Here is a 57,671-nt window from a genome sequence, read left to right on the forward strand (position 1 = left end):
GTGAAGGATGATGTATGGTATTCGTTGGACGGTGTGCGCCTGAGCGGAAAACCGACACAACGCGGAATGTATATCAATAAAGGTAAAAAAATACTTGTCAAGTAAGCGATATGAAAAAAGAATATATAAAGCCCTCTATGACGGCAATTGAGTTACAGCACATGACACGGCTTCTGGCTGGTAGTGGTGATGTAAGAGGTCTGCAATCAAGTGGCTGGGATGATCCTGAAGATGAACTGGACATCAGTGACCAGGGCGGTGGCAGCAGCATTTGGGACAGATAGACGTTCTGTATAAATCTGGGAAAAAAAGTGGCGGCGTTAATTCTATAGCGTCGCTACTTTCATTTGTATATGGGATGTAAGGGTAAAGAGGTTTACCAAATAATAGTTACCTACTTGAACGAAAGTGCAAAGTGAAACACTTTTTTGAACTGTATATCTGCCAATTGAGGCATTAAGTATTCAAACTTTATTGCTAAAATCAAGAAAATCAGGAAAACCTTTGGTTATATCAGATTATTTTAATACTTTTGCATCGTTTTAATGGTATATAAAATGAAGCAGAATGGTTAAAACGAAAGATGTCTTCATATTGGGCAGACCTATACAGCTGCAAGAACGAAGCAAGGCGCAGATGAAAGGTGTCACCATCGGAGACTCGCTATCGTACAAGTTCTACGATGGAGAGTTTCATGGTATGCCATTGCTTTTCGCTGAACCCAAAGGTAAAGTTGCTGCACCTCGCATCTTGTCTGTCACGGCAAGCAATCTTACTTCATTATTCCAGCTTCCTGTAGTCTTTTTGTTGCCTGCATGTCCTGCATACGAACGACAGAGGCTTATTGACAAAGACGTTTATTTCGTCATCTCTGACAAATACGTTCATTTGCCAATGCTTCTGGCCAATGAGCGCATACGCAAAACAAAACAGGCGAAAAATATGACACCGGTAGCCCAATACCTGCTGCTCTATCATCTGCAGATAGAAAGCATAGATGGATTGGCAGCACGAGACATAGAGGATAGGATTCCTTATTCATACGCAAGCATTACACTTGGCATTACTTGCCTTGAAGACTTAGGGCTGTGCCGGAAAGAATCAGAAGGCTCAAAACGAAAGGTCATCTACTTCCATAAGAAGGGGAGGGATCTATGGGATCAAGCTCAACCACTCCTGATTAATCCCGTTGAAGAGCGCATCTACTGCGATGAACTATTGACTGAAGACCATTTTGTGATATGTGGCATCAATGCCCTGGCACATTACACAATGCTCAATCCTGATCCCGAAAGGATAATCATGATGACTGCCAAACAAGTTAGAGACTTCATGGTATCAGGTGTCATAGTACGCCCCAATCAGTATGATGGCAACATTCTCATCGAAGCCTGGAAATACCCACCGGTAATTAATAATGGTGAAAAAGCCGAATGGGTGGACAGGTTATCATTGGCCATTTCTCTACGTGAGGATGCAGATCCGCGGGTGGAAGGTGAAGTTGAACGTTTAATAAATGAAACAGCATGGAAGGGTTAGATAAATTCCGTGAAGCTTTTGAAGCCTACTCTGAGAACTACGTCATCATCGGTGGCACGGCTTGTGACATTGCCATGACCGGCACGGCTGTTCGCCCTCGTGCCACGCATGATATCGACATGATAGTCATCGTTGAAAAGATGACAACCGACTTTGCTGAGCATTTCTGGCAATTCGTGCGTGAAGGTGGGTATCGTCCTGAGAGACGCAAACAGGAAGAGGGCGAAACTCCGAAGTACGAACTGTACCGCTTTGTCAATGGCAAACCTGACTATCCCGAAATGATTGAACTGCTGTCACGGCACCCTGACATCCTCGGCGAACCGAAGGGGCTGACCATTGAACCAATTCCCACCAGCGAGGACACATCCAGTCTGAGTGCAATCATCATGGACGATGATTTCTACCACTTCACAATCGAGCACAGCAAACTGACCAATGGACTACGCCATGCAGACTCTGCTGCGCTCATAGCTCTGAAGTCACGAGCATACCTCAATCTTCTGCAAGACAAGGCAAACGGAAAGCATGTCAACAGCAAAGACATCAAGAAGCATCGTTCTGATGTGCTGAAGAACGTGGTCATCATAGAAGATAGTCAAATTACTGCTCCAGAACCGATAGTAACTTGCATAAGGGAGTTTGTCTCTTCAATCAAGAAAGAATGGAATACTCTTTCTGAACCACTTTCCAAGGCTCTTGACCAGGATACATCATTCGTCGAAGCCTTGCTGGAACAATTGGACGGATTATTTGCCACAGAACAGCAATGAAGATACAATATGCCTCTGACCTCCATCTAGAGTTTGCCGACAACTGGAGATATCTGAAGGAGAATCCCCTGCAAGTAACAGGGGACGTTCTCGTCCTGGCTGGTGACATTTGCTACTTGGGAGATGAGAACTATAGTAAGCATCCATTCTGGGACTGGGCTTCGGAGAACTACCGTCAGGTGATTGTTTGTATGGGCAATCATGAGTTCTATAAGTTCTACGACATCGCCAAGCTTAACGATGGCTATTGCCTTGAAATACGTCCGAATGTCCACAGCTATTATAATGCTGTCGTACACATAGGGGACATTGACTTCATCATAACAACATTGTGGGCCAAGATTCCTCTGAAGGAGTCATATTATACTGAACAAGTGGTAAGCGACTTCCGACGTATCATCTTCAATGGCGAACTTCTGACGTTTGCGGACTTCAATGGCGAACACGAAAGGTGCTTGGCATTCCTGAAGGATGCCATTTCAAACAGTAGAGCCAGAAGAAAGATTGTTGTAACCCACCACGTGCCATCCTTCCAGATGCAATGTCCCAAGTTTGCCGATAGCCAAGCCAACGGAGCCTTTACGGTTGAACTGGAAGACTATATCAAGGATAGTGGTATCGATTACTGGATATATGGACACTCTCACTACAATGTGGATGTCAAGATCGGCAATACCAAGTGTGTGTCTAATCAATTGGGATATGTCTTTCATGGTGAGCATGAGTTTTTCAACCCAGGCAAAAGTCTTGAAGTGTAAACACATATCATCATTCCTAATCTGTAATGACGATGTCGGTCAAAAAAAGATGAAGAAAGGTTGTCTTTCCAAATCTCAAAAGGAAACTCGTGAATTTGCAAAATTTCTGCAAATCTGTGAGTTTTCTTTCTAAATCACGGAAGATAACTTTTTACGAGCATCAAGTTAATGTCTTCTGTGACTTCAAAAGTTTTTCTCAGTTAAAAGAGAAGAGGATTAGAAGGGGAGGGCATAAGAAGGTTCATTCTCTTTTAAAAGAAAAACGTGAATTTTGGGAAACATCAAGTCGTTTCATTCTGCAAAGTTTAGGTTTACGTTTACTCATGTATATATACATGCACCTCTAAACTTAAAGATTAAACCTACAATCATCTGCTTCAGGTTTACTATACCTTATTATATATATAAGCATATTTAAACTTAAACCTAAACTTATGGCATTGAATTCCATCCATTTTTCTTTTAATCGAAACAAGAATATGGTAACTGGATGTGGTTTATGCCTTAATTTATATTAAATACAAACACATTCTGCAAGAAAAACGTGCAAAACGACCGTAATGTCATGAGAAAACATTAATTTTGCAAGCAAAATTTGCAGAACGTGCTGAAAAGTCGTAATGCAATCTGTGTTCTAACAATAGTGTTTAACAATTAAAATATCGAAAAGTAGTCGAAGTGGCAAAAATGGTCGGATATTTTGAGGAAATCGGGTGCAGAATGTGCAGTATATGCTCATAATGTTTCCCAAATGTTTCCCAGATTCGCCGTAAAGTGCTGATAATCAGTTCCCGTTAGCCGCCGCCCAGGCAGCAGTAGAAGAGTAAGCAAAACTCTATATTATACTTTGAGCGCAATTCCATTCGAGAGTTGCGCTCTTTTTTTTGTTACTTATGCCCCGTACTTAGAATTTGTCTTGTTTTTAAGTCACAAAACAAGACAAACTGTATCTTTTTTGTAAAATGTTTGGTGGTACTACTTTTTATTTATATCTTTGCACTGAGTAAAATTACTCACTTCACTGAGTAAAATTTGAATTATGTACAAAAGGTCTGAATATCAAATAATTACAAGTAGGCTAAAAGAGCCAAGAAAGTTCATTCAGGTTGTTATGGGACCGCGCCAAGTGGGTAAATCTACTGTTGTTAAGCAGGTGCTTCAAGATTTGGATTTGCCTTATCAGCAGTTCTCTGCCGATAATGTGCCAGCATCAAATACTGCTTGGGTGTCTAACTGTTGGGCTGCTGTTCGTAGTCTGAAGGAGAGCAAAGGCCTTGATAGTATGATTCTTGTTATCGATGAAATTCAGAAGATATCTAATTGGAGTGAGGTCGTAAAGAAGGAGTGGGATGATGATACCTTACACGATCGCAACATAAAAGTGTTGCTGCTTGGAAGTAGTCGTGTGCTTTTAGAAAAAGGACTTTCTGAGTCGTTAGGTGGGCGCTTCGAAGAAATACGCATGACTCATTGGAGCTATCCTGAAATGAAAGAGTGTTTTGGCTTTACACTCGACCAGTATCTTTTCTTTGGAGGTTATCCTGGTGCTGCGGGCCTGATAAATGAGGCTGACCGCTGGGAGCAGTATATACAGTCGGCAATCATTGATGCGACCATCAATAAGGATATCTTGATGAATACACCTATCAGTAAGCCGGCCCTTCTTCGTCAGACTTTTGAACTTGGTGCTTCTTACTCTGGCGAGATACTTTCTCTTAACAAAATGCTTGGCTCTTTACAAGATGCAGGAAACACCGTTACTCTGGCAGGTTATATTAATCTGCTTGATGAGAGTGGTATGCTGTGCGGACTTCAAAAGTATAGTATCGATACAGCCCGACGTCGAGCCAGTATTCCCAAATTTCAGGTATATAACAATGCTCTAAAGATGGCGTATAATCCTCATACGTTCAATCAGGCTATTATGGATCGCAAGGAGTGGGGGCGCATCTTTGAATCGGGGATAGGTGCTTGGATTGTCAGTCAGTCTTTTGTTCATCGTATTGAAGTGTTCTATTGGCGTGAACTTGCCGGCGAGGTTGATTTTATTCTTCGCAAGAAGGGAACAGTCGTTGCCATCGAGGTAAAGAGTAATGCAGAAAAGAATACGAAAGGACTTGATAAGTTTAGAGATAAGTTCCGCCCTAAATCTGCATTTATAGTGGGTGACGGTGGTATAAGCGCTGAAGAGTTCCTTTCTATGGATATAAGGACTCTTTTCAAATAATAACTTCATACGTATATCGTTGCAGGTAATAGAGAATAGTACAAAAACAGATAAATCGGGATTTACAAATGAAACAAGTATCAGTATTAGTGGGTGCTGGTAGCATCGGACAAGCCATCATCCGTCGTGTGTCGGCTGGTAAGCACATCGTGTTGGCAGATTATAGTGAGGAGAATGCGAAACGGGCTGCATAGACGCTTGAAGGCATGCCAGCCCGTCGTGCCGGTACACCCGACGAAGTAGGCGACTTGGCTGAGTTTCTCATGTCCTCACGTGGACGTTTCATCAGTGGTGCCGACCTCCTCATCGACGGTGGCTGCACAGCCAGTTACAGGTATGGCGATTTGCAATATTTGAAAACTACACATTAGTAAAAATTTTAGTCACAGTTATGAACTTTAATAAAGAGAAAAAACTGCTTTCAGAAAGATTCTACCTGACATGGGCAGGAGAACAGATGAGTTGGACGGTACGAATGACGATGAAGATGCGAGATGTCGTTGACGGCGACTTGTTGCGTCAGGCTGTAGAATCAACGCGCCTGCGGTATCCATACTATCAAGTGAAGCTCGGCATGAGGAAAGATGCTGAAGGCACGGAATATTTTGTGTATGAAGACAACAGCGAGCCGTGGGTAGTCAGCGAAGGGGAAAAACCAGTGAGACTGATTGGCCCGGAGTCGAACAACCATCTGCTGGCCTTCTGCTGCTGGGGCGACTGCATCGCTATCGATTTCTTCCACTGCCTGACTGACGGCACTGGAGCCTATAACATCCTACGCACCTTGCTCTATGAATATTCCCGCCGTCGCTATGACGCGACACTGGAAAGGGGCATGGCGAACATTCGTGTGTCAGGTGACACTATTAGTTCAGAGGAATGGGAAGACCCTGCCGCACTGGCTAAGCCCGACCAACTGAACCCGCTACCCCTTCCGGAACGTCTGCGCTGCATCAATCTGACCACACAGTCAAAGGTGGCGGTAAGTGAGGACGTGGAAACTGTCAACATCCTTGTTGAAGAGCAAGAGATGATGAGGTATGTGACCTCAGGCGACACATCGCCCGCTACGCTCATTTCGCTGCTGCTCGTCCGTGCCATTGCCCGTCTGCATCCCGACTTGACGGAAGGTGTGCCGATGGTGGCACTGGCCATCAACCAGCGCCCTGCCTTGGGCTGTCCGCAGGCCTGCCAATCACTGGCATCATCGCTCCGCCTGACCCTGAACGACGAGATGCGAGGGATGGATATTGAAACGCAGCAGACCATATTCCGAGGCATGGTGGCCCTACAGTCGAACGATGACAACGTCATTGAGAATTTCTGGCAAACTCAGCATACGCAAGACATGTTCGAAAAGATTCCTACCCTTGAGGGGCGCCATCAGGCAATGGCCAAAGCCTACAGTGTCGCAACATCAGCAGCCACAACCTGTGTCAGTTACGTCGGCAAGGCTAATCTGGGTGCTGCCGAACAATACGTCAGCGAGATGTACACAGAGGCCTATACGCCGTATGCTCTCACCATTGAGATGAGTGCCGTGGGCGGCACGTTCTGTATCAGCCTAATGCAGCGGTTTGCAGATGATACATATCTCGAAGCCTTTCTCGACGAATTCCGCCAGATAGGTCTGCCCTATCGCATTGCTACTCGCCATCCGTTGACGGTGGCACCAATAGCAAACTATCGCGTGTATAGAGGGCAATGACCCAAGGCTTTTGGGCAAAGAAATTTCCTGCATGGCGAGATGCCTGTAGCCGCAAGTCGCTATTGGAATGCCTCGTCACATCAGCATGATTTAAGCCTAATCTCAAAAACCGTCTAAAGTCTATAGTCTAAAGTCTGTAGTCCAAATCTATAGTCCAAATCTATAGTCTTCAATCTAAAATTAATCTAAGATTCGAGATGGGTCATGCCGCATTTCGAGAACTTTCATTATCTTTGTAGCCGAAAAGTATATTTTATTAACTAAACAATTGTCAAGATGCGCAAACTGACTTTAACTGCCTTACTGGCCCTGGCCGCATCGAGCGCCTCGCTGGCACAAAGCGAACTCTATCCCAAACATTTCGACCTGGAACAGGTGACGTTGCTCGACGGCCCGATGAAAACGGCTATGGAGCTGAACTTTAAGACGCTGCTCAAATATGACACAGACCGACTGCTGACGCCCTACGTGCGACAGGCAGGACTGGCCTCGACCAAAGACAGCAACAGTCCTTATTATCAATGGCTGACGAAACACCCCAACTTCGTCAACTGGGGCGATGCGAACTTCGACCTGAGCGGACACGTGGGCGGTCACTACCTGTCGGCACTGGCACTGGCCTATGCTGCCTGCCACGATGCCGACGTGAAAGCACAGCTGAAGGAGCGCATGGACTATATGGTGGGCGTGATGAAGGACTGTCAGGACCAGTTCGACCAGCACACGCAGGGACTGTATGGCTTCATCGGCGGACAGCCCATCAACAGCGACTGGACCGCCCTCTACCAGGGCAACACCGAGCCACTTGCGAGTCATGGCGGATGGGTGCCATTCTACTGTGAGCACAAGATTCTGGCCGGCCTTCGCGATGCGTTCATCTACGGCAACAACCCCACGGCCAAGGATGTGTTCAAGAAGTTGGCCGACTGGAGCGTGAACGTGGTGGCCAAGGTGAGCGATGCCGACATGGAGAGCATGCTGAACACGGAGCACGGCGGCATGAACGAATCGATGCTCGATGCCTATCAGCTGTTCGGCGACAGCAAATATCTGGATGCTGCCAAGAAATTCACCCACAAGACGATGCTCAACGGCATGCAGACACTCAACAAGACCTTCCTCGACGGCAGACATGCCAACACGCAAGTGCCTAAGTATATAGGCATGGAGCGCATAGGAGAGATGGACAATGCTGCGACGAACTACCTGACGGCTGCCGATAACTTCTGGACCGACGTGGCTGAGAACCGCACCGTGTGCATAGGCGGCAACTCAGTGAACGAGCATTTCCTGTCGGCCAGCAACTCCAACCGCTACATAGACCAGCTGGACGGTCCCGAATCGTGCAACACGAACAATATGCTGAAGATGTCGGAGATGATGAGCGACCGCACCGCCGATGCCAAGTATGCCGACTTCTACGAGTATGCCACGTGGAACCACATCCTCTCCACGCAAGACCCCGTCACGGGCGGCTATGTCTACTTCACCACGCTCCGTCCGCAGGGCTACCGCATCTACTCGCAGGTGAATCAGGCCATGTGGTGCTGTGTGGGTACGGGCATGGAGAACCACTCCAAGTACGGCCATTTCATCTACACGCACGACGGCAACAAGACGCTCTACGTGAATCTCTTCACTCCTTCGCGCCTGGAAAGCACCGATTTCATCGTTGTTCAGGAGACGGCCTTCCCCTTTGAGCCACGCACCAAGATTACCATCAACAAGAGCGGACAGTACACCATAGCCCTTCGTCACCCGGCATGGGCAGGAAAAGGATATGAGGTGACGGTGAACGGAGAGAAATCGGACATAGAGACAACCTATGGGAAAGCCAGCTATGTGAAACTGCAGCGCAACTGGGCCGTGGGCGACGTGATCAACGTGGAGCTGCCCATGGAGCTGGGCTACGCGGAATGTCCCAACTACACGGACTATGTGGCCTTCAGGTATGGTCCCATCCTGCTTGGCGCCAACACGACCAACGGCAGCGAACAGCTGCAGAACGAATACGGCGGCGAGGGCCGCATGGACCATGCGCCCGGCTCGATGGCCTCGTCGAAGAACCTGCTGTCGGCCCCGCTGCTCATCGGCAGTCGTACTGATGTGCTGAAGCGCATTGAGGCAAAGGACCTGTCGAAGCTCACCTTCGCCATCGATGCCAGTCGCGAGGGGGTGGATACCTACACATGGAGCACGCTCAGCTTGCAGCCCTTCTATCAGATTCACCACGACCGCTACATGTGCTACTGGTATCAGCAGACGGCTGAGAACTTTGCCAACAGCGACATGGCACAGACCGAGGCGGCCAACGAGGCACTGCAGGCACGCACCATCGACTTTGTGGCACCCGGCGAACAGCAGAGCGAGGCCGGACATGAGTACAACTACTCGTCGGATTCGAGCACGGGCAACTACAACGGCGAGAGCTATCGCGATGCCAAGGCGGGCGGCTATGTGCAGTACACGCTCTACAACCCCGGACAGGAGAGCAACGGACTGGCTGTGATGTGCCGCTTCACGACAGCCGACAATGGGCGCAAGGCCGCGTTGATGGTCGACGGAACGAAGATTGCCGACATCGTCATCCCGGCTCAGGTGAAGGGGGCGGTCAACGGCTTCTACAATGCCGAATATCCCATCCCCGACGCCCTGCTGAAGGATGAGAACGGACAGGTGAAGACACGCTTCACCGTGCGACTCGCTGCCACGGCTGGCACGCTGAACCCCGGTCTGTACTATCTGCGACTGGTGAGCGGCTACAACGTCTCGGCCAATGCCTATCAGTTCCATGCCAGCGACTGGACCACGGGCGATGCCTGGCGCATTCCGGCAAGCAACATCACCTACGATGAGGAGCGCAACGTGATCATGGCCAGGAGCGTGGGCGACAACAACATCGCACTGACACTGAAATACCAGGAGCACGACTACGACATCGAGGCCAGCCAGACGTATCTCGTCGTGTGCGGCAAAGGACTGAAGACCACCCAGGGGGCATCGTATCTGTGGTGGCTCAACGGCACCAACCGTGGTTCGCAGGTGGTGCCTGCGTTTCAGGACAAGGTGATCATCAACGGCGAAGAGCGCGATCTGGTGGCATGGAACATGTCAACCAGCGGTCTCTACGACAATTTCACCGGCGACCGTCCCAATGTGTGCATGGGAATGACCATCTTCGGTCTCACCTCCTCGAATGAGGATGGCTCCTGTGAAATCTTCGACATCAACTTTGCCAAGAGTGTCGACGACTACATCTCTTCCACCACGACAGGCATCATGCGGGTCAGTCAGCCCCAGCATGCCCGAACCTACACACTGGGCGGCATGCAAGTGGAGAATGCTCAGTCGGCTGTAAGGAAAGTGCTGATTGAGAACGGAAAGAAAGTTGTGAAGTAGCCCTTAACAGCAGTAGAGACGCCACAGTGTGACGTCTCTACACAGCCGAGTGCACAGCGGAACCGACCCCGTTGTGCACTTAAGTTAAAATGAATACGCAAATCGTGTTTTCTTCATACTATTCTCGTTTATTTCAATAAGATTTTGTACCTTTGCAGCAGCAATTTTTTACTGGCTTGAGAGATGATTGATATATACATGAATCTCTAAACTGAAAATGGTAAACTCAATCATTATGGTTAGGGTTTACTTTACCTTATTATATATAAGAACATCTAAACTTAAACCTAAACTTACACCGCAAGAGTCTATTCGTTTTTCTTTTAATTGAAACAAAAAATGGCAAGAAGAGATGTCAAATCGTCTAAATATGTTAAAAAGTAAGCACATTCTGCAAGAAAAACGTGCAGAATGCACGAAAAATGCAGCTTAAATGTTGATTAGTCAAAATGTAAGTATCTAATAATCAGTATGATAGTAAAAATATTAGCCGCTGCGCAGGCAGTTGTTGAGGAGTAAATATCATTCTGATATAATGTAAAGGGACCTGTCCGTATGGGCAGTTCTCTTTTTATTACATATGTAAATACAATACTTTAAAAACATAAATCTTTTTATGATATTTGGACGTGTAACATATTCAGGAAAGGTTCCTTGAAACTACAAAATGGCTTGTTTTTTAGAATTTAAGAACTTGATAATAACATTTTTTTGCAAAAAAGTGCTATAATTAGAAATGTTTGTTTTATCTTTGTACCATCTACAGTACGCTCGTGTCACGAGCACGCTGCAGATGGTTGCAAAGTGTTTAAGCTGACGAAACAAGTATAGGAAAGAAATGAAAATAGAAAATAGCTTATGGAATCAATCGTCTTTTGGGGTTTTAACCTCTACGCTTGGATTACGATAGTCACGGTGCTATCAATGTTTACGGTACTTCTGTTTACCAAGTTACGTGCTGACTTGGTATTTCTTGGAGCTATTTCCATTCTCTTTGTCACCGGTGTGCTCGATGCTAAGGAGGCTTTTTCCGGTTTCTCCTCAACATCAGTGGTAATCATTGGTGTGCTCTTTGTTGTGGTGGCCGGACTTACTCATACTGGTGTGCTACAGTGGATTGTAAAGCACCTGTTAGGCCAGCCTAAGAGCTACTCTAAGGCTGTTATCCGGCTGATGCTTCCTGTGGCAGCACTCAGTTCGTTCCTCAGCAATACTACCGTTGTGGCTCTCTTCGTGGGCATTGTCAAAATGTGGTCGAAGAAGCTAGGTGTCTCTCCGTCAAAGCTGTTGATTCCACTGAGCTATGCATCGGGCATGGGTGGTGTGTGTACGTTGATAGGTACACCGCCAAACCTGATTATCTCTGGTCTTTATGCCGATAAGACCGGCACTGCAATGAATGTGTTGGCTACTACCATTCCCGGTTTGTTTTGTCTCTTTATCGGAGTACTCTCCATCATTGCCATGCGCAAGCTGTTGCCAGACCGCAAGGCACCTGAGGCTGCCTTCGAGTCAACCACCGACTATACTGTGGAACTGTTAGTACCCTCGGACAACCCTCATATCGGTAAAACGGTTTGTGAAGCCAATATTGATAATGTGAAAGGCGGTAAACTAATTGAGATTATACATTTCGACGAAGTGGTGTCTCCCTCTTCTTCCGATGAGATTATTATGGGAGGTGACCGTCTGATATATGCTGGACAGATTGATGAAATACTCGACCTGCGTGACACGCATAAATTTGTCAGTGCCGACCATCCAGTATTTACGTTTAATGAAGTCGACAAGCATCGTCAGTTGCGTACAGCCTACATCACCTTCGGCAGCAGCCTCATCAACACCCGGATAGTCGATAGTGCTTTTGAGAAAGAAAACAATATGCTTCTGGTGGCTGTAGCTCGTCGCGGCAAGCGCATCAATCAGTCTCCTCGTGATGTGGTGCTTCAGGCAGGCGACACACTGTTACTCGATTGTCCGCCTAAGGTCAACATCCAAACGGATCGTCTCTCCTCGCAGTTACAGTTCTTTGATTCTCCCCAGGTGCCTAATATCGGTAGGAAGACACTTATCTCCACCACCATCATGATTCTGATGGTAGTGCTCTCTGCCCTCAATATTATCCCTTTGCTGCAGTGTGCCTTTCTAGCCGCCATTGCCATGCTCCTGTTTAAGTGCTGCAGTGTTGACCAGGCGATGAAGTCTATCAACTGGGAAATACTGATGGTGTTTGCTGGGTCCGTTGTGTTGGGTGTCGCTATCCAGAAGACAGGCATAGCCGAGCGGCTTGCTTTCGGTATCCTTGATGTCTGCGGCTCCAACCCTATTGTCGTCATGACTGCCATCTGTTTCGTGGGCACTTTCATCACCGAGTTTATCTCCAATACGGCGGCAGGTGCCATGTTCTTCCCCATTATGTACGAGGCTGCCGATAAGCTAGGCTATGAACCCTATCCTTTTCTCATCGCGCTGATGGTCAGCGTTAGCTCCAGTTTCGCTACACCTATCGGCTCGCCAACCCATATGCTGGTCTATGGACCTGGTGGCTACCGTTTCAGCGATTTTATGCGCATCGGTTTCCTGATGAACCTCATTATCCTTGCTGCCAATATACTGATTGTGAACATCGTTTATCCGTTAGTTCCACTACAATAAAAGCTAAAAAAGAGGCCAGTTCGCATAGACAGGTCTCTTTTTTTTCTTGTGCCTCTGGTGGTGTTTTTACCTCTATTGGTTGATGGCGTGTACTACATTCTTACCTTATTGTATATAGTTAAAATTGAGACATTAAAAAAGCATCTGCTTCAGAACAGATGCTTTTATGGTGTTTTGCTACTTGCTTAGAAGGGCAGATCGTCGGCAGCACCTTCACCGGCAGCGGGCTCCTGTGCGGGAGGGAATGGTGATGTTGCAGCGTTAGGAGCTGCAGCCTGCTGTGGAGGGAAAGGAGTAGCTGCAGGTACTGCACCTGCTACCTGACCACGAATAATATTATATGCACGAATGTCGTTGAACCAACGGCCATTATATTCGCGAGCATCAATGTCAAACTGAACGGTAATCTCCTCACCAGGCTGAATGTTGAACTGCTTAATGCGATCCTCACCGAAGATATTGAATAGCATCTTGCGGGGGTACTGACCAGGAACCTCAATCACGTATTCCTGCGTCATCCAATTGTTTCCTGTGCGTGATGAAACACCGCTTCTTGCCTCCATGATGGCAATGACTTTTCCTGTTAAATCCATATCAATAATTTGTTATTTTATTTGTTTTTTTTCAAAATCGCTTGCGAAATTACTAAAATAGTTTGAAAACAAGTAATTTTTTCGCAAATATTTTGTGATTAATAGGCTTTTTTTGTATTTTTGTACTCCAAAACCGAGTAATAATAAAAAAAGAATAATCATATGAGATTCGTTGTATCTAGCACAGCACTGAGCAGCCGATTGGTGGCTTTGTCAAGAGTAATTAATAGTAAGAACTCATTGCCTATCCTGGGTGACTTCCTTTTTGAGGTTGTTGGCGGACGCTTGAACCTGACAGCTTCGGACAGCGAGGTGATGATGAAGACTTCTCTTGAGCTGACAGAGAACGACGGTGATGGCCGTTTCTGTGTAGGTAATCATGATTTGTTGGAGGCTGTAAAGGGTATTTCTGAACAGCCCATCACTTTCGACGTGGATCAGAATAGCAACATCGCAAAGATCAGCTATCAGAATGGTGTGTTCTCCCTGCCTGTAGAGAATGCAGATGAGTTCCCCCAGGCTCAGCAGATTGGCGATGGCGCTACAACAATCAATATCGCTACCGGCGTGCTGGCTGAGAATATCAACCGTTCTCTCTTTGCTACAGCTCAGGATGAGTTGCGCCCAGTGATGAATGGTATCTACTTTGATCTGACTTCTGATTACCTGGCTATTGTTGCCAGTGATGGCCATAAGTTGGTGCGTAATAAGGTGCTGAACATCCACAGTGAGCAGCCTGCTTCATTCATTCTGCCTAAGAAGCCTGCAACGTTGCTGAAAAATGTGCTGGGCAAGCAGGGCGGTGATGTGGTGATCCGTTTTGATGAGCGTAATGCAGAGATTAACTTCGAAGAAGGCGTTATCATTTGCCGTCTTATTGAGGGCCGCTTCCCCAACTATAACTCTGTGATTCCTCAGAGCAACCCCAACCAGTTGACTGTTGACCGTCTGGGCCTGCTGTCAGCTCTGCGTCGTGTGCAGCCTTTCTCAAATGACTCAAGCAACCTGATTCGCTTCCATGTGGAGAACGGAACCCTGCAGCTTGATGCCGAGGACTATGACTTCTCAAAGACTGCAACGGAGAAGATGATGTGCGACTATAACGGCACACCAATGAGCATAGGCTTCAAGGGCTCTTCTTTCATTGAGATTCTGAACAACTTTGATTGCGATCAGGTAAATATCCAGTTGGCTGACCCCAGCCGCGCAGGATTGGTTCTGCCTTCTGAGCAGCCTGAGAACCAGGATGTGCTCATGCTGATGATGCCTATGCTGATCAATGATTAAGGTTTGAGCTTTGAAATTTGAGGTTTGAGATTTGAAATTTGGAATTGAATTTTTGATATTTCATGAAACTGAACTTAAATAAGCCACTGGTCGTCTTCGATTTGGAGACGACCGGTCTTGATTTGGTAAAAGACCGAATTATTCAGATATCCTACATTAAGGTCTATCCCGACGGAAAGGAAGAGCGCGGCGACTATCTGGTTAATCCCGAATGTTATATCCTGCCTATTATTACCCAGCTGACGGGTATCTCTAATGAGGACGTCAAGGATAAGCCTACATTCAAACAATTGGCAAAGACACTGGAAGAAAAGTTCACAGGTTGTGACTTTGCCGGTTTTAACTCTAATCATTTTGATATTCCCTTGCTGGCAGAGGAGTTCCTTCGTGCTGGCATCGATTTTGACTTTTCAAAATGTCGCTTGATTGATGCCTGTTCTATTTTTAAGAAGATGGAACGTCGTAATCTCGCTTCTGCCTATAAGTTCTACTGTGGACGTAAGATGGAGGATGACTTCGAGGCTCACCGTGCTGACCAGGATACAGAGGCTACCTATCGCGTGCTGATGGGTGAGCTGGACCGTTACACGGAGGAGAAGCAGCGTGAACTGGGTGAGGATCCTGAAGGACGCGTATTGGCCAATGATATGGATTGTCTGGCACAGTTCTCGAAGACCAATAATAATGTAGACTTTGCCGGCCGTATCGTTTGGGGTGAGGCTAAGGATGCGAAAGGTAATACCATTCTGGATAAAGACGGACAGCCTGTGATGACGGAATATTTTAATTTCGGTAAGCACAAAGGTAAGACCGTGGCCGAGGTACTTCGCCTGGATCCTGGCTATTATGCCTGGATTATGGGAGGTGATTTTACCTATAACACCAAACAGGTGCTGACGCGCATCCGCCTGCGCGAGGCGCAGCACTAAGTGTAGAGGGAAAAGTGAATAGTGAATAATTTCTTTTAGTCGCAAAGCTTTGTAAAAGCGAGCAGAGCTCGAGCGGCTACCGCAATGATATGCTGAAGGGAAAGAAAATCGTATTAGGAATAACGGGCTCGATAGCAGCCTATAAGTCATGCTTGATTATCCGTGAACTGGTGAAGCGTGGCGCAGAGGTGCAGGTGGTTATCACGCCTGCAGGTAAGGAGTTTATCACACCTATCACGCTGTCGGCACTGACACAGAAGCCTGTGATAAGTGATTTCTTCTCACAGCGCGATGGAACATGGCACTCACATGTGGCACTGGGACTCTGGGCTGATGCGATGCTGATAGCTCCCTGTACGGCTTCTACCCTTGGTAAGATGGCCAATGGTATTGCCGATAACATGCTTATCACTACCTACCTGTCAATGAAAGCACCTGTGTTCATCGCACCGGCAATGGACCTGGATATGTATGCGCATCCCACGACACAGCAGAACATGGAGCGCCTGAAGGGTTTTGGTAATCATATCATTGAACCTCAGAGCGGCTTCCTGGCTTCTGGCCTGGAAGGTAAGGGACGTATGGAGGAACCCGAGAAAATCGTTGACTGTCTGGATTTGTTTTTTGAGAAGAAGGACTTACTGGGTAAGCGCATCATGATTACGGCAGGACCTACCTACGAGAAGATAGACCCTGTTCGTTTCATCGGTAATTACTCCAGTGGCAAGATGGGTTTTGCATTGGCAGAGGAGTGCGCGCGCAGAGGTGCTGAGGTGACAATCGTTGCCGGTCCTGTCAGTTGCAACATCTCAAAACTCAAATCTCAAGTCTCAATCATCAGCGTGGAGAGTTGTCAGGATATGTATGACGCCGCAACGGAACTCTTCCCTGATACGGATGCAGCTATCCTTTGTGCAGCTGTGGCCGACTTCCGTCCTGCGGAGGTAGCAGAACAGAAAATCAAGCGCGTGGGACAGACAATGGATATCCATCTGGTGCCTAATCCTGATATCGCCGCCTCTCTGGGGCAGATGAAGAAAGAGAAACAGGTGCTCGTGGGGTTTGCCCTTGAGACGAATGACGAGGAGCAGAATGCCCAACATAAGTTAGAGAAGAAGAATCTGGATTTTATCGTCCTGAATTCTTTGCGCAACGAAGGAACCTGCTTCAGAAGTGATGAGAATCAGATATCCATCATTTCTCGTGACGGACAGACAGACTATGACAAGAAGCCTAAGCGTGAAGTGGCTGCAGATATCATAGATGAATTGGTAAGAAACATTAATCGTCAGTAAGATATGAAACAACTCCTGTTCTTTATAGCTCTTGTCCTGTTGGGCTCTGACCTTCATGCACAGGAGTTGCAAGCCAAAATCAATATCAATCATCAGCAGGTGCAGACAACGGACAAGACGGTGTTTGAGAACCTGCAGCAGACGCTGGAGCAGTTTGTCAACGAACAGCAGTGGACGGCACTTCAGTTCCAGGAGAACGAGCGCATCCAGTGCTCGTTTAATATCACTGTGACAAAGTATGACGCCGGCAGTAACCGTTTTACTTGTACGGCATTGGTACAGGCTAATCGGCCAGTGTTTAATTCGTCCTACAACACCACCTTATATAATAATAATGATAAGCATTTCGATTTTGAGTTTGTACAGTACGACCAGCTCAATTTCAACGAGGAGGTCATCGACAACCAGTTGGTGGCACTCTTTGCCTATTATGCCTATCTGATTATTGGCCTGGACCTGGACAGTTTCTCACCGATGGGAGGAACGGACGTGCTGCAGCGCTGCATGAACCTGACGAACAATGCGCAGAACCTTGACTTCGCAGGATGGAAATCATTTGAGGATAGCCGTAACCGTTTTGCCATCATCAATGATTACCTGGACGAGGCGATGAAGCCTTTCCGTCAGTTGCAATACGACTATTATCGTCAGGGACTGGATGAGATGGCGCAGAATGTGGAGCGCGGACGTACGAATGTGACAACGACTTTGGAAACCAACCTGAAGAAGGCGCATGAGGATAAGCCCTTGAGCCTGTTGCCACAGATCTGGACGGATTTCAAGAAGGACGAACTGGCAAATATCTATAAGGGAAAGGGCACTCAGAAGGAGAAAGAGAGTGTCTATGACGTGCTGTTTGGTATCAATGCCTCACAGAACGCTACCTGGGAAAAAATAAAGAATTAGTTATGCTGAAGCAACTATATATCAAGAACTTTACGCTGATTGATACGCTCGACATGGAGTTTCGCAGCGGTTTCTCGGTGATAACGGGTGAGACTGGTGCCGGAAAGAGTATCATCCTTGGCGCCATCGGCCTGTTGCTGGGACAGCGTGCAGACTCTAAGAGCGTGAAGATGGGCACGGATAAATGTGTCATCGAGGCCCACTTCGACTTGTCGCGCTATGGGATGGAACGTTTCTTCGACGAGAACGAGATAGAGTTTGATGCCGAGGATACCATCATCCGTCGTGAACTGACGTCGGCTGGCAAGAGTCGTGCTTTTATCAACGACACGCCTGTGGCCCTTTCTATGCTGAAGGAGCTGGGCGAGCAGTTGGTTGATGTGCACTCGCAGCATCAGAACCTGTTGCTCAACAAGCAGGACTTCCAACTGAATGTTGTGGATATCATTGCTGATGATGCCAAGGAACTGACGGACTATCAGCAGACGTATGTGCGCTATCAGGAGTTGAAAAAAGAGGAACAGCGCCTGCGTGAGGATATCGAACAGGGTCGCCAGCAGGTGGACTTCATGCAGTTTCAGTATGACGAACTGACCAATGCCCGTCTGTCGGATGGCGAACAGGAAGAACTGGAGCAGCGCAGCGAGACGATGTCGCATTCAGAGGACATCAAGACGGCCCTTTATGAGGCAGAGTCGGCGTTGTCTGGTGATGAAGGCGGTGTGGTTAGCAATCTGAAGAAAGCTGTTTCTGCCCTGCAGGGTATCGAACATGTTTATCCTGACGTGGCTGAGTTGGTAGAGCGCATGAACAGTTGTTACATTGAACTGAAAGATGCTGCTGCCGAGGTCAGTGGAAAGATGGATGATGTAGATTTTGATCCTGCGGAACTGGATATGGTGAATACACGTCTGGACAGAATCTACGAGCTGCAAAAGAAATACAAGGTGGAGCGTGTTGACCAGTTGCTTGCTATTCAGGAGGAACTTGGCCGTAAGCTCTCGAATATAGAGAATAGTGATGAGGCTCTGGCAGAGATTGAGCGACAGGTCAGTGAAACGTTGAAAGACGCACAGAGAAAGGCCGAGTTGCTCACAGAGAAACGACGTGTTGCTGCTGGCGCTATTGAGAAACAGATGCGCGAGCGACTGGTGCCTCTGGGTATGCCTAATGTGCGCTTCGAGATTGCTGTGGAGCAGGAGCCGTTGGGACGTTGTGGACAGGATAAGGTGTCGTTCCTTTTCAGTGCCAACACATCCACACCGCTGCAACCTGTATCTCAGGTGGCATCGGGTGGTGAGATTGCACGTGTGATGCTGTCGCTGAAGGCGATGATCAGTGGTGCCGTGAAGTTGCCTACCATCATCTTCGATGAGATAGATACTGGCGTGAGTGGAAAGATTGCCGAACAGATGGCACGCATGATGTCTGAGATGGGACATTGTGACCGTCAGGTTATCAGTATCACCCACCTGCCTCAGATTGCAGCCTTGGGTTCTACACACTATAAGGTCTACAAGGACGAGACCGCTCAGGGCACTACGACGCACATGCTGATGCTTAATGATGAGGAGCGTGTACGGGAGATTGCACAGATGCTCAGTGGCAGCGATGTGTCGGAGGCGGCTATCCAGAATGCAAAAGAACTTTTGAAATTATGAAACGACTATATATGATTGTCAGCCTGCTGATGCTGACAGTGACGATAATGGCTCAGCCCTCATGGGTGAAAAAGGCTACGAAGTCGGTCTTTACGTTGAAGACGTTTACGGCCGATGGTACGCTCTTAGGCAGTGCTAATGGCTTCTATGTAGGCAAGAATGGTGAGGCTATCAGTTGTTTTGCTCCTTTCAAAGGCGCCCAGCGTGCTGTTGTGATTGATGCAGCGGGCAAGGAGTATGAGGTGGCTTGCATCCTGGGTGCCAACGAGACCTATGATGTGGCGAAATTTCGTGTGACAACGGGTAAGACGCAGCCTCTGACTGTTGCGCAGGGACAGGCACCGGCTGATGCCTCAGTATGGCTTCTGCCTTATAATCAGGTGAAGAAAGTGCCACAGGGTACTGTTCGCAAGGCTGAGACTTTCAATCAGAACTATGCTTATTACACGGTGGCTCTGCAGATGCCCGAGAATTCCGTTGGAGCGCCTTTGTTCAGCGAAACAGGTGAGGTGTTGGGCCTGATGCAGCAGCCTGCCTCATTGAAGGATACGCTGAACTATGCCGTAAGTGCCCTTTTCGCAGATAGCCTGAAGACCACCGGACTCAGTATCAACGATCCTGTGTTGCGTGCTACGGGCATCAGGAAAGCATTGCCTCAGGATGTAGGACAGGCTCAACTGTCTCTCTATATTGGTGGCGCTTCACTCGACTCGCTGGCTTATTGTCAGTTGATAGAGGACTTTATCCTGCAGTTCCCCAATCACCCTGACGGTTATACCTATCGTGCACAGCAACTGGTGAATGGCAGTCGTTTTGCGGATGCCGACCGTGATATGAAGAAAGCCCTGAAGGTGGCAGAGAAACCAGATGAGGTGCATTATACCTATTCTCGTCTGATGCTTCAGAAACTGTTGTATATGCCGGAACAGGCTTATGATGCCTGGTCGTTTGACGGCTCTTATGATGAGGCTGGCGAGGCTTATCGCATCAATCCGTTGCCTACCTATCGCCAGCAGCAGGCTGTGGTGCGCTATGCCCAGCAGCGCTATGATGATGCCTATGCTATCTATGAGGAACTGTTTACTTCCAGCCTGCGCTCACCAGAGCTCTTCTATGCTGCCTCTGTTTGCAAGGAACAGTTGAAGGACAGTGTTGCTCAGTTGGCATTGCTCGACAGTTGCATGGCACAGTTCTCTCGTCCTTATCTGAAAGAGACGGCACCCTATCTGCTTCACAGGGCACAGTTGCTGATGGATATGAATCGTCATCGCGAGGCTGTGACCGACCTCAACGACTACGAGGCACTGATGAAGACGCAGCTCACCTCAAATTTCTATTATATGAAATATCAGGCAGAGATGAAGGGACGTCTGTTTCAGCAGGCACTCGATGATATCAACGAGGCTATCCGTATGACACCACAGTCGGACCTCTACTATGCAGAGAAGGCATCGCTGCAGGTTCGCGTGGGACTCTATAGCGAAGCTGTTGAGACGGCAAAGACCTGTATCCAACTGGCACCCGATCATAGCGATGGCTATCTGTTCCTGGGCTTGTCCCAGTGCTTGCTGGGCCAGAAGACAGAGGGCGTGAAGAACCTGCAGAAGGCCGGTGAACTGGGCGACCCTCAGGCAGAAGGCCTGATAGAGAAATACTCAAAGTAAATCCTCAAATCTCAAACCTCAAAGCGTATGACTTGGCAATATGTTCTGACAATCTTCGTAGGTGCTATCTTAGGTGGCACTATCGGACTGGAACGAGAGTATCGTTCCAAGGAGGCTGGTTTCCGCACCCATTTCCTTGTTGGCTTGGGCAGTGCGTTGTTTATGGTGCTTTCCATGCACGGCTTTGATGGTTTCGAGGGACAGCCAGGCGTTATCATCCAGCGTGATCCTGCTCGTATGGCAGCACAGGTGGTCAGCGGTATCGGTTTTATTGGTGCTGGTACCATCATCTTCCAGCGGAATGTGGTCAAGGGACTGACTACTGCCGCTGGTCTTTGGGTCACCTCTGCCATTGGTATGACGGCAGGTGTCGAGATGTACGATGTTGCCATTGCCGCCACGGCATTGGTACTGATTTGTCTGGAGGGTTCCAACTTCCTGCATCATCGCGTGTTTAAGTCGCAGAAGCGTGAATATGATGTGGATGAGAAAAATGAATAAATAGCAAAGAAATATATATGAACGAGAATACAGAGAAGAGAATAAATCCTTTTTTCCAGCCTTATGGCACACCTCATGATGCTGTGCCTTTCGACCGTATCCGCCTGGAGGACTATGAAGAGGCCTTCATGGAGGGTATCCGTCGTGACAATGAACAGATAGAGAAGACGATTAATAATCCTGCCAAGCCCACGTTCGATAATACCATTATTAATAAGGACGACGATACTGAGGGCTATTATGACTTGTTGGAGCGCGTGTCGACCGTGTTCTTCAACCTGCTGAGTGCAGAGACGAATGATGACATGGATGCGCTGGCTCAGAAGATGCAGCCTATCCTGACGCAGCATGCGAATGATGTGCGACTGAACGAACGCTTGTTTGAGCGCATCAAGTATGTGCATCGTCATCATCGCAAACTGACACCCGAGGAGAAAATGCTGCTCGACAACTGCTACGATGGTTTTGTGCGTAGTGGTGCACTGCTCGATAAGGAGGGAAAGGACAAACTGCGCCAGCTCACGGAAGAGGCAAGTATGCTGTCTCTCCAGTTCTCGCAGAATCTCTTGAAGGAGAATAAGGCCTATACACTGCATATCACGGACGAGAAACAGCTCGACGGCCTGCCTCAGACGGCTATTGATGCTGCAGCAGAAGAGGCTCGCCAACAGGAGAAGGAGGGTTGGATCTTTACGCTCGACTTCCCTTCCTATTCGCCGTTCATGACCTATAGCACACAGCGCGATCTGCGTCAGCAGTTGTATATGGCGAAGAATACAGAGTGTATCCACGATAACGAGAATAACAACCTGGAAATCTGCAAGCGCATCGTCAACCTGCGTCGTGAGATAGCGCAGTTGCTGGGTTTCAGGACTTATGCCGACTATGTGCTGAAGAATCGTATGGCTGGCAACGTGAAGAGTGTCTATAAACTGCTGAACGACCTTATCGATGCCTATAAGCCTACGGCAGAAAAGGAGAGGGAGGAACTGAAGAAATCTGCCAAGGTGGATTTCGAACTGGAACCTTGGGATACCTCTTTCTATTCTCATAAGCTGCAGCTGAAGAAATATAATCTGGATGCCGAGATGCTGCGTCCTTATTTCCAGTTGGACAAGGTGATTGACGGTGTCTTCGGACTGGCTAATAAACTCTATGGCATCAGCTTCAGGGAGAACAAGGATATCCCTGTGTATCATCCTGATGTGAAAGCCTATGAGGTATTTGACAAGGACGGTTCTTTCCTGGCAGTGTTCTATGCCGACTTCCATCCGCGTAAAGGTAAGCAGGGTGGGGCATGGATGACCCAGTATCAGGGACAGTTTATTGACAAGAAGGGTGAGAATGTGCGTCCTCATGTCTCTGTGGTGATGAATTTCACGAAGCCAACAAAGGAAAAGCCTGCTCTGCTGACGTTGGGCGAGGTGGAGACTTTCCTGCATGAGTTCGGTCACTCGTTGCATGGCATGTTTGCCAACACCCGCTTCGAGAGTCTCAGTGGAACTAATGTATGGTGGGACTTCGTAGAACTGCCTTCTCAGTTCATGGAGAATTTCGCTGTAGAAAAGGAGTTCCTGCGCACCTTCGCCTTCCATTACGAAACGGGTGAGCCTTTGCCTGATGAACTGATTCGCCGTATCGTGAAGAGCCGTAACTATATGGCAGCATCGGCCTGCTTGCGTCAGGTGTCGTTCGGCCTGCTGGATATGGCTTATTATACGAAGAAGGGTGCCTTTACTGATGATATTATCCCATTCGAGAAGAAAGCGTGGAAAAAGGCCATCATCGGTAAGCAGCGTATGGATACCTGCATGACGGTACAGTTCTCGCATATCATGGCTGGTGGCTATGCTGCCGGTTACTATAGTTATAAGTGGGCTGAGGTACTTGATGCTGATGCTTTCTCTGTATTCAAGAAGGAAGGTATCTTCAATCAGCAGACGGCCCAGCGCTTCCGTGACGAGATACTTTCTAAGGGAGGTACGGAGAATCCTATGACGCTTTACAAGCGATTCAGGGGAGGTGAACCAACAATTGATGCATTACTGAAGAGAAATGGAATCAAACGACAAACAAAGTAAGCTGGATTCGCGCTATCTGCGTATGGCGCGTATCTGGGCAGAGAACTCGTATTGCAAGCGCCGTCAGGTCGGTGCGCTGGTGGTCAAGGACAAGATGATTATCAGCGACGGCTATAACGGTACGCCTACAGGGTTTGAGAATGTATGTGAGGACGAGAACAATATCTCGAAGCCTTATGTCCTCCATGCAGAGGCTAACGCCATTACCAAACTGGCACGCTCTAATAACAATAGTGATGGCTCAACCATCTATATCACGGCCTCGCCTTGTATAGAATGTGCCAAACTGATTATCCAGGCGGGCATCAAACGTGTGGTCTATGGCGAGAAATACCGTCTTACGGATGGTATCGAACTCCTGGAGCGTGCAGGTATTGAAGTGGTGTATATGGAGGTTTGATGTTTGATGTTTGAAATTTGAGGTTTGAGTTTTAAGGATTAATCGATGAATACAAAAAATAGATTTTCGCCCCTTTGGTTGGCTCTGGCTGTGGTGATTGGTATCGCCATCGGCACATTCTATGCTAATCATTTCTCAGGCAACCGTCTGAGTATCATCAATTCTGGCAGTAACAAACTGAATAATCTGCTTTACATTATTGATGACCAGTATGTGGATACTATCGATATGGCTGACCTCGTAGAGCAGGCTGTGCCTCAGATATTGGCGGAACTGGATCCGCATTCCACCTATTTCTCTGCTAAGGATGTGCAGATTGCCAACGATGACCTGCGTGGCTCTTTCTCTGGCGTAGGTATTGAGTTTACAATCCGCAATGACACCCTGCGTGTGCAGAATGTCATCAGCGACGGACCTGCAGAACAGGCTGGCGTGTTGGCGGGCGATAAGATCGTGACGGTAGACGACTCGGTGTTTACTGGCAAGTCGCTTACCAATGATGAGGCCATGCACCGTCTCAAGGGACCAAAGGATACCAAGGTGAAACTGGGTATCCTGCGCTATGGCGAGAAGGATTTACGTTATATCACCGTGACGCGTGGCGAGATTCCTATGAGGAGTGTCACAGCGGCTTATATGCTTGATGACAATACGGGTTATGTGAAAATTAAGAATTTTGGCGAGAATACCTATAACGAACTCTTGGTGGCGCTGGCACAGTTGACGATGGATGGCTTTCAACAGCTCACCATCGACCTGCGTGGCAATACGGGCGGCTATCTGCAGTCGGCTGTTCAGATTGCTAATGAGTTCCTGCCCAAGAATAAACTGATTGTCTATACCGAGGGACGCCGTTCTCCCCGTGAGGAGTATCGCAGTGACGGACGTGGCAGTTACAAGCAGATGCCATTGGTCATCCTGATTGACGAGGGCTCGGCTTCTGCCAGTGAGATCCTGGCGGGTGCTATTCAGGACAATGACCGTGGTACGGTCATCGGACGCCGTTCGTTTGGTAAGGGATTGGTGCAGAAACCTGTGGAGTTCGGTGATGGTTCGATGATGCGTCTCACCATTGCCCGTTATTATACGCCTTCAGGTCGTTGTATCCAGAAACCTTATACCAATGGTATGGATAAGAACTACGAGGAAGACCTGATGCTGCGCTATCAGCATGGTGAGTTCTTCTCGCAGGACAGCATCAAGCACGAAGGTCCCGAGTATCACACCAATAATGGTCGTGTGGTCTATGGCGGTGGTGGTATCACGCCTGATATCTTTGTGCCAGAGGATACCAGCGACTTCACTTCCTATTACAAAGAGGCTTCTATGTCGGGACTTATCCTGCAGTTTGGCTATGACTATACCGACCAGCATCGTGCTGTGCTGAAGGAATATGACAGTGAGGCATCACTACTGAAGTATATCAAGAGGCAGAATCTTGTAGAGCAGTTTGCACAGTATGCTGAGAAACACGGTCTGAAGCGTCGTAACCTGATGATTCAGAGGTCGCGCCGCCTGTTGGAACAGTATATCTACAGTCGTGTGATATACAACATCCTCGATGAACAGTCGTGGTTGCAGTATCTCAACGAGGACGACCCTGCTATCCGTGAGGCGTTACGCGTCTTTGAGGCAGGTGAGGCTTTCCCAAAGGCACCTGACTTGAAAGGTTCGAAAGCGAAGAAAGTTGCTATGAGTTTTGACTATCGCGCCGTCCACAAATCATCCGTGGTAGTGGCAAGGGCCTAACAGAATCGTATGTCGGTAATCACTTGATTGCCGACATACTCGTTTAATCGGTTTACATATTCCTGACGGCGCATGCTCAGGTCGGCACGCAGGGCCGGTATGCGCAGCTTGACGTAGAGCGTCTGGTTGTAGATGTTCACATCGGTGGTGTAGCGCGCTATGGCTTCTCCTGCCACAACAGGCCACGCCTCAATCAGGCGCTTCTGTAGCAGAGGCGTCTCCAGACCTTGCATCCTCAGATTCTGGAGTATCAGGTCCTTGAGGGCTTTCTCGCGTCGCTTAAACATGTATCTCTCCGTCGTTTACTTCGTAGAGCTTATAGTCAAAACTGCTCTTCGACAGGATTTGGTCTATATGGTCACGATTGGTGTCGGTAATGAATATCTGACCGAACTGGTCGCTGGCCACCAGCTGGATAATCTGTTCTACACGCTGTGCATCCAGCTTGTCGAAGATGTCATCAAGCAGGAGTAGGGGCGTGGTCTGTGCATTGGTGCGTTTCAGGAACTCAAACTGTGCCAGTTTCAGGGCAATCACGAACGTCTTCTGCTGGCCCTGACTGCCTTCACGGCGCATGGGATGTCCGTCGAGCATAATCTCAAGGTCGTCACGGTGAATGCCGTGCAGGGAATAGCCCACGGCTCTGTCCTTGAAGCGGTCGCGCTGAATCACCTCCAGCAAGGGACCGCGCTGACAATGTGATGTGTATTTCAGTGACACCTGTTCGTGTCCACCGGATATGGTCTCATAGAACTGTTGAAACAATGGTATCAGCTGTTCTACGAAGTCCGCACGTTTCTGATAGATTATCTCACCCTCGCGTGCCATCTGTTCTTCCCATAGCGACAGGAGTTCCGGGTCTGGCTCGCGGTCTTCTATCTTCAACATCGCGTTACGCTGCTGCAATGCTTTGTTGTAACGGTTCAGGGATTCCAGATAGGGATGGTCCAACTGTGAGATGACGACATCCATCAGTCGGCGTCGTTCCTCACTGCTCCCCTCAATCAACTGGATATCTGCAGGTGATATGAGTACGATAGGTATCAGTCCGATGTGCTCAGAAAGACGTTGGTAGGCCTTCTTGTCGCGTCTGAACACCTTCTTCGTACCTCGCTTCATGCCACAGTGGATGGTGAAGGTTGAGTTTTGAGGATTCTTGCGTCCCTCCGGTAGCAAGCGAGCGGAGCTCGAGCGGAGGTCTGAGGTCTGATATTCCCCTTCCAGCATGAAGAAATCCTGGTCGTGACGTATCACGAGAGAGTCCTGTGTGGTCTGTGCCGAATGACAGAACGACAGGAAATACACGGCATCCAGCACGTTTGTCTTGCCCGCTCCGTTGTGACCAATGAAGCAGTTGATATTGGGCGACAGTTCGAGTGTTGCCTCCTGAATATTCTTATAATTGATGATTGAAAGGTGCTCTAATATCATCCCTTGGATTCTAATTTTGCTGCAAAATTACTGCTTTTAAGGCTTAAAAACAAAAAAGTCGGCAATAAATTTCATTATGTGCAACTTTTTCTGTAATTTTGCGCCCGCAATTTATAGCGAATCTAAAAATAAATATTATAATGGCAGATACAAATTTTTCAAATGGTGCTCCTGCTGCAAACGAGCACAGTCAGAATGAGGCTTTGATCCTCAAGTACAAAAATGTGATTATCATCGCTGTGGTAGCTTTGATCGTATTGGTAAGCGCAGGCTTCTTCTATAAGAGCTATTCTGCTGACCAGTTCAAGAATGCCAGCACAGAGATGTCAAAGGCTCAGGAGTATTTCAGCAATGCTATTGCTCAGGGCGATACCGTGATGTTCCAGAAGGCTCTGAATGGCGATGGCGCTAACGAGGGTTTCGTTGCTCTGGCAGAAGAGGGTGGCAAGGTAGGTAATCTGGCTAACCTCTACGCTGGTCTTTGCTATGCTCATCTGGGCAATATGCAGGAGGCTGCTTCTTATCTCGAGAACTACGATGCTGCTGACGATGCCATGGTTTCACCTGCTGCTGTTGGTGCCCTGGCTGATGTAAAGGCTTCTCTGGGTGAGCTCGATGAGGCTGTTGAGCTGTTCAAGAAGGCTGCCGACAAGGCTGACAACAACACTCTCTCTCCTCAGTTCCTGATTAAGGCTGGTGAGATTCTGGAGAGCCAGGGTAAGAAGGAAGATGCCTTGAAGCTCTACGAGCAGATCAAGGCTAAGTACCTGAACTCTATGGAGTATGGTAAAATCGATGCTTATATTGAGCGCGTAAAATAATGGCTACCGCATTACATAATCTGAGCGACTACGACCTCAACGCCGTGCCCGATGCTTCGAACATGATTTTCGGCATTGTGGTGGCTGAGTGGAACCCTGAGATTACAGGAGCCCTGCTTGAAGGTTGCGTGGCTACGCTCGAAAAGCACGGCGCACTGACTGAGAATATCCACGTGAAGACCGTTCCAGGTTCATTCGAACTGATTTACGGTGCTCACCAGATGACTCTCAATGATGGCTACGATGCCGTCATCGTCCTTGGAAGTGTGATTCGTGGCGAGACACCTCACTTCGATTATATCTGCGAAGGTGTCACAGCAGGTATCGCACGCCTGAATGCAACAAGCAATATTCCCGTCATCTACGGACTGCTTACCACTAACGACCTGCAGCAGGCTAAGGACCGTGCAGGAGGCAAGTTCGGTAACAAGGGTGATGAATGTGCTGTGGTTGCTATCAAAATGGCTAAATTCTAATTAATTACACATAGTTGGCAGGTGTGACCTTTGGGTTGCACCTGCTTTCTTTTAACCTAAACACAATGAAAATGAAACAGATTATTTTTGCTGCACTTCTTTTGATGTGTCCCGCTATGGCTGTTAATGCCGCTGAGTTATCGAACGATACTGTGGTTATCGAAAAGGTCGCTGATGTGGTGAACCTGGATTCTGACGATGACTTCTGGAAGGACAAGCACGTCATGATTAAGTCGAAGAGCCAGAAGTGGGATGTTGATCCATATATGTACCTTGGTTTCAACACCATGCTTGGAGCTCCCTCGGAATATAAGTTCAACCTGTGGCCTTCTTTTGACCTTGGCTTTGGTCTGCTGGGTGAGTGGATGCCTTGTGGAAAAAAGAATGTATGGGGCATTGGCTTTGGTATTGACTGGCGCTATTATCGCATGGACAATGCCACATACTGGGAAAAGGACCTCACCACGGGCGTGATGGGCCTTACGGATTATCAGGCACTTCAGTCTGATCGTCGTACCTCGCTTTCTGAATTCAGTCTTCAGGTACCTGTTACCTATACCCATTATTTCGATAAGGAGTTGGACTGGGGTGTTACCTTGGGTGCTATCGTAAATTTCAATACCGGTGCTCATGTAACCCGTGAGTTTACCTACCAGGACGAGGACTATGAAGTGGAGACTGGTTCTATCCACCAGCGTCCTGTTACCGTTGACGGTCTGCTGATGGTGCATACACCTGGCGATGTCGCCATCTATTGCAGGTACTGCCCCATGAAATTCTTCCGTGATGGCTATGGTCCAAAGATGAATCAGTTCAGCTTCGGTATCTATTTCTAACCCAACTTTCTTTATCATGAAACTGATATCTTGGAATGTAAACGGTCTTCGCGCTTGCGAGGGTAAGGGCTTCAGCGATGCTTTCCGTGCGCTGGATGCTGATTTCTTCTGCCTGCAGGAGACGAAGATGCAGCCTGGACAACTGGACCTGCATTTTGATGGGTACGAGTCATACTGGAACTCTGCCGAGAAGAAAGGGTATAGTGGAACGGCTATCTTCACCAGGCATCAACCACTCAATGTGACGTATGGTATTGGTATCGATGAGCACGATCACGAAGGACGTGTCATCACACTCGAGATGGAAAAGTTCTTCCTGGTGTGCTGCTATACGCCCAACTCACAGGATGGCTTGAAGCGTCTGGACTACCGCATGCAGTGGGAGGATGATTTCCGTGCTTACCTGATGCGCTTGGATGAGCAGAAACCAGTAATCCTTTGTGGCGACCTGAATGTGGCTCACGAGGAGATAGACCTGAAGAATCCGAAGACCAACCGTATGAATGCCGGTTTCACGGATCAGGAACGTGAGAAGTTCAGCACCCTGCTGGCCTCTGGTTTCACCGATACCTTCCGTTGGAAGTATCCGGAACAGGTTACCTACTCATGGTGGTCGTACCGTTTCCAGGCCCGTCAGAAGAATGCCGGCTGGCGTATCGACTATTTCGTGGCTTCCAACCGTTTGCAGCCGCAAATCGTCGATGCCAAGATACATACGGATATCCTGGGCTCCGATCACTGTCCTGTGGAACTGGAACTGAGTATCTGATTTTTCAGAACCCTGTCTCTTATTATCATAAGGCTCTCGAAGAAATTCCGGGAGCCTTTTTTTGTTTTGGTATGCTAGTAATCCGATTATTAAATGTGATTTTTGATAAATGTTGATGTTAGTTTCGGGGTTTTAGAAAAGAATTATTATCTTTGCACCTTGTAAACTAAAAACCATACAGGATATGCTAAATAACAACAAGGCATTTGTTTATTTCATCTGCTCTGTGTCGGCTATGGGCGGCCTGCTCTTTGGCTATGACTGGGTAGTGATAGGCGGTGCAAAACCTTTCTATGAATCATTTTTCGGAATAGCAGGTAATACGTGGCTACAAGGCGTTGCGATGTCAACGGCCCTGGTAGGCTGTCTGATAGGTGCCATGGTAGCCGGTGCTCTGGCCGACAGGTACGGACGCAAACCACTGTTGACCACAGCAGCCGTACTGTTCACGGTCTCTGCTATAGGCACAGGTCTTTTTGATGATTTCACCTTGTTTAATATAGCGCGCTTCATTGGTGGCGTGGGTATTGGCGTGGCTTCGGCCTTGTCGCCCATGTATATTGCCGAAGTGAGTCCGGCGCATATCCGTGGACGCATGGTGAGTCTGAACCAGATGACCATTGTCCTTGGTATCCTTGGTGCGCAGATCGTCAATATGCTGTTGGCCCGCGATACCTCTATAGTTGAGAACGCAGCATGGAATTTGGAGTGGGGCTGGCGCTGGATGTTCTGGGCCGAGACCGTGCCCGCAGCTTTGTTTCTGGTGATGAGTTTCTTTATACCGGAGAGTCCTGTGTATCAACAGATGAAGGCTGCGACAATGTCGCAGCATACAGGACAGAAGGCTGGACTGAAGGAACTCATGGAGAGCAAATATAGTAAGGTGTTGTTGCTAGGCCTCGTCATCGCCGTGTTCCAACAGTGGTGCGGCACGAATGTGATTTTCAATTATGCCCAGGAAATATTTGTGGGAGCCGGCTATGATGTCGATGGCATGTTTATCGATATCGTTATCACAGGCATTGCCAACGTGGTATTCACCTTTGTAGCCCTGTATACCATCGAGAAATGGGGACGTCGCACGCTGATGCTGATTGGCGCAGGCGGACTGGGACTTATCTATCTGACATTGGGAACCTGCTATTTCCTGGAGGTGAAAGGCGTGATGATGGTGGTACTCGTAGTGACGGCTATCTCTGTATATGCCATGACATTAGGACCTGTCACGTGGACGCTGCTGGCAGAAATCTTTCCCAATCAGATTCGTGGCGTGGCTATGGCCGTGTGTACCTTCGCCCTGTGGGTGGGCTGTTGCACCTTGACGTTCTCGTTCCCGTCGATGAACGCCGCCCTAGGTTCCAGTGGCACTTTCTGGATCTATAGCGCCATCTGTGTGTGCGCCTTTATCTTCCTGTGGCGACACTGTCCTGAGACGAAAGGAAAGACTTTAGAACAATTAGAAAAAGAATTAGTATGATAAAAGCTTGGAGAGAAATTGTTACTATTCCTACCTATGAAATAGGGAAGGCCGAGAAGAACCCGATATTCCTGGAAAAAAGAGTCTATCAGGGTTCCAGTGGCGTGGTTTATCCGTATCCTGTCATCGAGTCGATAGCCAATGAGCCCACACCACACGAGTGGAAGGTGGTGTTCCTGGAGAATGAGTATATCAAAGTGATGGTGATGCCCGAACTGGGTGGACGTATCCAGATGGCGTACGACAAGATAAAACAGCGCCACTTTGTGTATTATAATCATGTTATCAAACCAGCCCTCGTTGGACTGACAGGTCCCTGGATCAGTGGTGGTATCGAGTTCAACTGGCCTCAGCACCACCGTCCGTCAACCTATCTGCCTGTGGACTGCGACATCGTGGAGAATGAAGATGGCAGTGTGACGGTATGGGTGAACGAGATGGAGCGTATGTTCCACCAAAAAGGTATGGCAGGTTTCACACTCCGTCCCGGTTGCGCCTATCTGGAGATACAGGGACGCGTCAGCAATCGTACGTCATTGCCTCAGACCTTCCTCTGGTGGGCAAACCCTGCCGTGGAGGTGAATGATGCCTACCAGAGCGTCTTCCCACCCGATGTCAACGCGGTGTTTGACCACGGAAAGCGTGCTGTGTCGAGTTTCCCCATCGCTACGGGTACCTATTACAAGATGGATTACTCGGCAGGTGTGGACATCTCGAACTATAAGAATATCCCCGTGCCTACGAGTTATATGGCAGTCAACTCAAAATATGATTTCGAGGGTGGCTATGAGAACGATACCAAGGGCGGTATGCTCCATGTGGCTAGTCATCATTTCTCGCCAGGCAAGAAACAGTGGACATGGGGTAATGGTGACTTTGGAAGAGCGTGGGATCGGAATCTTACAGACATGTATGAGGACAAAGGTTTCCGTCCCTACATCGAGCTGATGGCTGGCGTTTATACGGAGAACCAGCCCGACTTTACTTGGCTGATGCCTTATGAGGAGAAACAGTTCACACAGTATTTCATGCCTTATCGTGAGATTGGTATCGTGAAGCAGGCCAACAAGGATTTCGTCCTGAATATCGAGAAGACCGAGGGCGGCGTCAGTTTCAAGGTGCTGGCCACATCTGAACAGACGGCCCATGTTCTTGTGAGGAAGAAGAGCGGAGAGGTCTATTTTGACCAAACGTTGACGCTGTCACCAGAGACGGTCTTTGAGCAGACGGTGGCATGTCCCGATGTGTTGCTGCAGGATTTGCAGCTCTCTGTCAATAACCTGCTCTGGCAGGCAGAACCCGATGATATCCGTCCTATTCCCGATGCTGCGGAAGCTGCCCTGTCGCCACAGGACACAAAGACCAACGACCAGCTTTATCTCACAGGTCTGCACCTGGAGCAATACCGTCATGCCACATGGAGTGCCCTCGACTATTATGAGGAGGCACTGCGCAGGGACCCCAATGATGTGCGTTGCCTGAACCAGACGGGACTATGGTATCTGCGTCGCGGTCGTTTTGACAAGGCAGAGACCTGTCTGCGCAGGGCTGTGAAGATCTGGCAGAAACGTAATCCGAATCCCTATGATGGTGAGGCTCTTTTCAACCTCGCCCTGACATTGAAATACCAGGGTAGGGCAGACGAGGCCTATGGCCTGTTCTGGAAGTCTACCTGGAATAAGGCGTGGGCAGACGCAGGTTACTTCGAAGCCGCTTGTATCAGTGTGTCCCAGCAGCGTTACGACGATGCGCTCGACGAGTTGAACCGTTCTCTCATCTTCAATAGTTGCAATCACAAGGCACGTGCGCTGAAGGCTGCAGTGCTGCGTCTGCTGGGTCGTCAGGAGGAGGCTCTGGCATGGATTGAGGACAGTCTTGCACTGGATCACTTTAACTACGGCTGTCGTTATGAGAAGTTCCTGCTTACAGGCGACGATACGCTGAAGATGCTGATGCGTAAGAGTTGTGAGAACTACGAGGAACTGGCATTGGACTATGAACAGGCCGGACTGCATGATGACGCTATGGCCATCTGGAAGATGGCGGAAGAAGAGGGTGCCGTGAGTCCGATGACCTATTATTATATGGGAAGCCTTGAGCAGGCGGAGAAACAACCTGCTGACTATTGTTTCCCCAACCGACTGGAGGCTGTCGTTGCCTTGGAAAGAGCAAAACAGCAGAATCCACAGGGTGCCAAGGCGCCTTACTATCTGGGATGCCTCTACTACGACAAGCGTCAGTATGACCTTGCCATAGAGAACTGGGAACTGTCGGCAAAACTCAATCCTGAGTTCCCCACCGTATGGCGTAACCTGGCGTTGGCCCGCTTCAACAAGCAGCATAAGCCTGACGAGGCGGTGGCATACATGGAGAAGGCCTTCCATTTGGACGAGACGGATGCCCGCGTGTTCATGGAGTTGGACCAGCTCTATAAGCGCATACAGAAACCTCATGCTGAGCGACTGGCTTTCCTGCAAAAGTATCCCCAGCTGATAGCTCAGCGCGATGACCTTGTACTGGAGGAGATTACCTTATTGAATCATCTGGGACGCCATGAGGAGGCGATGAAGAAACTCGATGCCCATCAGTTCCATCCGTGGGAAGGTGGCGAAGGTAAGGTGAGCGGACAGTATCAGATTTGCAGAATAGAGCTCGCTAAACAGGCGCTCGTACGTGGTGAAAAGGAGAAGGCTACGAAGTTGTTGGAGGAGTGTCTGGTGTTCCCGTCGCATCTTGGCGAAGGTAAACTCTATGGCGCACAGGACAATGACTTCCTCTATTTCCTTGGACGCTACGAGAAGGGTACGGCAGGTCCTACCGAACCGGCTGCTGCCATGTATTATAATGATGCGAAGCCTGATAAGATATTCTATGCTGCCCTGTGCTATCGCAAACTGGGACAGGAGGATAAGGCGCGCGGCCTGTTCTATAAACTGGTGAACTATGGTAAGCAGCACCTCTTCGACCACGTCACGATGGACTATTTCGCTGTGTCGCTGCCCGACCTGCTGATATGGGATGGTGACCTTGACCAGCAAAACCGCATCCATTGCCTCTACATGCTTGCCCTGGGCTATTATGGCCTGGGCGACAAGACGCATGCAGAGCGCTATCTCAAGGAGGTGGAGCGTGAGGATATTAATCATTTTGGCGCAAAGACCCTGCGCTCGTTGATGAACATGTAAAATATTTACGGATATGAAAAAACTGATTTCACTGTCGGCGCTGCTACTGATGATTTGCTTGTCGGTAGGCGCACAGACCAAGACCGTTGCTGTGTTGGGCGACTCGTATTCCACTTTCGAAGGGGCTATCCCTGAGGGAAATGCCATCTGGTATTTCAAGCAGAACAATCCCAACCTGACTGATGTGAACAGCGTGGAGCAGACCTGGTGGACACTGCTCGCCAGGCAGAAGGGGTGGAAACTGGGAATGAATAATTCCTATAGTGGTTCTACCATCTGTAACACGGGGTATAACAAGGAAGACTATAGCGACCGCTCGTTTACCAAACGTATGGACAACCTGGGCGAGAACCCTGATGTCATCCTGATTTTCGGTGCCACGAACGACAGTTGGGCACATTCCCCTATCGGTGAGTTCAAGTATGAGAATATCACCAAGGAGGACCTGTGGTCGTTCCGTCCTGCCATGGCTTATATGCTGGGCTGGATGAAAGAGCACTATGCCAAGTCGGCTATCTATTTCCTGCTGAACGACGGACTGAGTGCTGATGTGACAGAGTCGTCAAAGACTATCTGTGAACACTATGGTGTGAAATGCATTGAATTGCAGGGTATTGCTAAGAAGGCTGGACACCCATCCGTGAAGGGTATGCAGCAGATTGCAGAACAAGTAGGACAGGTGATTGAATGAGAAAAGGACTGATTCTTTCTGCTCTCGCCATGCTGCTGGGTATGGGAGGTGTGCAGGCTCAGATGGTGATGGATTTGCAGGGTCCCTGGGACTTAGCCCTTGGTGATTCCGCACATTACGATGACTACGTGGTGCTGCCTGGCTCGCTGCTCACAAATGACAAGGGTCATGAGGTGGATATCCACACGCAGTGGACGGGCTCGCTCTATGACTCGTCGTATTTCTATAACCCGTATATGGAACCCTACAGAAGGAAGGGACAGATGAAGTTCCCCTTCTTCCTGACACCCGAGAAACACTATGTGGGAAATGTGTGGTACAGGAAATATGTGTATATCCCCAAGGAATGGAGCGATCAGCGTATCACGCTCTTCCTGGAGCGCCCGCATATTGAGACCACGGTCTTTGTCAACGGACGTGAGGTGGGGCATCAGATGTCGCTTTCCGTACCCCATCGCTATGATGTGACGAAATATATCAGAAAGGGTGAGCGCAACGAGATAGCTATCCGTGTGTATAATGGAATTGAGAATGTGTGCGTGGGACAGGACTCGCACTCTGTGACAGACCAGACCCAGGGCAACTGGAATGGTATCACCGGACGCATTGAACTGCAGGCACAGTGGAAGAAGTTGAATATCAAGCGCGTGCGTGTGACCCCTCATATCAAGGAGGGTGCCGTCACCGTGGAGGTACAGTTGGAGAATCATGTGGACGGCCTGCGCTTCTTCCCCATCAACGACTATAACGTGTCGGCCAATATCAAGTACATGAACGACGGAAAGGTGGGTAAGATGGTGCGCGGCTCTACAGTCATTGCAGAGGGTAGTAACATCAAGTTTAAATTTGGATTAGGACGCGATGTAAAATTCTGGGATGAGTTCCATCCTAATCTGTATCGCCTGACGGTAGAAGCTGGTGAGACGGTCTATGAAACACAGTTCGGCTTGCGCGAGATAAAGGCTGAGGGACGTCAGCTCTATATCAATAACCGTCCGCTCTTTCTGCGTGGCACGGTGGAGAACTGCTGTTTTCCAGAGACAGGTTTTCCCCCAACCGATGAGGACGAGTGGATGCGTATCTTCAAGAAGTGCAAGGAGTATGGTCTCAACCACGTACGCTTCCATAGCTACTGTCCCCCCGAGGCAGCTTTTGCTGCTGCCGACCGTGTGGGTATCTACCTGCAGCCCGAGGGTCCGTCGTGGCCTAATCATGGTGTGAAATTGCGTCGTGGTCAGGCTATAGACAAGTATCTGCTGGAAGAGTCAAAACGTATCGTCGATGAATATGGTCATCACCCCTCGTTTGTGATGATGGCTGCGGGCAACGAACCTGCCGGCGACTGGGTCTCCTATTGTAACGACTGGGTGAAACAGATGCATGAGTACGACTCTACCAAGGTGTATTGCGGCGCCTCGGTAGGTGGCGGCTGGGCTTGGGATGGTGGTTCGGAGTATCACGTAAAGGGTGGTGCCCGTGGGTTGGACTGGGACAGAAAAGCCCCGTCGAGCGATGACGACTACTACAGTGGTATAGAATATCCTCGAAACTATAAAGGAACGACACCTAATGATTCTCCCATCATTGCCCACGAGCAGGGACAGTGGTGTGCTTTCCCTGACTTTAAGGAAATAGCACAGTACACAGGTGTCTATAAGGCGCGCAACTTTGAGATATTTCGTGATATGCTGCGTGACAACGGCATGGAGCAGATGGCAGAGAAATTCCTGATGGCCAGTGGAAAGTTGCAGACACTTTGCTACAAGTATGAGATAGAGCGCAACCTGCGTACAAAGGATTATGCAGGCTTCCAACTGTTGGGGCTGAACGACTATAGTGGTCAGGGTACGGCTCTTGTAGGGCCGCTGAATGTGCATTGGCGTGAGAAAGGCTATACCACCGCCAATGACTGGTGTGAGTTCTGTTATCCTTTGGTCCTGTTGGCCCGTTTCCCTAAATTCGTCTATACAAATCATGAGGTGCTGCGTGTTCCCGTTGAGGCTTATAACGCCTTCTATGCTGATTTGAAGGAAGTGAAGGCTGCCTACTATATTACCGACGATACGATGGGCGTCTATCATGGTGGTCGTTTCCTGTCGCACGAGATACCGGTAGGAAAGAATGGTGAGTTAGGGGTGGTGGAGTTCCCGCTCGACTCAATCAAACAGCCTACTAAGATGACTCTTCATGCCAAGATGGGAAATATTATCAAGAATCATTGGGATTTCTGGGTCTATCCGGAGAAGGCAGGTCTTTGTGACAATGAGATGGATGACAACTCCAAACTGTATGTGGCCGATACGCTCGATGCCCATGCTCTGAAAGTATTGAAAAAGGGTGGTACGGTCTTGTTGACTGCAGCCGGACGTGTATCGTTGGGCAGTGATGTAAAACAGTCATACCTGCCTGTATTCTGGAATACGTCGTGGTTTAAGATGCGTCCGCCGCATACCACCGGTGCCTATATTGAGAAAGAGCATCCACTGTTTAAACACGGCTTCCCCACTGACGATTGGTCAAACTTGAACTGGTGGGAACTGCTGAACAAGGCGCAGGTGATGAACCTGATGGAACTGCCTAAAGACTATCAGTCGCCCATCCAGCCTATCGACACGTGGCACGTATCTCGTAAGTTGGGTATGCTTATAGAGGCACGTGTGTTGAAAGGTCGCCTGTTGATGACCACGATGGATATTAGTAATGATTTGGAGCATCGCATCGTGGCCCGACAGATGCGCAAGGCAATCCTCGACTATATGCAGAGTGATGATTTCCAACCATCGCTGACGTTGACGCCGGAAACCATCAGTCACTTCTTCACCCAGCAGGCACCCGCTGTGGATATGTTCACGAAGGATTCGCCTGATGAGTTGAAACCAAAAATCAAATAGGATTTATGAGCACCCCTTGGTGGTCATGATACGAAGCACCAGGTCGTCGGTGGGACCCATACCATCGGCACCAATGGCAGTCAGATTGTGGATGCTGCGGTCTACGCAGTCATCCACAATTCCTTCTTCACTGGTCACGCATTTGCCTTCCATCGACAGGAGGGCAGAGAGGATGGCGGTGCTGACTCCTGATGTGATCTTCAGCGAACAAGAGGGTTTGGCGCCGTCACAGATCATACCCGTCAGGTTGGCAATCATGTTCTTCACACTGCGACAGCAACGTTCATAGTCGCCGCCCATCAGGTAGGTGATACCCACACTGCTGCCGATAGAGGCAACCACGCACCCGCACAGCGCTGAGAGCGTGCCCAGTGACTGTTTGATATAGATAGCTGTGAGATGACTCAGGGTGAGGGCACGGATCAGTTCTTCTTCCGTGTTCTCATTCTCCTTGGCATAGACGCAAACGGGATTGGTGGCGCAGATGCCCTGGTTGCCGGAACCAGAGTTGGACATCACGGGAATCATGGCGCCTCCCATACGGGCATCGCAGGCTGCTGCCGTACGTGAGATGATATGCGAGAAGATGGTATGTCCGAAGATACCCTTCGCCAGCGGACGGTCGATGGTCTTTCCCAGATTATGTCCATAGTTGCCCTTGATGGCCTCGCGTGCCGCATTCATGTTATAGTCGCGTGTCTCCAGGATAAAACGAATCTCGTCCAGCGGAGCCGTCGTCGCAAAATCATAGACCAGACGGAAGTTCAGTGGGAGGGCGTTTCCTGCGTCAGCACCTTCCTGACTCTCCGCTACAACCTTTTCACTTTCCACGAAGTGCGTATGTGTGCCGGCAATGATGGCCGTCTCACTCTTCTCACCTGCAGAGCACGTCACCTCCACGTAGAGTTTCTCCGTGATGCCCTGCTTCATCTGGATGCAGATACGCTTCTCGTTGATATACTGTTTTCCGGCTTCCAGAGCCTCTGGCGTCAGGTCTTTCAATACCTCCAACTGATAGTCGCTCTTGCCGATAAGGGCACCCAGGGCGATGGCGATAGGCAGACCTATCATCCCTGTGCCGGGGATACCTACACCCATCGCATTCTTCAGGATGTTGGCACTGAGCTTAGCAACGATTTTCTCTGGTTTCTGTCCCAGTTTCTCTGTAGCTTTCGCTGTACAGAGGGCTACACACATGGGTTCTGTACAACCGATAGCGGGCACTACTTCCTGTCGGATAAGTGCAATGATTTGTTCGCGGGTTTCTTTGCTGATCATAGTATCTATGATGTAAGACTTTTTTGATGTGCAAAAGTACGCTTTTCCTTTGAAATAGCCAAATAAATAGTTATTTATTTGCTTTATTGGAAAAAGATGTTTATATTTGCGTCCAAATAGAACAGTATAAACCTAAAACAGATAGTTTTTCAAACATCATGGATATGAAAACAAGAATAGTTCTCTCTTTGTTGCTGTCGTTCCTGATGGCAATAGGGGTAAGGGCAGAAGAGAAGTCTTCTTTGTTTGTCTTCCTGAAAGACGGCAGTAAGGTGCAGTTCTTCCTGCCTTCCCAGGATCCAACGGTCAAATATCAGAAAGGCGTGATGACCGTTTCCTATCGCGGCCTTGACGTCAGTGAACAGACGCTTGACTTTGAGCGTGATCAGGTGGACTACCTGAAAGTGGATAAGTCGGACCTGACTGTTATTGACGAAGTGAAGGGTGACGAGTCCCGCATCCGCTTTGACCTGACTCGCAAGGGCGTTGTCGGCATCAGCGGATTGCAACAGGCAGACCGCATCATGGTATGCTGTCTTGACGGCAAAAGCGTGGATGCTGCCATCAGTCGCCATGAGGGTGAGGCAACGATAGACCTGAGCCGTCAGCCGCGTGGTGTCTATCTGATAAGTGTGAACCAGCGTTTTACCTTTAAACTGATGAAGCCATGAAAAACGTGCTACTTTCTATTTTCGCCTTTGCGCTCAGCACGACGGCTTCAGCGCAATTTGTCATTGTGGACGATGAACTGCCTGTATTGGCAAGCGATATCGATAAGATTACCTATGAGGAGAACGACCGTTTTTCGGAGTTGTTGTTGCCTGCTTGCCTGGCCAATAATCCGAAGACGACAATATTCAGTCAGGCCCTGCAACTGACGGGACTGGCCGACACACTTCAGGTTTGGAATTACGATAATTACCATCGTGATGAGGAACTGTGCTTATATAAATATGCACCAGATTCAAAATATACATCACCTAGAAGAAAGGCTTGGTTTAATGAATATCGCTTCAGGATGTTCAATGCGTTTGTTGAGACTGATAGCGTGTATGCAGCTAAAGGTATCCATAATCTGGAACAGTTGAAGGCCTATGCTAAGCAAGTCTATGATGAGGCTTTTCCAGAGGATGTCTCTGTTAGTGATCCTACAGACCGACGTAACTCGCTGAACCGTTTTGTGTCCTATCATGTCCTAGGACATGGTTGTCCTTATTATATTCTTGGACATGGCAGTCCTTATCAGCATCTGGTATCTTATAATGGTGTGAAGCAGGATATCTTCTGGGTGGATACCACAATGATGGATATGTCTGCCTGGTATGCCACTTTGATGCCGCATGCTTCGCTGAAATGCAGTTATCCAATGGGTGAGAATAGTGGCCTGTATGTTAACCGCAGAGGTATTCAGGATGGGCCTGATAAATATGGTAAACAGGTACGTGGTGTGAAGATTATTGCTGATGGAGAGCAAGGCTTAGATCACAAATGCTTCAATGGCTATTATTTCTATATTGACGATATCCTGGCTTACGACAAGACAGCGCGTGAGGAGGTTTTGGGTAGTGAGTTGTGGCGTGTGGACTTCAAAACCCTTTCACCCGATATCATGAATAATGTCGATTTGATAAGCGGTTATTACGATTCATTCGACCCAATGGGCGAGTATTACAATACCGGAATAGCTCGGAATCATGCTTACAAGTGGGATTGCATGGAGCATATCAAGGGTGACATAACAAAAGATAGCCCTGGATTAGTCGCCACTAGTTCCTTTATGTACTATTGGCAATGGCAGGGTGATGCGGCATATGCTATTGGTGATTATGATATGACTATTAAGTTGCCACCGTTGCCTGCTGGCGAATGGGAGGTGAGATTGGGAACCTATGTGGAAAATGTGAATAGTGTTGCCAGAATTTATTTGAATGGGGAGATTGTGATGGACTCACTCCATATGTCGAAAGCAACGATTGATGAGCTTTCCGCACAGTCCAAATGTATGAGGGGACCTCGTGATTGTACTTATGGAAAAAAATATAATATCGCAGATGATCCCAGTTCTGTGAGATACCCTCTTTGTCGTATAAAGACTGATGGTAAGAGCGACAATTACTTGCGGATAGTGAACCTGACAGAAGTTTCTGATAACACGACAGACGCTATGTTCGACTACTTTGAGTTTGTGCCTAAGTTTGTGTATGATAATCAGGAGATTCCTGAAGAATAAATATAAGGAGGAAACAAATGATGAAAACAAGGACAATACTTCTTATAATCGCTTTCATGGGCTGTTTTGCCGGTGCCGTGGCTCAGGATGTCACTATCTTGCACATGAAGGATGGCACAACCAAACGCTATACGAATGGTGCAAAAGGAGCCACCTCTATCCAGTTCTTTGACTATGCTCCTGCGAAGACATACGCACCTGATTATACATCGAAACACGAGAATGACTATGTAGCCGATTGGAATGTGAATCAGGTATGTCGGATTGATGGGGAGTATGTTGTAGGCCTGTTCTGGGAAGACAACGTGCCGTCTAATTTCAAAGCCAATCATGGGGTCCTCTTTGGCACGACGCCAGGCCTGACATTAGATAATTGTCAGGAGAAACAGTATGCGGAAAGTAAGTATGTAAGGTTTAAGAATAGTAGTGGCTCTCTCTTTATTGTGGCAAACGAACATACTCACTATATGTGGATTGGTAATAAGATAAAGAGCCCTATGTTGATGAGTATTGACGAACAGAGATTTGAGTCTTATGACACCATCGCCAACTTCATCCGTACCCCTTTGGAAATAGATCATACCTATTATTATCGTACCTTTTCCGAGGGTAAGGCTCTTGTGGGCGGCGAGGAACAGACGGTAGTATTCTATGGCGAAGAGCGCAGCTTCCGTGTGCCTCGCATTATGGCCGATTTCGCATATTATCCCTATCCTTGTGCTACGGATGAGGCTCTGGCTGCTTTTGCTGCTGCCCATCTTCCAGATTCGATTGCTGTTCCAACCTGGAAGCAGTGGGAACCATTATGGAATCTGTGGCGAGCTACGGACGAAGGTAAGAACTATGACCTTTCTGCTGATATCACCACCGAGAAATTTGATGATGGTACAGGCTATCGCCTCAATCGCATTCCGGATGAGTTCTATACGTGGATTGCCAATCGCGAAATCGTGATAGATCCGTTTGATGTAGCGGAGATAACAAGAGGTTTTGATAGTACTATTAAAGATTCCGTTAATCTTGCGAATCCTAACTATATTGAGAATGTTGACGAGAAATGGGGCGTTCCTGGCGGAAAATATGTTCGCTTCGAGCCTGTCATATTTACCATGAATTACAGTGTTACTTATAGAAACGATGAGGTGGTGCCAGGTGTTCGCTATAGGCTCCAGTTAAACTTTGCGCCTGAAACAGAAGATGAGAGTGACGTTGCCCGTCTCCCAATGAAATTGAACGTTAGTACTGTCTTGGGAAATGAGATAACTCGAATTGTTCTTCCTGCTGAAAATGCAAAAGGAGACTTTACTGTTCCTGCTACAGAGACAACATCAGTTGTAGTAGATAATTTTTCTGTGAAGGCGGTAGGATTGAGCTTTCTAATTCTGACGCATGTAACAAATGCAGAAATAAGAAGAGGACAATTCAACAGAATCCTTCGCATCGCAGAGATGCGACTCACGCCTATGACGGACGAGTAGGGGAATGTTATTTCCCCAGGAACTTTTGTTCCAGATACTCGTTGAAACGGTCTTTGTAGAGGTCACCGATAGGCAGGTAGGTATCGGCATCCAGGATGACGCGGTTCTTGTTGACCTCCTGAATCTTCTGCAGGTTGACGATATAAGAGCGATGGATACGCATGAAAAGGGTGGGGGGCAGATAGTCCTCCATCTTTTTCATACTGAGCAGGGTGATGACGGGTTTCTGCCCATCCAGGTGAATCTTCAGGTATTCACTCATGCCCTCTATATAGCGGATATCGCTGATGGCAATGCGCACCACGCGATAGTCGGTCTTCACGAAGATGGTACCGTCGGCCTGTACCGGACTGCTCTGCTTCTGCGGCGTCGCTTGATGACGCAGGTTGTACTGCTCCTGCACCTTCAGGGCTGCCCGCAGAAAATCGTTCATGCCGAAAGGCTTCAGCAGATAGTCCACGGCATTCACCTTATAGCCCTCAATGGCATATTCCGAGTAGGCCGTGGTGAAGACGATGAATGGGGGCGCAGCCAACTGGCGTACGAAATCCATACCGCTCAGGTCGGGCATGTTGATATCGCAGAAGATAGCATCCACCATCTCCTCCTCCATCAGTTTCTGAGCTTCCAGGGCACTATGGCACTGGCCTGTCAGTTCCAGGAATGGCACCTTATTTATATATGTCACTAATTGCTGCAGAGCCAGGGGCTCGTCATCGATAGCCAGAACTTTTATCATAGCGGTAATGTTAAGTTGACGGTATAGGTATTCTCTTCATCCCTGATATCCAGGTGATAGGTGCGGCCATAGATCAGTTCCAGACGGCGCTTCGCATTCTGCAAGCCCAGTCCTCCGTGATGGTCCTCCCCCTGCGGCACCTTGCTGTTGCTGCATACAAAGTGCAACTGGTTATCAATAATCTGGATATTGATATGGATGAACGAATGCTGCTGATAGCTGACGCCATGCTTGAAGGCATTCTCCACGAAGGTAATCATCATCAGCGGCGGAATCTCACGGTCGGGAATCGCCTGAGGAATGTCTACGGTGATGTCCACCTTCTTGTCGGCCACACGCATCCGCATCAGTTGGATATAATTATCCAGGAAGATAAGCTCCTGACGCAGGGGCACCTTCTGCTTCGACCCCTCATACAGCACGAAGCGCATAATCTTCGACAGTTCCACGATGGTCTCCTTGGCCTGCTCCGGGTCAATGTCCACCAGGGCATGGATATTATTGAGCGTGTTCATCAGGAAGTGCGGGTTGATCTGATACTTCAGGTATTCCAACTGCTGTTCCAGGTTCTGACGCTCCAGCTTCCGCAATCGTTCGCGGTCCTGCTTATGACGGAAATAATACTTCAGTCCTAGGTTCATGCCAATCATCAGTATCAGGATGATGACAGTCACGATATCGTGGTCCCTGAACATGACAGGCGGCTTCGGACCGCGCATCTCCTGCAGCTTGTCCGGATGAGGCCTGTGCATGTCACCTTCCATGAAAGGCATCTCTGGCGGCATGTCCCTATGAGGGAACCTGTCTTCCTGATGTATGCGCGGATGGCGGTGCCTGAGGTCGGGCTTTTCTATATATAATATGGTGATAAAAGCCGAGAGCAACAGGGTGAGCCCGATAGAGTAGAGCGCACGCTTATGACGGTAAATAATGAGCGGTGCCAACAGGAAATTATGAATCAGGAAGGCCGCAAACAGAATGAAATACTGTCTCCAGATATGCCACAGGTCGTTCCAGGGAAACGTCATATTGTCCTCGGAGTGGGCATATCCGATGTACGTGTTTAGCAGGGGCGCAACAAACAAGATGAGCCATAGTGCCAGGTAAACTAGTAGTTCTTTCTTATGCTTCTTTGTACTTCCTTTCATCTTCAGTGTGTTTTTGATGGTGCAAAGATAGTTAAAAAAGATGAATCGGGGTTAATTCGTTCAACGAATGCCCCGATTCTTTCAGTAAACCGGTTAAAGACCGATAGATTTCAGAGCCTTGTTGGCTGCGTCCTTCATCTCCTTGTTGGTCTTCTCGGCAGCCTCATTCACCTTCTCGTTAGCCTTCTGGGTAGCCTCGTTCACCTTGCTGGCAGCCTGCTTCTTGGCAGCGTCAACCTGTGCGTCCACGGCTTCCTTCACGGCATCCTCGGCACCCTGCTTCACCTCCTCGGCTTTGTTGTTGATAGCCTGCTCCACAGAGTCCTTCAGGTTTTCTGCGGTATCCACCACGCTCTGACCGGCTGTCAGCACGTTGATAACAGCCTCTGCAGGAGCGTCAACCAGTGTGCTTACCAGTGTCTGGGCAGCGGCATCCTCGCCGACGATAGCCAGGATCTGCTCCTTGTTTGCGTTAACAAACTCCTGAACTTGAGCCACATAGGTCTTTGCGGCTTCAGGGTCATTTGCTGCCAGTTCGGCAATCTTTGCCTGAGCACCCTCAAGAGCGTTCTGCACACCTGCTGAGTCGCCGGCTTCAATCTGTGCTTTCAGTTCCTCGATGGTAGCATCGGTGTTGTCAGTTTTCGCATTTTCACTGCACGAAGCCAGACCCAGAGTCAGGGCAGCTACGGCTACAAAAAAAATCTTTTTCATATGAAATTGTATATATTATGGATTAAATATCATTCTTTTCTTCGGCAAAATTATGAAATTCTTCGGATATGTGCAAAAAAAATCAGATAATCCTTTGGCTTTATGTTTTTTTTTACTATTTTTGTCGCATCAAAAACCAATAACTATGATACAGCGTACAGTTAAAACCCGGGTGGTGGGAATAGGACTGAGCATAGATGAAACGGTTTATGCTATTGTCGATGTCAGAGGTAACATTATTGCCAAGGATACCTTTGCAACGACCGATTTTGTCAATGTCAACGATTTCGTCACTTACCTGAGTGAGAAGGTCGTAGAAATGATAGAGAACAACGGTGGCTATGAGTGTATCCGTTCGGTGGGAGTCAGCTCTCCCAGTGCCAATTTCCTGACGGGATGCATTGAGAATGCCCCCAATCTGCCCTGGAAGGGACAGATTCCTCTGGCTGCCATGCTGCAGGACCGTCTGGGCTTGGCAGTGGCATTGGGCAACGATGCCCATGTAAGGGCCCTGGGCGAGTATGTCTTTGGCAGTGCCCATGGTATGAAGGACTTCATCGTGGTCAATCTGGGCCATGGTGTAGGCAGCTGCATCTTCACAAAGGGTAAGGCGCATCTGGGCTCCGAGGGTTTTGCCGGCGAGATCGGCCACTCCTGCATAGAGCACAACGGACGCCTCTGCGGATGCGGCAATCATGGCTGTCTGGAGGCTTATGTAGGTGCTAAGGGCATCTTGCAGACGGCCCAGGAAATCCTGGACAGCGACCCCCGTCCGTCGTTGATGCGCGACAGAAGGGATATGACGCCGGCAGATATCACGGCTTTTGCCGACGAGGGCGATGTGCTGGCACAGGAGGTGTACCGCCGTGCAGGCCATCAGCTGGGTATCGGTCTGGCCAACTATGCCTCTATCCTGAATCCGGAGGGTATCATCCTGGCGGGTGGCATCTCTCACGCTGGTCATTGGTTGCTGGATGCAGTAAATGATTCGTTTGAAGAGCATGTGTTCCATAATGTCAGAGGCAAGGTCAAACTGTTGTCCTCGAACCTGGATCAGGGCGAGCGTGATGTGCTAGGTGCCAGTGCCTTGGCTTGGGACGTGAAGGAATATTCGCTGTTCGTATAATGTATATTGAATGAACGTAGATAAGATAAAAGCTATTATTGATTCAAAGCCAAATCTAAGTACCGCCCTCGGGATGGAGTTTATCTCCACACCCGAGGGCGATACGTGTATGGCACGCATGAAGGTTGATGAGCGTAATCGTCAGCCTTTTGGTTTTCTGAGTGGTGGTGCTTCGCTGGCACTGGCCGAGAATGTGGCCGGTGTCGGCTCGTCGGCCCTCTGTCCCGGGTGCGCCTGCGTGGGCATCGAGGTCAGTGGCAGTCATGTGAAGGCTGTCGTCGAGGGCGACACCGTGACGGCTTATGCCCGTCTGTTGCATCAGGGCACCACGCTCCACGTATGGAATGTAGATATCAAGGACACGGCAGGCGACCTGATTTCCAATGTCCGTGTCACTAACTATGTGATGAAGCAGAAATGACGGGATTCGCTCTGTATAGATTGCCTTATGAAGGGCAGGTGACGCTTGTGGCACAGAAGGAGGGCGAACCCCTGGAACTGCCTTCTATCGCAGCGCTCAACGGGCAGACAGGTTTCGTGGTGGCTCCTTTTTCCATCAGTCCCAGCTGTCCCCTGGTGCTCATCCGTCCGGACGTCGTCCAGACGTTTCCCTCGTATCGTGAGTGTGTCTTCGTGGGCGCCGGCCTCTCGCAGGCCGTGGGGCGACCTCTCTCTAGTGGGGAAACGACGAGTCTTAACCGTGATACTTACGCCGATGACTTCCGCCGCTTCTTTGCCGGACTGTCCGACGGACGTTTCAGTAAGCTGGTGCTCAGCCGTTGTGCGGAGGTGCAGGCCGAAGAGGATGCCCAGCCCCTGACCCTTTTCCAGCGGGCTTGCGAGATGTATCCCCGTATGTTTATCTCACTGGTCTGTACGCCCCAGAGTGGCATGTGGCTCACGGCAACGCCCGAGATCCTGCTGGAGGGAATCGGCAACCAGTGGCGCACCATTGCGCTGGCCGGCACCATGAAACTGGAAGGCGACGACCTGTTGGGCGAGGGCGAGCACATGACGTGGAGCACGAAGAATATCCAGGAGCAGCGCTATGTGGCCACCTACTTGATGAACTGTCTGGAGCGTGTGGCCGACGATAGCCATGAGGAGGGACCGCGCACCGTGCGTGCGGCCAACCTGGTGCATCTGCGTAGCGACTTCACCTTCACCTTATCTGACAATGAGCGTGTGGGCGATGTGCTCCAGCTGCTGCATCCTACGCCCGCCGTCTGCGGACTGCCTAAGCAGGATGCCTACGACTTCATCCTCTGCAACGAGCATACACCCCGCCTCTACTATAGTGGCTTCATGGGACCTCTCAACCTCAGCCCTCAGACATCAGACATCAGCCCTCAGCCCTCAGTCATCAGTCCTCAGACTCACCTCTACGTATCCCTGCGCTGCATGCAAGTCACTGACACACAGTATCGTCTGTATGCCGGCGGTGGACTGCTGAAGGACAGCGTCGAGGAACAGGAATGGATGGAGACAGAGGCAAAGATGGAAACGATGCGCCGCGTGTTGAAGACACAGTAGGGCGTCCTACAAAAAGACCTCCAGTAGCAATGGGCGTTCGCTCTCTGTTGCGGTGAGCCAGTCGATGCCCTCCTGCATCTGTTGCATATCCTTTGCCTGACGATAGGTGACAGCGTTCTGCTGGCAGATACCTTCTGCGTTGGCGTGATGCTCCGCAGCCACGTATTTGTCGCGTGCAGGACTCTGTTCCAACCCTGGCAGCATGTTGAAGATGACACCCTTGCCATTGTTCATCAGGAGTATGCGCAGATTGCCTCGCAGGTTCTGATTCCACAGCGCATTCTGGTCATAGAAGAAACTCAGGTCGCCTATTACACAGAACACCTTGTCGTCCGTGACACAAGAGAATCCTGCCGCTGTTGACAGTGAGCCCTCGATGCCATTCACGCCACGGTTACAATAGACGCGTGTCTTGGCGTAGGTATTTGCCAGTCGGATAGCCATGCTGTTGGCATAATGCACGATATTGCCTCCCCGCTGTTGCTCAAAGTATTTCACGACGGCCGCCTGTGAGTATGGTGGTTCGGTGGCCTCTGTCTGCTGACGAATCTGTGTCAGCAGTGCCTCCCATTTCTGTACGAAGGGGTGGGGCATCTCTTCCAGGTTGAAACGAATCAGGTCGGCTACCACCTCAGGGTCTGCCTGGACGACGTGCGTCAGGTTCATAAACGTATCCGTCACCTCGCCCTCGCGGTTCACCACCCATGTCTCCTTTGCCTTACGCAGGAAATGCTTCAGACGTTTGCTCACGATAGAGCCGCCCGCGTAAACCACGAAGTCGGGCACGTACTCCTCGTTGTCACCTATCTGCATCACGGCCTCGTCCATCAGCGGGTTCATCGGCTGACCGGCAATCAGCATGGGACGCTTGGCCTGCAGGAACATCCTGCAGACGTGTGTCAGCGTGATATTCGTGGCATCGGCAGGGGTGAAGTCTATCTTACGCTCCTGGGGGAGTGCTGGCGTGTCAAACCGGAACAGAGGTTCCGTAATGGGCACGTTGATATGTACGGGTGCATGTTTCTCTATCAGTGCCTCGTTAACCAGTCGGTTGCAGTACCAGCGGGTGTCCTCGTCGTGAGGTTCTGGCAGCGATACGGCTTTCTTGACGAAGCGTCCCAAGGCATCAGGCTGAGGCAGGGTCTGACCGTCGAGCTGGTCTATCCACTGCTGCGGACGGTCGGCACTGATGACCACTACTGGCTGATGCTGATAGTAGGCTTCTGCTACGGCAGGTGCCAGGTTGAGCAGTGCCGTGCCACTGGTGACGCATACCACCACGGGCTCCTTTAATGCCTGCGTCATGCCCAGCGCATAGAAGCCTGCCGAGCGCTCATCCGTCACAGGATAGCACTGGATATCGGGGCACTCGTTCAGGTTGTGTACGATAGCCGCATTCCTGCTGCCTGGACATACCACCGCATGATGTATGCCGTGAGCCACCAGTAAACTCGTCAGTATATTAACGTTCTCCTTGTTAGAATACATGTTGTCTAGTATTTGAAGCTTGACCCACCCACGAACTCTCGCATGATACTTGTGGGTGGTATTTCCTTGTCGCTCACGGGCAGGAAGAAGTGGATGAATTTCATCAGGCGGTGAGCCTCGGCATACTCCGGACAGTTCTTGGGTACGGACGCCAGGATAATCTCGGCATGGATGCGCAGCACGGCAAACTCAATGTTCAGTGCCGAGTTAAACATCACGTCGGCACTCTCCTGGAAGGGGAATATCCATTTGTCCTCCGCCTCGCACACGTTCTTCCACTGTGCTATGGTCTCCTGAGCCGTGAACGCCCCCTTGTTGTAGTCGCGTATGATGCGGCGCAGCAGTCGGTTGTCGCGCACCGGAATCCAGTTGTGGTCATCCAGCGAGATGCTCGTCAGGGCCGAGATATAGATCTTGTATTTCAGCGCGTCGGGAATCTTCTTCGTGAGCAGCGGGTTCAGGGCGTGGATGCCCTCGATGATCAGCACCGTGTCGTTCGACAGCTTCAGCTTCTTACCGTTCCACTCGCGCTTACCCGTCACGAAGTTATACTCCGGTATCTCCACGCGCTCGCCCTGCATCAGTCGCAGCAGGTGGTCTTCCAGCAGCGAATACTCCACCGTCTCGATGTTGTCGAAGTCATAGTCGCCATTGGGTAACTTTGGTGTATCCACGCGGTTCACGAAATAATCGTCGGTCGAGAACGACACAGGACGCAGTCCGCAGGCCAGCAGCTGTACGCTCAGACGCTTGCAGAACGTGGTCTTTCCTGACGACGAAGGACCTGTAATCAGCACTAGTTTTACAGGGTCTTTCTCGCGGTGGAACCTTCGTTCTATCTCCTCGGCTATCTGTACTATCTTCTTCTCCTGCAGTGCCTCACTGACCTGAATCAGTTCAGAGGCATGTCCGCGCATGATGGCCTTGTTCACGTCGCCCGCATTGCTCAGGCGCATGATGATGTCCCAGCGCGTCTTCTCGGCAAACATCCCGAAGGTCTTGGGCTGCGCCACCTTCTCTGCCACCTGGTTGGGGTTGTTCCAGTCGGGCACGCGCAGCAGCAGTCCCTCCTCATATCGCTCCAGGTCCCACACCTTCAGGTATCCGGCCGAGGGCACCAGCGGACCGTAGTAGTAATCCACCGTATCGCCCAGCGTGTAGTAGTCTGAATAGATCTGTCCGCTCGTCTCCAGCAGCTTTACCTTGTCTGAGAACCCGCGATCCTGGAACACGCGGATAGCCTCCTCGGTGGTGGCCTCCGTGCGACGGAAGGGCATGTCCATGTCGATGATTTCCTGCATCCGCTGCTTGATCTGCACCACGTCCTCGTCGGTCAGCACACTGCCGTCCTTCTTCTTGAAGTTGCAGTAGTAGCCCCTGCAGAGCGAGTGCTCAATGAATAGTTTCGAGGCGGGAAACACGTCCTGCGTGGCTTTGTAGAGCACAAAACTCAGCGAGCGCACATACACGCGATGCCCGCTACCCTCGCGAGCATCCAGAAATTCCACGTCGCGATTCTGGTACAGACGGAATTTCAGTCCCTGTGAGGCATTATTCACTTTTGCCGACACCACGGGGTAGGGCAGTTTAATTTCATCAGCAAACTCCTGATAGACGTCGAGCAGGGAAGTTCCTTCGGGGAAACTCTTCGTCACGTTGTTGTTCTTGCAGCGGATTTGAAGCATAGTATTTTGGTTATTTCGGTGCAAAGATAACGAAAAAGAGTAATTTACGCAAATTTTTGTTGTCGATTTAAAAATAAGTTGTATCTGAATTGCGTATTTCCAAAATGTCTTGTTCTTCATGGTACAGAATTTTAATGTTTCATGTTTCGCTCGGCTTTGCCGCTTGGCTCCGCCAAGAATGTTTAATGTTTAATCTTTAATGTTTAATCTTTTTACCCTTGTCAATTTCGGGGCTCTAGAGTGCCTTCGTGCTTCCAAACTTCCTCGTGCACTAGGAAAATTTTTCTCGCTAGTTAGGGCGCAATATTTATCCCTCATTGACGATGCAAAGGTACTCATAAAAAATGAGATAGAAGAGTAATCTTTGTCAAAAAACAAGAAAAGGTTAAGCGTATGTTTTTTGTGATTAAGCGCGTTACAGTGTTACAGATTACAGTTAGTTTTTAAAGCTATAAATTTGGCAAAATTGAAAATACTATTATATATAATATATATATTATATATAATAGTAAATAGTATTTACATTTTTTGCCATTTTTGGGGGTGTATGTAGTTGAGATTTAACTGTAATCTGTAACAACTGTAACGCAAGACAATAAAAAAAATAAGTGACCCGTATTTTTTTTCGTTTTCCTTTTGCATTTCGCTCGCTTATTCGTACCTTTGACTGACGTCGCGCTCGGCATCCCAACGGGTGACGCTTGCTACCAACGGGACGCAAGAAAGTACTTGCGCTCGGAAATGAAAAGAAATGCTGGCATTCCTTTTGCATTTCGCTCGCTTATTCGTACCTTTGCATGCAAATAACTAACGAAACGAGATATGGCAAAAAGAGAATGGAAAGAGATTAGGAAATTCGAGGAGATTCTCTTCGAAGAGTATAACGGCATTGCAAAGATTACGATAAACCGTCCGCGCTATCGTAATGCGTTTACACCAAAGACAACGCTGGAACTGAGTCAGGCGTTCGCACAGTGCAGGGAGCTGCAGCGCATCCGCGTGGTGTTGCTCACGGGTGCGATGAGTGAGGTGCCCGAGGGAAAGACGCTGGGCGACGTGAAGCACGCGTTCTGCAGTGGTGGCGATATGCATGTGAAGGGTCGTGGTGGCTATATCGATGATGAGGGTGTGCCCCGCCTGAGCGTGCTGGATGTGCAGATGCAGATTCGCAGACTGCCCAAACCTGTAATCGCCATGGTGAATGGTTATGCCATCGGTGGTGGTCATGTGCTGCATCTGGTGTGCGACCTGACGATAGCGTCGGAGAATGCTATCTTCGGACAGACGGGTCCGAAGGTGGGCTCGTTTGATGCTGGCTTCGGAAGCAGTTACCTGGCACGTATCGTGGGTCAGAAGAAGGCGCGCGAAATTTGGTTCATGTGTCGTCAGTATTCGGCCAAGGAGGCCGAGGAGATGGGCATGGTGAACAAGGTGGTACCCATCGAACAACTTGAAGATGAGTGCGTTAGTTGGGCCGAGACGATGATGGAGCGTTCGCCCATCGCCCTGCGTATGATTAAGGCCGGACTGAATGCAGAACTGGACGGACAGGCCGGTATCCAGCAGTTGGCTGGCGACTGCACCATGCTGTATTACTTCCTGGACGAGGCACAGGAGGGCGGCAAAGCGTTCCTGGAGAAACGTAAACCTGATTTCGATAAATATCCTAAGATACCATGAAAATAGATATTGAGGAGAGGGTGCTCCATTTCAAGCAGCCGGCAGGAACCAGTCGCGGGGTATATACGGAGCGACGGATATGGTTGGTGTCTATTTCCGATGGAAGAACCATCGGACGCGGTGAGTGTGCACCGCTGCTCGATTTGAGTTGCGACGCCATGGAGCCTGCAGTATATAATAAGGTGCTGAGGGGCTTCTGTGACCAGGTGGAGCAGACGGGCGAGATACCCTATGAGGAGATGCGCGACTATCCATCGATGCTCTTCGGACTGGAAACGGCGATGATGGACGTAAGAAGTAAGAAGGCTGATCGCAAAGGCATACTATTCGACACACCCTTTGCCCGCGGTGAACAAGGTATCACCATCAACGGACTGGTGTGGATGGGAAACCACGAGGAGATGTTGCAGCGCATGGAGGAGAAGCTGAAACTGGGCTTCCGTTGCGTGAAACTGAAAGTGGGGGCCATTGACTTTGACCAGGAGCTGGATCTGGTGAAGCGTATCCGCGAGCGGTTCTCGTATCATGAGGTGGAACTGCGACTGGATGCCAATGGCGGGTTCCGTCCTGACGAGGCGCTCTATAAACTGGAACTGCTGTCGCAATATGCCATCCACAGCATCGAACAGCCTATCAAGCAGAAGCAGTGGGCAATGATGGCTGAGCTCTGCAGGGAGTCGCCACTGCCCATTGCCCTTGATGAGGAACTGATAGGTATCAGCGACCCGGATGCGAAGCGTCAGATGCTGCGTATCATCAAACCGCGCTATATTGTCCTGAAGCCATCGCTTCACGGCGGTATGATGGGGTGCAGGGAATGGATAGAGATAGCCAAGGACGAGGGCATCGGCTCATGGATCACGTCGGCACTGGAGAGTAACATCGGTCTGAACGCTATCGCGCAGTTTTGCAGTGAGGTGTATGGCGAGAATATCAAGATGCCGCAGGGGCTGGGTACTGGTCAGCTCTTCACGGATAATATACCGATGCCTTTGGAAATACGTGGGGATAAACTATGGATCTCGAAGAATTCTTAGCCGAATGGCACAGCGGGAGCCCAACGGTGCTGGTACATACCAGTGGGTCGACGGGTAAGCCAAAGCCGATGTATGTGGAGAAACGACGTATGGAGGCTTCGGCTCGTATCACGTGTCAGTTCCTGGGACTGAAACAGGGGGATACGGCACTGCTGTGTATGTCGCTCGACTATATCGCCGGTAAGATGATGGTGGTGAGGGCGCAGACCTGGGGGCTGAGACTCCTCTCTGTTGCGCCCAGTGGCCATCCACTGAGTGCGGTGACGGAACCCGTGGATTTTGCGGCGATGGTGCCGATGCAGGTGTATAACACGTTGCAGGTGCCTGAGGAGCGGGAGAGGCTGATGGCCGTGAGACACCTGATTATCGGTGGTGGTGCTATTGATGATGCGCTGGCCAGGGAACTGGCAGGTTTCCCCAACCACGTATGGAGCACGTACGGGATGACGGAGACGCTGTCGCATATTGCACTGAGACGATTGAACGGTGCTGAGGCCAGCGACTGGTACACACCTTTCGAGGGCGTCAGTCTGTCGCAGACGGATGAGGGCTGCCTGGTGATTGATGCGCCTGCCGTGCACGACGGTCCGCTGGTGACCAACGATATCGTGGAGCTGTCGGACAAGGGCTTCCGTATCCTGGGACGCAAGGATAACGTGATATGTTCGGGCGGTATCAAGATACAGACAGAGGAGGTGGAGCGATTGCTGAAGCCACATCTGCCGGCGCCGTTTATGATTACGAAACGGCCTGACAGGAAATTCGGTGAACAAGTGGTATTGCTCACCGAATCAACGGATATGGATTGTGTCAGGGAAATCTGTCAGCAGGTGCTGCCTAAATTCTGGCAACCACGTAGCTACGCGCATATTGACGCCTTGCCGATGACGGAGACGGGAAAGCCGGCACGCAAGGAGGCGGAGCGCCTAGCAGCCTTCGCGGTAGAAGTCTAGGGCTTCTTCAATCTCTTCTTTTGTGGCTGTCTGATTGATGCGGATGTCACCGATGCCGCCCAGCAACGTGAAGTTGATGTCGCGACCAGTGTTCTTCTTGTCGTGGGTCATCAGTTCCAACAGGGTGGGGTAGTCATCGCAGGTGATAGGCATGCGTCCGTAGTGCTCGAAGATGAAGCGGGTCATCTGGCGCATCTTCTCTACAGGGAAACCGGTCTTGGCCACGCTCAGGTACAGTTCGCATACCAGGCCCCATGCTACGGCATAACCGTGAAGGACGGGCTGGCGCTGGAGTGCCAGTGACTCGAAGGCATGGCCTACAGTATGGCCCAGGTTCAGGGCTTTGCGGATGCCCTTTTCCGTGGGGTCTTCCATCACGATACGCTCTTTCACCTTGACACTCTTTGCCACCAGAAGGCCTAACTCCCTGAGGTCGGGCTTGTCGATGTCGAAATTCATCAGTTCGGCCCAATGCTCCTCCGTGGAGATGAGACCGTGTTTCAGCATCTCGGCATAGCCGGAAAGGATATTCTCCTCGTCCATGGTCTTGAGGAATGCCGTATCCAATATCACGCAGTTGGCATTATTGAATACACCAATCTCATTTTTCAGTCCGCCGAAATTGAAGCCTGTCTTGCCACCTACGGAGGCATCGACCATGGAGAGCAGGGTGGTGGGGATATTGATAATGGAAATGCCGCGCTTGAAAGTCGAGGCAGCAAAGGCACCCAGGTCGGTTACCATGCCACCACCCAGGTTGATGAGCAGTGAATGGCGGGTGGCTCCCATACGCTGGAGCTCGCTCCATACATGGGTCACAGACTCCAGGGTCTTGTTGGTGTCGCCGGCAGGAATCGTGATTTCCTGGGCTCCCTTGATACATTCGTAATCCTGGACCACGGGCAGGCAAAGCCGATGGGTGGTCTCGTCGGTGAGTATAAATATACGGTCTGCCTTACATTCTGCTATTTCTGTGGCGAGCACCTGTTCCAATTGCTCGCTGATAATGACTTTCTGCTTCTCCATATCGTTGCAAAAGTAAGGGAAATTGTTTAATCTGCAAAATTTTTTGCCGATTGTTTGAAAAAAAAGTGTAACTTTGCACGCAAATATTACGAATTATTACTATATCAATAACGAAAAGAGAATGAAAATGACAAAATTATGGGGCGTTTGCCTGATGGCTTGCATGGCTCTGAATGCGAATGCCCAACAGTCGTGGACAGCCGATAATGGCAACGGCACATTTACGAATCCTTTGTTTTATGATGAGTTTTCTGACCCGGATATCATCCGTGTGGGTGATGACTATTACTTGGCAGGTACCACGATGCATACGGTGCCGGGACTGGTTATCCTGCACTCCAAGGACTTGGTGAACTGGGAGAACGTGAGCTACTGCTTTGACCGTTTTGACTTCACCGATGATAAGTTCTCGCTGAAGAATCATCAGGAGATTTACGGTCAGGGTATCTGGGCACCTGCTATCCGCTATGCCAATGGACAGTTCTATGTGTTCTCCAATATCAATGGCAAGGGGTTGCAGTGCTACACGGCAAAGGATATCCGCGGCCCCTGGACGCACCATAATATGCAGGGTAATATCTATGACCTCAGTGTGTTGTTTGATGATGATGGTAAGATTTATGCCATTCATAAGTATGGTGAGGTGCACTGCACGGAACTGAAGCCTGACATGAGTGGTCCCGTGGAGGGTTCTGATCGTGTGATTATCCCTGAAGGTAATGGCGTGGGTGAAGGTCATCACATGTATAAGATCAACGGTATGTATTACCTGATATCTACCGACTATTCACCCAACGGGCGCACGCTCTGCTCGCGTTCTAAGAGTATCTGGGGACCGTACGAGACGCGTGTGA

At 49.4% G+C, this 57,671-nt stretch carries 47 protein-coding genes and 2 pseudogenes (2 of these 49 cut by a window edge); 39 read left to right on the top strand and 10 right to left on the bottom strand.

What is annotated here, in order from left to right; genetic code table 11:
• The 11 genes and pseudogenes from L6468_RS03545 to L6468_RS03590 form a co-directional block, all read left to right on the top strand.
• Window positions 1-105, top strand: the end of a protein-coding gene (locus tag L6468_RS03545) for an InlB B-repeat-containing protein (RefSeq protein WP_237795328.1). Its footprint begins 2,997 nt before the window's first position; only the last 105 of its 3,102 coding nucleotides appear in the window; its start codon lies off the left edge, out of view; its stop codon occupies window positions 103-105.
• A 5-nt stretch (window positions 106-110) separates the two neighbouring features.
• Window positions 111-284 carry a hypothetical protein gene (locus L6468_RS03550; RefSeq protein ID WP_237795330.1) on the top strand — a complete coding sequence of 58 codons (174 nt, stop codon included), beginning with the start codon at window positions 111-113 and terminating at the stop codon, window positions 282-284.
• 283 nt (window positions 285-567) lie between these two features.
• Window positions 568-1,539 carry a helix-turn-helix domain-containing protein gene (locus L6468_RS03555; protein ID WP_237795332.1) on the top strand — a complete coding sequence of 324 codons (972 nt, stop codon included), beginning with the start codon at window positions 568-570 and terminating at the stop codon, window positions 1,537-1,539.
• A complete protein-coding gene (locus tag L6468_RS03560) occupies window positions 1,527-2,312 on the top strand; it encodes a hypothetical protein (protein WP_237795333.1) in 786 nt (261 codons plus the stop codon). Before L6468_RS03555 ends, L6468_RS03560 begins: the two co-directional genes overlap by 13 nt.
• A complete protein-coding gene (locus L6468_RS03565) occupies window positions 2,309-3,070 on the top strand; it encodes a metallophosphoesterase (RefSeq protein WP_237795342.1) in 762 nt (253 codons plus the stop codon). Before L6468_RS03560 ends, L6468_RS03565 begins: the two co-directional genes overlap by 4 nt.
• Window positions 3,071-4,109: 1,039 nt before the next feature.
• Window positions 4,110-5,297: an ATP-binding protein gene (locus L6468_RS03570; protein ID WP_237795343.1), complete on the top strand. Its 1,188-nt coding sequence runs from the start codon at window positions 4,110-4,112 to the stop codon at window positions 5,295-5,297.
• Between the two features lie 68 nt (window positions 5,298-5,365).
• The gene (locus L6468_RS14670) at window positions 5,366-5,491 is read left to right on the top strand and encodes a hypothetical protein (RefSeq protein ID WP_255779411.1); all 126 of its coding nucleotides are present in this window, start codon (window positions 5,366-5,368) and stop codon (window positions 5,489-5,491) included.
• A gap of 15 nt (window positions 5,492-5,506) precedes the next feature.
• Window positions 5,507-5,668, top strand: a pseudogene (locus L6468_RS03575) (SDR family oxidoreductase); the annotation flags it as partial.
• Window positions 5,669-5,688: 20 nt separating this feature from the next.
• A complete protein-coding gene (locus tag L6468_RS03580) occupies window positions 5,689-7,005 on the top strand; it encodes a hypothetical protein (RefSeq protein ID WP_237795352.1) in 1,317 nt (438 codons plus the stop codon).
• A gap of 276 nt (window positions 7,006-7,281) precedes the next feature.
• Window positions 7,282-10,404, top strand: coding sequence for a glycoside hydrolase family 127 protein (locus tag L6468_RS03585; protein ID WP_237795354.1), 3,123 nt, complete (start codon window positions 7,282-7,284; stop codon window positions 10,402-10,404).
• 924 nt (window positions 10,405-11,328) lie between these two features.
• On the top strand, window positions 11,329-13,059 hold the full coding sequence (locus tag L6468_RS03590) for an SLC13 family permease (RefSeq protein WP_237795356.1): 1,731 nt from the start codon (window positions 11,329-11,331) through the stop codon (window positions 13,057-13,059).
• A 185-nt stretch (window positions 13,060-13,244) separates the two neighbouring features.
• On the opposite strand, the gene L6468_RS03595 is transcribed toward L6468_RS03590, so the two are convergent.
• Window positions 13,245-13,652 carry a DUF3127 domain-containing protein gene (locus L6468_RS03595; protein ID WP_091814877.1) on the bottom strand — a complete coding sequence of 136 codons (408 nt, stop codon included), beginning with the start codon at window positions 13,650-13,652 and terminating at the stop codon, window positions 13,245-13,247.
• 162 nt (window positions 13,653-13,814) lie between these two features.
• Here L6468_RS03595 and dnaN point away from each other — a divergent pair, with 162 nt between their 5' ends.
• The 10 genes and pseudogenes from dnaN (at window position 13,815) to L6468_RS03645 (ending at window position 26,125) form a co-directional block, all read left to right on the top strand.
• A complete protein-coding gene (dnaN, locus tag L6468_RS03600; protein ID WP_091814875.1) occupies window positions 13,815-14,939 on the top strand; it encodes a DNA polymerase III subunit beta in 1,125 nt (374 codons plus the stop codon).
• Between the two features lie 62 nt (window positions 14,940-15,001).
• Entirely contained in the window at window positions 15,002-15,868 is an 867-nt protein-coding gene (locus L6468_RS03605; RefSeq protein ID WP_091814871.1) for a 3'-5' exonuclease, read from the top strand.
• A gap of 89 nt (window positions 15,869-15,957) precedes the next feature.
• Complete coding sequence (gene coaBC / locus L6468_RS03610) at window positions 15,958-17,163, top strand: bifunctional phosphopantothenoylcysteine decarboxylase/phosphopantothenate--cysteine ligase CoaBC (protein WP_091814868.1); 1,206 nt, start codon at window positions 15,958-15,960, stop codon at window positions 17,161-17,163.
• A gap of 3 nt (window positions 17,164-17,166) precedes the next feature.
• Entirely contained in the window at window positions 17,167-18,069 is a 903-nt protein-coding gene (porD, locus tag L6468_RS03615; protein WP_237795358.1) for a type IX secretion system protein PorD, read from the top strand.
• 2 nt (window positions 18,070-18,071) lie between these two features.
• Complete coding sequence (recN, locus tag L6468_RS03620; RefSeq protein WP_237795360.1) at window positions 18,072-19,730, top strand: DNA repair protein RecN; 1,659 nt, start codon at window positions 18,072-18,074, stop codon at window positions 19,728-19,730.
• A complete protein-coding gene (locus L6468_RS03625) occupies window positions 19,727-21,394 on the top strand; it encodes a serine protease (RefSeq protein ID WP_237795367.1) in 1,668 nt (555 codons plus the stop codon). The genes recN and L6468_RS03625 overlap by 4 nt, the downstream gene beginning before the upstream one ends.
• 27 nt (window positions 21,395-21,421) lie before the next feature.
• Window positions 21,422-21,835: pseudogene (locus L6468_RS03630) on the top strand (MgtC/SapB family protein); the annotation flags it as partial.
• Window positions 21,836-21,912: 77 nt separating this feature from the next.
• Window positions 21,913-23,976 carry a M3 family metallopeptidase gene (locus tag L6468_RS03635; protein WP_237795369.1) on the top strand — a complete coding sequence of 688 codons (2,064 nt, stop codon included), beginning with the start codon at window positions 21,913-21,915 and terminating at the stop codon, window positions 23,974-23,976.
• Window positions 23,951-24,376 carry a dCMP deaminase family protein gene (locus tag L6468_RS03640; protein WP_091814850.1) on the top strand — a complete coding sequence of 142 codons (426 nt, stop codon included), beginning with the start codon at window positions 23,951-23,953 and terminating at the stop codon, window positions 24,374-24,376. The genes L6468_RS03635 and L6468_RS03640 overlap by 26 nt, the downstream gene beginning before the upstream one ends.
• Before the next feature lie 45 nt (window positions 24,377-24,421).
• On the top strand, window positions 24,422-26,125 hold the full coding sequence (locus L6468_RS03645) for a S41 family peptidase (RefSeq protein ID WP_091851385.1): 1,704 nt from the start codon (window positions 24,422-24,424) through the stop codon (window positions 26,123-26,125).
• Here L6468_RS03645 and L6468_RS03650 read toward each other — a convergent pair.
• Both L6468_RS03650 and recF read right to left on the bottom strand, forming a co-directional pair.
• The gene (locus tag L6468_RS03650; protein ID WP_091814845.1) at window positions 26,122-26,412 is read right to left on the bottom strand and encodes a DciA family protein; all 291 of its coding nucleotides are present in this window, start codon (window positions 26,410-26,412) and stop codon (window positions 26,122-26,124) included. The two genes, L6468_RS03645 and L6468_RS03650, sit on opposite strands and share 4 nt — an antisense overlap.
• On the bottom strand, window positions 26,405-27,556 hold the full coding sequence (gene recF / locus L6468_RS03655) for a DNA replication/repair protein RecF (protein ID WP_091851386.1): 1,152 nt from the start codon (window positions 27,554-27,556) through the stop codon (window positions 26,405-26,407). Before recF ends, L6468_RS03650 begins: the two co-directional genes overlap by 8 nt.
• Before the next feature lie 140 nt (window positions 27,557-27,696).
• Here recF and L6468_RS03660 point away from each other — a divergent pair, with 140 nt between their 5' ends.
• From L6468_RS03660 to L6468_RS03695, 8 genes are all read left to right on the top strand, one after another.
• A complete protein-coding gene (locus L6468_RS03660; protein WP_091814839.1) occupies window positions 27,697-28,377 on the top strand; it encodes a tetratricopeptide repeat protein in 681 nt (226 codons plus the stop codon).
• Window positions 28,377-28,853, top strand: a complete 477-nt coding sequence (gene ribH, locus L6468_RS03665; protein WP_237795376.1) for a 6,7-dimethyl-8-ribityllumazine synthase — start codon at window positions 28,377-28,379, stop codon at window positions 28,851-28,853. The genes L6468_RS03660 and ribH overlap by 1 nt, the downstream gene beginning before the upstream one ends.
• A gap of 71 nt (window positions 28,854-28,924) precedes the next feature.
• Entirely contained in the window at window positions 28,925-29,689 is a 765-nt protein-coding gene (locus tag L6468_RS03670) for a hypothetical protein (RefSeq protein ID WP_237795378.1), read from the top strand.
• Between the two features lie 16 nt (window positions 29,690-29,705).
• A complete protein-coding gene (locus L6468_RS03675) occupies window positions 29,706-30,458 on the top strand; it encodes an exodeoxyribonuclease III (RefSeq protein ID WP_237795385.1) in 753 nt (250 codons plus the stop codon).
• A 184-nt stretch (window positions 30,459-30,642) separates the two neighbouring features.
• On the top strand, window positions 30,643-31,935 hold the full coding sequence (locus L6468_RS03680) for a sugar porter family MFS transporter (RefSeq protein WP_237795387.1): 1,293 nt from the start codon (window positions 30,643-30,645) through the stop codon (window positions 31,933-31,935).
• Window positions 31,932-35,120, top strand: coding sequence for a DUF5107 domain-containing protein (locus L6468_RS03685; protein WP_237795389.1), 3,189 nt, complete (start codon window positions 31,932-31,934; stop codon window positions 35,118-35,120). The genes L6468_RS03680 and L6468_RS03685 overlap by 4 nt, the downstream gene beginning before the upstream one ends.
• Before the next feature lie 13 nt (window positions 35,121-35,133).
• Window positions 35,134-35,811 (top strand): SGNH/GDSL hydrolase family protein, encoded by a 678-nt coding sequence (locus L6468_RS03690; protein WP_237795390.1) that lies wholly within the window; start codon window positions 35,134-35,136, stop codon window positions 35,809-35,811.
• Entirely contained in the window at window positions 35,808-38,702 is a 2,895-nt protein-coding gene (locus L6468_RS03695; protein WP_237795392.1) for a DUF8487 domain-containing protein, read from the top strand. The genes L6468_RS03690 and L6468_RS03695 overlap by 4 nt, the downstream gene beginning before the upstream one ends.
• Window positions 38,703-38,705: 3 nt before the next feature.
• On the opposite strand, the gene L6468_RS03700 is transcribed toward L6468_RS03695, so the two are convergent.
• Window positions 38,706-39,980, bottom strand: coding sequence for an L-cysteine desulfidase family protein (locus L6468_RS03700; protein ID WP_237795394.1), 1,275 nt, complete (start codon window positions 39,978-39,980; stop codon window positions 38,706-38,708).
• Between the two features lie 164 nt (window positions 39,981-40,144).
• Between L6468_RS03700 and L6468_RS03705 the strand changes: the two genes are divergently transcribed.
• From L6468_RS03705 to L6468_RS03715, 3 genes are read left to right on the top strand one after another with little or no spacing between them, the layout of a single operon-like run.
• On the top strand, window positions 40,145-40,651 hold the full coding sequence (locus tag L6468_RS03705) for a hypothetical protein (protein ID WP_237795396.1): 507 nt from the start codon (window positions 40,145-40,147) through the stop codon (window positions 40,649-40,651).
• Window positions 40,648-42,210, top strand: a complete 1,563-nt coding sequence (locus L6468_RS03710) for a hypothetical protein (RefSeq protein ID WP_237795398.1) — start codon at window positions 40,648-40,650, stop codon at window positions 42,208-42,210. Before L6468_RS03705 ends, L6468_RS03710 begins: the two co-directional genes overlap by 4 nt.
• Before the next feature lie 17 nt (window positions 42,211-42,227).
• On the top strand, window positions 42,228-43,688 hold the full coding sequence (locus L6468_RS03715) for a hypothetical protein (protein WP_237795400.1): 1,461 nt from the start codon (window positions 42,228-42,230) through the stop codon (window positions 43,686-43,688).
• A 7-nt stretch (window positions 43,689-43,695) separates the two neighbouring features.
• On the opposite strand, the gene L6468_RS03720 is transcribed toward L6468_RS03715, so the two are convergent.
• The 3 genes from L6468_RS03720 to L6468_RS03730 all read right to left on the bottom strand — a co-directional run bounded on the left by L6468_RS03720 (window position 43,696) and on the right by L6468_RS03730 (window position 46,289).
• Complete coding sequence (locus L6468_RS03720; RefSeq protein WP_237795402.1) at window positions 43,696-44,427, bottom strand: LytR/AlgR family response regulator transcription factor; 732 nt, start codon at window positions 44,425-44,427, stop codon at window positions 43,696-43,698.
• Entirely contained in the window at window positions 44,424-45,575 is a 1,152-nt protein-coding gene (locus L6468_RS03725) for a sensor histidine kinase (protein WP_237795412.1), read from the bottom strand. The genes L6468_RS03720 and L6468_RS03725 overlap by 4 nt, the downstream gene beginning before the upstream one ends.
• A 93-nt stretch (window positions 45,576-45,668) precedes the next feature.
• Entirely contained in the window at window positions 45,669-46,289 is a 621-nt protein-coding gene (locus tag L6468_RS03730; protein ID WP_237795414.1) for a hypothetical protein, read from the bottom strand.
• Between the two features lie 145 nt (window positions 46,290-46,434).
• On the opposite strand from L6468_RS03730, the gene L6468_RS03735 reads away from it, so the two are divergent.
• Genes L6468_RS03735 through L6468_RS03745 form a run of 3 tightly spaced genes read left to right on the top strand, consistent with a single transcriptional unit; the run spans window position 46,435 to window position 48,948 of the window.
• Window positions 46,435-47,415, top strand: coding sequence for an ROK family protein (locus L6468_RS03735; protein WP_091814808.1), 981 nt, complete (start codon window positions 46,435-46,437; stop codon window positions 47,413-47,415).
• Between the two features lie 10 nt (window positions 47,416-47,425).
• On the top strand, window positions 47,426-47,836 hold the full coding sequence (locus L6468_RS03740; RefSeq protein WP_091814805.1) for a PaaI family thioesterase: 411 nt from the start codon (window positions 47,426-47,428) through the stop codon (window positions 47,834-47,836).
• Window positions 47,833-48,948 carry a chorismate-binding protein gene (locus tag L6468_RS03745; RefSeq protein ID WP_237795420.1) on the top strand — a complete coding sequence of 372 codons (1,116 nt, stop codon included), beginning with the start codon at window positions 47,833-47,835 and terminating at the stop codon, window positions 48,946-48,948. The genes L6468_RS03740 and L6468_RS03745 overlap by 4 nt, the downstream gene beginning before the upstream one ends.
• A gap of 6 nt (window positions 48,949-48,954) precedes the next feature.
• Here the strand turns inward: L6468_RS03745 and menD are convergent, their stop codons facing one another.
• Together menD and L6468_RS03755 are read right to left on the bottom strand one after the other, a co-directional pair.
• A complete protein-coding gene (gene menD / locus L6468_RS03750) occupies window positions 48,955-50,436 on the bottom strand; it encodes a 2-succinyl-5-enolpyruvyl-6-hydroxy-3-cyclohexene-1-carboxylate synthase (RefSeq protein ID WP_237795427.1) in 1,482 nt (493 codons plus the stop codon).
• Between the two features lie 5 nt (window positions 50,437-50,441).
• The gene (locus tag L6468_RS03755) at window positions 50,442-52,121 is read right to left on the bottom strand and encodes a nucleoside kinase (RefSeq protein WP_091814796.1); all 1,680 of its coding nucleotides are present in this window, start codon (window positions 52,119-52,121) and stop codon (window positions 50,442-50,444) included.
• An 822-nt stretch (window positions 52,122-52,943) separates the two neighbouring features.
• Here L6468_RS03755 and menB point away from each other — a divergent pair.
• From menB to L6468_RS03770, 3 genes are read left to right on the top strand one after another with little or no spacing between them, the layout of a single operon-like run.
• Entirely contained in the window at window positions 52,944-53,801 is an 858-nt protein-coding gene (gene menB, locus L6468_RS03760) for a 1,4-dihydroxy-2-naphthoyl-CoA synthase (protein WP_091851430.1), read from the top strand.
• On the top strand, window positions 53,798-54,838 hold the full coding sequence (locus tag L6468_RS03765; RefSeq protein WP_237795429.1) for an o-succinylbenzoate synthase: 1,041 nt from the start codon (window positions 53,798-53,800) through the stop codon (window positions 54,836-54,838). Before menB ends, L6468_RS03765 begins: the two co-directional genes overlap by 4 nt.
• Window positions 54,817-55,791, top strand: coding sequence for an AMP-binding protein (locus L6468_RS03770; RefSeq protein ID WP_237795437.1), 975 nt, complete (start codon window positions 54,817-54,819; stop codon window positions 55,789-55,791). Before L6468_RS03765 ends, L6468_RS03770 begins: the two co-directional genes overlap by 22 nt.
• Here the strand turns inward: L6468_RS03770 and aroB are convergent.
• A complete protein-coding gene (gene aroB, locus L6468_RS03775; protein WP_237795439.1) occupies window positions 55,765-56,817 on the bottom strand; it encodes a 3-dehydroquinate synthase in 1,053 nt (350 codons plus the stop codon). The genes L6468_RS03770 and aroB overlap by 27 nt on opposite strands.
• Before the next feature lie 127 nt (window positions 56,818-56,944).
• Between aroB and L6468_RS03780 the strand changes: the two genes are divergently transcribed.
• Window positions 56,945-57,671, top strand: partial view of a family 43 glycosylhydrolase gene (locus L6468_RS03780; RefSeq protein WP_237795448.1) — the 5' end (the start) only. The gene runs 1,397 nt beyond the window's last position; 727 of the gene's 2,124 nt are visible here — the first part of the coding sequence; it begins with the start codon at window positions 56,945-56,947; its stop codon lies off the right edge, out of view.

The sequence above is a fragment of the Prevotella communis genome (assembly GCF_022024115.1).
GTDB classification, from domain to species: Bacteria; Bacteroidota; Bacteroidia; order Bacteroidales; family Bacteroidaceae; genus Prevotella; species Prevotella communis.

Coding starts and splice junctions, on each gene's coding strand:
- L6468_RS03680 (WP_237795387.1), top strand. CDS start 30,643: ATGCTAAATAACAACAAGGCATTTGTTTATTTCATCTGCTCTGTGTCG.
- recN (WP_237795360.1), top strand. CDS start 18,072: ATGCTGAAGCAACTATATATCAAGAACTTTACGCTGATTGATACGCTC.
- L6468_RS03550 (WP_237795330.1), top strand. CDS start 111: ATGAAAAAAGAATATATAAAGCCCTCTATGACGGCAATTGAGTTACAG.
- L6468_RS03675 (WP_237795385.1), top strand. CDS start 29,706: ATGAAACTGATATCTTGGAATGTAAACGGTCTTCGCGCTTGCGAGGGT.
- L6468_RS03580 (WP_237795352.1), top strand. CDS start 5,689: ATGAACTTTAATAAAGAGAAAAAACTGCTTTCAGAAAGATTCTACCTG.
- L6468_RS03565 (WP_237795342.1), top strand. CDS start 2,309: ATGAAGATACAATATGCCTCTGACCTCCATCTAGAGTTTGCCGACAAC.
- L6468_RS03695 (WP_237795392.1), top strand. CDS start 35,808: ATGAGAAAAGGACTGATTCTTTCTGCTCTCGCCATGCTGCTGGGTATG.
- menB (WP_091851430.1), top strand. CDS start 52,944: ATGGCAAAAAGAGAATGGAAAGAGATTAGGAAATTCGAGGAGATTCTC.
- L6468_RS03770 (WP_237795437.1), top strand. CDS start 54,817: ATGGATCTCGAAGAATTCTTAGCCGAATGGCACAGCGGGAGCCCAACG.
- L6468_RS03635 (WP_237795369.1), top strand. CDS start 21,913: ATGAACGAGAATACAGAGAAGAGAATAAATCCTTTTTTCCAGCCTTAT.
- L6468_RS03690 (WP_237795390.1), top strand. CDS start 35,134: ATGAAAAAACTGATTTCACTGTCGGCGCTGCTACTGATGATTTGCTTG.
- L6468_RS03595 (WP_091814877.1), bottom strand. CDS start 13,652: ATGGATTTAACAGGAAAAGTCATTGCCATCATGGAGGCAAGAAGCGGT.
- L6468_RS03725 (WP_237795412.1), bottom strand. CDS start 45,575: ATGAAAGGAAGTACAAAGAAGCATAAGAAAGAACTACTAGTTTACCTG.
- L6468_RS03755 (WP_091814796.1), bottom strand. CDS start 52,121: ATGCTTCAAATCCGCTGCAAGAACAACAACGTGACGAAGAGTTTCCCC.
- menD (WP_237795427.1), bottom strand. CDS start 50,436: ATGTATTCTAACAAGGAGAACGTTAATATACTGACGAGTTTACTGGTG.
- L6468_RS03765 (WP_237795429.1), top strand. CDS start 53,798: ATGAAAATAGATATTGAGGAGAGGGTGCTCCATTTCAAGCAGCCGGCA.
- L6468_RS03740 (WP_091814805.1), top strand. CDS start 47,426: ATGAACGTAGATAAGATAAAAGCTATTATTGATTCAAAGCCAAATCTA.
- L6468_RS03585 (WP_237795354.1), top strand. CDS start 7,282: ATGCGCAAACTGACTTTAACTGCCTTACTGGCCCTGGCCGCATCGAGC.
- L6468_RS03730 (WP_237795414.1), bottom strand. CDS start 46,289: ATGAAAAAGATTTTTTTTGTAGCCGTAGCTGCCCTGACTCTGGGTCTG.
- porD (WP_237795358.1), top strand. CDS start 17,167: ATGAAACAACTCCTGTTCTTTATAGCTCTTGTCCTGTTGGGCTCTGAC.
- L6468_RS14670 (WP_255779411.1), top strand. CDS start 5,366: ATGAAACAAGTATCAGTATTAGTGGGTGCTGGTAGCATCGGACAAGCC.
- L6468_RS03560 (WP_237795333.1), top strand. CDS start 1,527: ATGGAAGGGTTAGATAAATTCCGTGAAGCTTTTGAAGCCTACTCTGAG.
- recF (WP_091851386.1), bottom strand. CDS start 27,556: ATGATATTAGAGCACCTTTCAATCATCAATTATAAGAATATTCAGGAG.
- dnaN (WP_091814875.1), top strand. CDS start 13,815: ATGAGATTCGTTGTATCTAGCACAGCACTGAGCAGCCGATTGGTGGCT.
- L6468_RS03670 (WP_237795378.1), top strand. CDS start 28,925: ATGAAACAGATTATTTTTGCTGCACTTCTTTTGATGTGTCCCGCTATG.
- ribH (WP_237795376.1), top strand. CDS start 28,377: ATGGCTACCGCATTACATAATCTGAGCGACTACGACCTCAACGCCGTG.
- L6468_RS03715 (WP_237795400.1), top strand. CDS start 42,228: ATGATGAAAACAAGGACAATACTTCTTATAATCGCTTTCATGGGCTGT.
- L6468_RS03645 (WP_091851385.1), top strand. CDS start 24,422: ATGAATACAAAAAATAGATTTTCGCCCCTTTGGTTGGCTCTGGCTGTG.
- L6468_RS03685 (WP_237795389.1), top strand. CDS start 31,932: ATGATAAAAGCTTGGAGAGAAATTGTTACTATTCCTACCTATGAAATA.
- L6468_RS03570 (WP_237795343.1), top strand. CDS start 4,110: ATGTACAAAAGGTCTGAATATCAAATAATTACAAGTAGGCTAAAAGAG.
- L6468_RS03735 (WP_091814808.1), top strand. CDS start 46,435: ATGATACAGCGTACAGTTAAAACCCGGGTGGTGGGAATAGGACTGAGC.
- L6468_RS03745 (WP_237795420.1), top strand. CDS start 47,833: ATGACGGGATTCGCTCTGTATAGATTGCCTTATGAAGGGCAGGTGACG.
- coaBC (WP_091814868.1), top strand. CDS start 15,958: ATGCTGAAGGGAAAGAAAATCGTATTAGGAATAACGGGCTCGATAGCA.
- L6468_RS03605 (WP_091814871.1), top strand. CDS start 15,002: ATGAAACTGAACTTAAATAAGCCACTGGTCGTCTTCGATTTGGAGACG.
- L6468_RS03710 (WP_237795398.1), top strand. CDS start 40,648: ATGAAAAACGTGCTACTTTCTATTTTCGCCTTTGCGCTCAGCACGACG.
- L6468_RS03720 (WP_237795402.1), bottom strand. CDS start 44,427: ATGATAAAAGTTCTGGCTATCGATGACGAGCCCCTGGCTCTGCAGCAA.
- L6468_RS03660 (WP_091814839.1), top strand. CDS start 27,697: ATGGCAGATACAAATTTTTCAAATGGTGCTCCTGCTGCAAACGAGCAC.
- L6468_RS03555 (WP_237795332.1), top strand. CDS start 568: ATGGTTAAAACGAAAGATGTCTTCATATTGGGCAGACCTATACAGCTG.
- L6468_RS03625 (WP_237795367.1), top strand. CDS start 19,727: ATGAAACGACTATATATGATTGTCAGCCTGCTGATGCTGACAGTGACG.
- L6468_RS03700 (WP_237795394.1), bottom strand. CDS start 39,980: ATGATCAGCAAAGAAACCCGCGAACAAATCATTGCACTTATCCGACAG.
- L6468_RS03650 (WP_091814845.1), bottom strand. CDS start 26,412: ATGTTTAAGCGACGCGAGAAAGCCCTCAAGGACCTGATACTCCAGAAT.
- aroB (WP_237795439.1), bottom strand. CDS start 56,817: ATGGAGAAGCAGAAAGTCATTATCAGCGAGCAATTGGAACAGGTGCTC.
- L6468_RS03705 (WP_237795396.1), top strand. CDS start 40,145: ATGAAAACAAGAATAGTTCTCTCTTTGTTGCTGTCGTTCCTGATGGCA.
- L6468_RS03640 (WP_091814850.1), top strand. CDS start 23,951: ATGGAATCAAACGACAAACAAAGTAAGCTGGATTCGCGCTATCTGCGT.
- L6468_RS03590 (WP_237795356.1), top strand. CDS start 11,329: ATGTTTACGGTACTTCTGTTTACCAAGTTACGTGCTGACTTGGTATTT.